At 69.1% G+C, this 55,622-nt stretch carries 55 protein-coding genes and 1 riboswitch (1 of these 56 running past the window's edge); of the genes, 19 read left to right on the top strand and 36 right to left on the bottom strand.

The genetic code is table 11. From position 1 onward, the window contains the following. On the top strand, positions 1-1,890 hold a 1,890-nt coding region (gene sppA / locus CSC71_RS04290; protein WP_246191968.1), incomplete at its 5' end, for a signal peptide peptidase SppA. Between the two features lie 55 nt (positions 1,891-1,945). Next, positions 1,946-2,437, top strand: a complete 492-nt coding sequence (locus CSC71_RS04295) for a DUF2059 domain-containing protein (RefSeq protein WP_162373121.1) — start codon at positions 1,946-1,948, stop codon at positions 2,435-2,437. A gap of 22 nt (positions 2,438-2,459) precedes the next feature. On the opposite strand, the gene CSC71_RS04300 is transcribed toward CSC71_RS04295, so the two are convergent. Then, entirely contained in the window at positions 2,460-2,696 is a 237-nt protein-coding gene (locus tag CSC71_RS04300) for a hypothetical protein (protein WP_162373122.1), read from the bottom strand. 65 nt (positions 2,697-2,761) lie between these two features. Between CSC71_RS04300 and CSC71_RS04305 the strand changes: the two genes are divergently transcribed. Beyond that, positions 2,762-3,541, top strand: coding sequence for an SDR family oxidoreductase (locus CSC71_RS04305; RefSeq protein WP_162373123.1), 780 nt, complete (start codon positions 2,762-2,764; stop codon positions 3,539-3,541). 28 nt (positions 3,542-3,569) lie between these two features. Here CSC71_RS04305 and CSC71_RS04310 read toward each other — a convergent pair whose 3' ends face one another. The 9 genes from CSC71_RS04310 to cyoA form a co-directional block, all read right to left on the bottom strand. Then, positions 3,570-4,244 (bottom strand): DUF4124 domain-containing protein, encoded by a 675-nt coding sequence (locus CSC71_RS04310; RefSeq protein ID WP_162373124.1) that lies wholly within the window; start codon positions 4,242-4,244, stop codon positions 3,570-3,572. After that, complete coding sequence (locus tag CSC71_RS04315) at positions 4,244-4,948, bottom strand: DUF4124 domain-containing protein (RefSeq protein WP_162373125.1); 705 nt, start codon at positions 4,946-4,948, stop codon at positions 4,244-4,246. The genes CSC71_RS04310 and CSC71_RS04315 overlap by 1 nt, the downstream gene beginning before the upstream one ends. Then, complete coding sequence (locus CSC71_RS04320) at positions 4,861-5,625, bottom strand: DUF1579 domain-containing protein (RefSeq protein WP_162373126.1); 765 nt, start codon at positions 5,623-5,625, stop codon at positions 4,861-4,863. Before CSC71_RS04320 ends, CSC71_RS04315 begins: the two co-directional genes overlap by 88 nt. A gap of 92 nt (positions 5,626-5,717) precedes the next feature. Then, entirely contained in the window at positions 5,718-6,281 is a 564-nt protein-coding gene (tsaC, locus tag CSC71_RS04325; protein ID WP_162373127.1) for an L-threonylcarbamoyladenylate synthase type 1 TsaC, read from the bottom strand. Between the two features lie 26 nt (positions 6,282-6,307). After that, positions 6,308-7,054, bottom strand: a complete 747-nt coding sequence (locus tag CSC71_RS04330) for an SURF1 family protein (protein ID WP_211367852.1) — start codon at positions 7,052-7,054, stop codon at positions 6,308-6,310. 78 nt (positions 7,055-7,132) lie between these two features. After that, the gene (cyoD, locus tag CSC71_RS04335) at positions 7,133-7,537 is read right to left on the bottom strand and encodes a cytochrome o ubiquinol oxidase subunit IV (RefSeq protein ID WP_162373128.1); all 405 of its coding nucleotides are present in this window, start codon (positions 7,535-7,537) and stop codon (positions 7,133-7,135) included. Further along, on the bottom strand, positions 7,534-8,178 hold the full coding sequence (gene cyoC / locus CSC71_RS04340) for a cytochrome o ubiquinol oxidase subunit III (protein ID WP_162373129.1): 645 nt from the start codon (positions 8,176-8,178) through the stop codon (positions 7,534-7,536). Before cyoC ends, cyoD begins: the two co-directional genes overlap by 4 nt. Next, entirely contained in the window at positions 8,171-10,144 is a 1,974-nt protein-coding gene (gene cyoB / locus CSC71_RS04345; RefSeq protein ID WP_211367865.1) for a cytochrome o ubiquinol oxidase subunit I, read from the bottom strand. The genes cyoC and cyoB overlap by 8 nt, the downstream gene beginning before the upstream one ends. Before the next feature lie 92 nt (positions 10,145-10,236). Next, a complete protein-coding gene (gene cyoA, locus CSC71_RS04350) occupies positions 10,237-11,307 on the bottom strand; it encodes a ubiquinol oxidase subunit II (protein ID WP_162373131.1) in 1,071 nt (356 codons plus the stop codon). 247 nt (positions 11,308-11,554) lie between these two features. Between cyoA and CSC71_RS04355 the strand changes: the two genes are divergently transcribed. The 3 genes from CSC71_RS04355 to dinB all read left to right on the top strand — a co-directional run bounded on the left by CSC71_RS04355 (position 11,555) and on the right by dinB (position 14,508). Further along, the gene (locus CSC71_RS04355; RefSeq protein WP_162373132.1) at positions 11,555-12,910 is read left to right on the top strand and encodes an MFS transporter; all 1,356 of its coding nucleotides are present in this window, start codon (positions 11,555-11,557) and stop codon (positions 12,908-12,910) included. Positions 12,911-12,916: 6 nt separating this feature from the next. Then, entirely contained in the window at positions 12,917-13,345 is a 429-nt protein-coding gene (locus CSC71_RS04360) for a hypothetical protein (RefSeq protein WP_162373133.1), read from the top strand. A gap of 86 nt (positions 13,346-13,431) precedes the next feature. Further along, positions 13,432-14,508: a DNA polymerase IV gene (gene dinB, locus CSC71_RS04365; protein ID WP_281351929.1), complete on the top strand. Its 1,077-nt coding sequence runs from the start codon at positions 13,432-13,434 to the stop codon at positions 14,506-14,508. 165 nt (positions 14,509-14,673) lie between these two features. Here dinB and btuB read toward each other — a convergent pair whose 3' ends face one another. From btuB to CSC71_RS04380, 3 genes are all read right to left on the bottom strand, one after another. After that, positions 14,674-16,557, bottom strand: coding sequence for a TonB-dependent vitamin B12 receptor (btuB, locus tag CSC71_RS04370; protein WP_162373134.1), 1,884 nt, complete (start codon positions 16,555-16,557; stop codon positions 14,674-14,676). A gap of 128 nt (positions 16,558-16,685) precedes the next feature. Beyond that, a riboswitch (cobalamin riboswitch) is annotated at positions 16,686-16,922 on the bottom strand. A gap of 22 nt (positions 16,923-16,944) precedes the next feature. Further along, positions 16,945-17,316 (bottom strand): TfoX/Sxy family protein, encoded by a 372-nt coding sequence (locus CSC71_RS04375; protein ID WP_162373234.1) that lies wholly within the window; start codon positions 17,314-17,316, stop codon positions 16,945-16,947. 2 nt (positions 17,317-17,318) lie between these two features. Next, the gene (locus CSC71_RS04380; RefSeq protein WP_162373135.1) at positions 17,319-17,801 is read right to left on the bottom strand and encodes a GAF domain-containing protein; all 483 of its coding nucleotides are present in this window, start codon (positions 17,799-17,801) and stop codon (positions 17,319-17,321) included. 18 nt (positions 17,802-17,819) lie between these two features. Between CSC71_RS04380 and bioD the strand changes: the two genes are divergently transcribed. Then, positions 17,820-18,491 carry a dethiobiotin synthase gene (gene bioD, locus CSC71_RS04385; protein WP_162373136.1) on the top strand — a complete coding sequence of 224 codons (672 nt, stop codon included), beginning with the start codon at positions 17,820-17,822 and terminating at the stop codon, positions 18,489-18,491. A gap of 176 nt (positions 18,492-18,667) precedes the next feature. On the opposite strand, the gene CSC71_RS04390 is transcribed toward bioD, so the two are convergent. From CSC71_RS04390 to CSC71_RS04400, 3 genes are all read right to left on the bottom strand, one after another. Then, positions 18,668-19,060, bottom strand: coding sequence for a phasin family protein (locus CSC71_RS04390; RefSeq protein ID WP_162373137.1), 393 nt, complete (start codon positions 19,058-19,060; stop codon positions 18,668-18,670). Between the two features lie 213 nt (positions 19,061-19,273). Then, positions 19,274-19,630 (bottom strand): 6-carboxytetrahydropterin synthase QueD, encoded by a 357-nt coding sequence (gene queD, locus CSC71_RS04395; protein ID WP_162373138.1) that lies wholly within the window; start codon positions 19,628-19,630, stop codon positions 19,274-19,276. Between the two features lie 37 nt (positions 19,631-19,667). Next, positions 19,668-21,020 (bottom strand): DEAD/DEAH box helicase, encoded by a 1,353-nt coding sequence (locus CSC71_RS04400; RefSeq protein WP_162373139.1) that lies wholly within the window; start codon positions 21,018-21,020, stop codon positions 19,668-19,670. Positions 21,021-21,367: 347 nt separating this feature from the next. On the opposite strand from CSC71_RS04400, the gene CSC71_RS04405 reads away from it, so the two are divergent. After that, positions 21,368-22,129 (top strand): Crp/Fnr family transcriptional regulator, encoded by a 762-nt coding sequence (locus tag CSC71_RS04405; RefSeq protein WP_162373140.1) that lies wholly within the window; start codon positions 21,368-21,370, stop codon positions 22,127-22,129. 63 nt (positions 22,130-22,192) lie between these two features. Here the strand turns inward: CSC71_RS04405 and cydC are convergent, their stop codons facing one another. From cydC to ccoN, 12 genes are read right to left on the bottom strand one after another with little or no spacing between them, the layout of a single operon-like run. Next, on the bottom strand, positions 22,193-23,839 hold the full coding sequence (gene cydC, locus CSC71_RS04410) for a thiol reductant ABC exporter subunit CydC (RefSeq protein WP_162373141.1): 1,647 nt from the start codon (positions 23,837-23,839) through the stop codon (positions 22,193-22,195). Then, positions 23,836-25,596 (bottom strand): thiol reductant ABC exporter subunit CydD, encoded by a 1,761-nt coding sequence (gene cydD / locus CSC71_RS04415; RefSeq protein WP_162373142.1) that lies wholly within the window; start codon positions 25,594-25,596, stop codon positions 23,836-23,838. Before cydD ends, cydC begins: the two co-directional genes overlap by 4 nt. Then, the gene (locus CSC71_RS04420; protein ID WP_162373143.1) at positions 25,593-26,318 is read right to left on the bottom strand and encodes a sulfite exporter TauE/SafE family protein; all 726 of its coding nucleotides are present in this window, start codon (positions 26,316-26,318) and stop codon (positions 25,593-25,595) included. The genes cydD and CSC71_RS04420 overlap by 4 nt, the downstream gene beginning before the upstream one ends. After that, positions 26,308-26,493, bottom strand: coding sequence for a cbb3-type cytochrome oxidase assembly protein CcoS (gene ccoS / locus CSC71_RS04425; protein WP_162373144.1), 186 nt, complete (start codon positions 26,491-26,493; stop codon positions 26,308-26,310). The genes CSC71_RS04420 and ccoS overlap by 11 nt, the downstream gene beginning before the upstream one ends. 10 nt (positions 26,494-26,503) lie before the next feature. Beyond that, the gene (locus CSC71_RS04430) at positions 26,504-28,906 is read right to left on the bottom strand and encodes a heavy metal translocating P-type ATPase (protein WP_162373145.1); all 2,403 of its coding nucleotides are present in this window, start codon (positions 28,904-28,906) and stop codon (positions 26,504-26,506) included. A gap of 8 nt (positions 28,907-28,914) precedes the next feature. Next, on the bottom strand, positions 28,915-29,433 hold the full coding sequence (locus CSC71_RS04435; protein WP_162373146.1) for a FixH family protein: 519 nt from the start codon (positions 29,431-29,433) through the stop codon (positions 28,915-28,917). Then, on the bottom strand, positions 29,430-30,980 hold the full coding sequence (locus tag CSC71_RS04440; RefSeq protein ID WP_162373147.1) for a 4Fe-4S dicluster domain-containing protein: 1,551 nt from the start codon (positions 30,978-30,980) through the stop codon (positions 29,430-29,432). Before CSC71_RS04440 ends, CSC71_RS04435 begins: the two co-directional genes overlap by 4 nt. Next, positions 30,977-31,267 (bottom strand): hypothetical protein, encoded by a 291-nt coding sequence (locus CSC71_RS04445; protein ID WP_162373148.1) that lies wholly within the window; start codon positions 31,265-31,267, stop codon positions 30,977-30,979. Before CSC71_RS04445 ends, CSC71_RS04440 begins: the two co-directional genes overlap by 4 nt. Beyond that, positions 31,264-32,196 (bottom strand): cytochrome-c oxidase, cbb3-type subunit III, encoded by a 933-nt coding sequence (gene ccoP / locus CSC71_RS04450; RefSeq protein WP_162373149.1) that lies wholly within the window; start codon positions 32,194-32,196, stop codon positions 31,264-31,266. Before ccoP ends, CSC71_RS04445 begins: the two co-directional genes overlap by 4 nt. After that, on the bottom strand, positions 32,193-32,342 hold the full coding sequence (locus CSC71_RS04455) for a cbb3-type cytochrome oxidase subunit 3 (RefSeq protein ID WP_162373150.1): 150 nt from the start codon (positions 32,340-32,342) through the stop codon (positions 32,193-32,195). Before CSC71_RS04455 ends, ccoP begins: the two co-directional genes overlap by 4 nt. A gap of 2 nt (positions 32,343-32,344) precedes the next feature. Then, positions 32,345-32,968: a cytochrome-c oxidase, cbb3-type subunit II gene (ccoO, locus tag CSC71_RS04460; RefSeq protein WP_162373151.1), complete on the bottom strand. Its 624-nt coding sequence runs from the start codon at positions 32,966-32,968 to the stop codon at positions 32,345-32,347. A 24-nt stretch (positions 32,969-32,992) separates the two neighbouring features. Next, the gene (gene ccoN / locus CSC71_RS04465; RefSeq protein ID WP_162373152.1) at positions 32,993-34,429 is read right to left on the bottom strand and encodes a cytochrome-c oxidase, cbb3-type subunit I; all 1,437 of its coding nucleotides are present in this window, start codon (positions 34,427-34,429) and stop codon (positions 32,993-32,995) included. A 188-nt stretch (positions 34,430-34,617) separates the two neighbouring features. Here ccoN and CSC71_RS04470 point away from each other — a divergent pair, with 188 nt between their 5' ends. The 9 genes from CSC71_RS04470 to cydX (CSC71_RS15725) all read left to right on the top strand — a co-directional run bounded on the left by CSC71_RS04470 (position 34,618) and on the right by cydX (CSC71_RS15725) (position 45,014). Then, positions 34,618-36,216 carry a cytochrome ubiquinol oxidase subunit I gene (locus CSC71_RS04470; protein ID WP_162373153.1) on the top strand — a complete coding sequence of 533 codons (1,599 nt, stop codon included), beginning with the start codon at positions 34,618-34,620 and terminating at the stop codon, positions 36,214-36,216. Between the two features lie 27 nt (positions 36,217-36,243). Further along, on the top strand, positions 36,244-37,386 hold the full coding sequence (gene cydB, locus CSC71_RS04475; protein ID WP_211367854.1) for a cytochrome d ubiquinol oxidase subunit II: 1,143 nt from the start codon (positions 36,244-36,246) through the stop codon (positions 37,384-37,386). A gap of 12 nt (positions 37,387-37,398) precedes the next feature. Continuing rightward, on the top strand, positions 37,399-37,518 hold the full coding sequence (cydX, locus tag CSC71_RS04480) for a cytochrome bd-I oxidase subunit CydX (RefSeq protein WP_162373155.1): 120 nt from the start codon (positions 37,399-37,401) through the stop codon (positions 37,516-37,518). Between the two features lie 74 nt (positions 37,519-37,592). After that, positions 37,593-37,808 (top strand): hypothetical protein, encoded by a 216-nt coding sequence (locus CSC71_RS04485; RefSeq protein WP_162373156.1) that lies wholly within the window; start codon positions 37,593-37,595, stop codon positions 37,806-37,808. Positions 37,809-38,160: 352 nt separating this feature from the next. Beyond that, positions 38,161-39,984 carry a hypothetical protein gene (locus CSC71_RS04490; RefSeq protein WP_211367856.1) on the top strand — a complete coding sequence of 608 codons (1,824 nt, stop codon included), beginning with the start codon at positions 38,161-38,163 and terminating at the stop codon, positions 39,982-39,984. Positions 39,985-40,093: 109 nt separating this feature from the next. Continuing rightward, positions 40,094-43,765, top strand: a complete 3,672-nt coding sequence (locus tag CSC71_RS04495; RefSeq protein WP_246191976.1) for an RHS repeat domain-containing protein — start codon at positions 40,094-40,096, stop codon at positions 43,763-43,765. Continuing rightward, on the top strand, positions 43,762-44,049 hold the full coding sequence (locus CSC71_RS04500) for a hypothetical protein (RefSeq protein ID WP_162373159.1): 288 nt from the start codon (positions 43,762-43,764) through the stop codon (positions 44,047-44,049). The genes CSC71_RS04495 and CSC71_RS04500 overlap by 4 nt, the downstream gene beginning before the upstream one ends. A gap of 266 nt (positions 44,050-44,315) precedes the next feature. Next, on the top strand, positions 44,316-44,849 hold the full coding sequence (locus tag CSC71_RS04505; protein ID WP_281351930.1) for an REP-associated tyrosine transposase: 534 nt from the start codon (positions 44,316-44,318) through the stop codon (positions 44,847-44,849). A 12-nt stretch (positions 44,850-44,861) separates the two neighbouring features. After that, positions 44,862-45,014, top strand: a complete 153-nt coding sequence (gene cydX / locus CSC71_RS15725) for a cytochrome bd-I oxidase subunit CydX (RefSeq protein WP_162373160.1) — start codon at positions 44,862-44,864, stop codon at positions 45,012-45,014. Between the two features lie 27 nt (positions 45,015-45,041). Here the strand turns inward: cydX (CSC71_RS15725) and CSC71_RS04515 are convergent, their stop codons facing one another. Then, complete coding sequence (locus tag CSC71_RS04515; protein ID WP_162373161.1) at positions 45,042-46,319, bottom strand: sensor histidine kinase; 1,278 nt, start codon at positions 46,317-46,319, stop codon at positions 45,042-45,044. After that, positions 46,312-47,025, bottom strand: coding sequence for a response regulator transcription factor (locus CSC71_RS04520; RefSeq protein ID WP_162373162.1), 714 nt, complete (start codon positions 47,023-47,025; stop codon positions 46,312-46,314). The genes CSC71_RS04515 and CSC71_RS04520 overlap by 8 nt, the downstream gene beginning before the upstream one ends. A 199-nt stretch (positions 47,026-47,224) precedes the next feature. Here CSC71_RS04520 and CSC71_RS04525 point away from each other — a divergent pair, with 199 nt between their 5' ends. After that, entirely contained in the window at positions 47,225-47,977 is a 753-nt protein-coding gene (locus CSC71_RS04525; protein ID WP_162373163.1) for a phosphatase PAP2 family protein, read from the top strand. Beyond that, on the top strand, positions 47,974-49,647 hold the full coding sequence (locus CSC71_RS04530) for a phosphoethanolamine transferase (RefSeq protein WP_162373164.1): 1,674 nt from the start codon (positions 47,974-47,976) through the stop codon (positions 49,645-49,647). Before CSC71_RS04525 ends, CSC71_RS04530 begins: the two co-directional genes overlap by 4 nt. Before the next feature lie 78 nt (positions 49,648-49,725). Here CSC71_RS04530 and CSC71_RS04535 read toward each other — a convergent pair whose 3' ends face one another. The 6 genes from CSC71_RS04535 to CSC71_RS04560 all read right to left on the bottom strand — a co-directional run. Continuing rightward, positions 49,726-50,973 carry a dicarboxylate/amino acid:cation symporter gene (locus tag CSC71_RS04535; RefSeq protein WP_162373165.1) on the bottom strand — a complete coding sequence of 416 codons (1,248 nt, stop codon included), beginning with the start codon at positions 50,971-50,973 and terminating at the stop codon, positions 49,726-49,728. A gap of 194 nt (positions 50,974-51,167) precedes the next feature. Further along, positions 51,168-52,451, bottom strand: coding sequence for an APC family permease (locus tag CSC71_RS04540; protein WP_162373166.1), 1,284 nt, complete (start codon positions 52,449-52,451; stop codon positions 51,168-51,170). A gap of 31 nt (positions 52,452-52,482) precedes the next feature. Then, positions 52,483-53,253 carry a L,D-transpeptidase family protein gene (locus CSC71_RS04545; protein WP_162373167.1) on the bottom strand — a complete coding sequence of 257 codons (771 nt, stop codon included), beginning with the start codon at positions 53,251-53,253 and terminating at the stop codon, positions 52,483-52,485. Between the two features lie 7 nt (positions 53,254-53,260). Further along, positions 53,261-54,112 carry a MurR/RpiR family transcriptional regulator gene (locus CSC71_RS04550; protein WP_162373168.1) on the bottom strand — a complete coding sequence of 284 codons (852 nt, stop codon included), beginning with the start codon at positions 54,110-54,112 and terminating at the stop codon, positions 53,261-53,263. Between the two features lie 135 nt (positions 54,113-54,247). Next, the gene (locus tag CSC71_RS04555; RefSeq protein ID WP_162373169.1) at positions 54,248-55,339 is read right to left on the bottom strand and encodes a dipeptide epimerase; all 1,092 of its coding nucleotides are present in this window, start codon (positions 55,337-55,339) and stop codon (positions 54,248-54,250) included. An 11-nt stretch (positions 55,340-55,350) separates the two neighbouring features. Then, on the bottom strand, positions 55,351-55,622 hold the 3' end of the coding sequence (locus CSC71_RS04560) for a C40 family peptidase (protein WP_162373170.1). 1,114 nt of this gene lie beyond the right edge of the window; only the last 272 of its 1,386 coding nucleotides appear in the window; the start codon falls outside the window, past its right edge; its stop codon occupies positions 55,351-55,353.

The raw sequence follows: 55,622 nt of genomic DNA on the forward strand, positions 1-55,622 counted from the left end.
GTCCCGTCCCCCCGCCGCAATCCCGTGGCCGCGTTCTTCGTCGGCCTGTGGGACGTGATGAACTTCACCCGCCGGCTGATCCTCAACCTGCTGTTCTTCGGGCTGCTGTTCCTGTTCGTGGTGGTCTTCCTGTTCGCGGTCGGCAGCGGCGGGGTCAAGCCGCTGCAGGAACGCACCACGCTGGTGCTGGCGCCGGAAGGCAGCCTGGTCGAGCAGTACAGCACCGACCCGGCCACGCGCGCGCTGGCCCGCGCGCTGGGCGACAAGCGCGCCGAGGAAGTGCAGCTGCGCGACCTGCTGCGCGCGCTGAAGGCGGCGAAGGACGACAGGCGCATCGAGCGCGTGCTGCTCGACGTCGACGACCTGCAGCCCTCCGGCTTCGCCTCGCTGCGCGAGCTTGCCCGGGCGCTGGCCGAGCTGCGCGCCGCCGGCAAGCAGATCGTCGCCTTCAGCCAGGGCGCGGGCCAGGCGCAGTACCTGCTGGCCGCGCAGGCCGACGAGGTCTACCTCGACCCGATGGGCGGGCTGCTGCTGGAAGGCCTCGGCCGCTACCGCCAGTACTACCGCCAGGGCCTGCAGGAAAAGCTCGGCGTCGACGTGCACCTGTTCCGCGTCGGCGAATACAAGTCCGCGGCCGAGCCGTACATCCTCGATGCCGCATCGAAGGAAGCCAAGGAAGCCGACCTGTACTGGATGGGCGACATCTGGCAGCGCTACCTCGACGACATCGCCAAGGCGCGCAAGCTCGAGCCCGGACAGATCGCCGCCGGCATCGACACGCTGCCCGACGGCGTGGCCGCCGCGGGCGGCGACCTCGCCAAGTTCGCGCTGCAGCAGAAGCTGGTCGACGGGCTGAAGACGCGCGAGGAAGTCGAGGCGTTGCTGGCCGAACGCGGCGTCGCCGACGAGGATTCCGAATACGGCTTCCGCAGCGTCGACCTGGCCGGCTACCTGCTGCAGCTGGACGCGCACCCGCAGCTGGGCAAGCGCAAGCAGGTGGCGGTCGTGGTCGCCGCCGGCGAGATCAGCGGCGGCGAGCAGCCGGCCGGCAAGGTCGGCGGCGAATCGACGTCGGAACTGCTGCGCGAGGCGCGCGACGACGACAACGTGAAGGCGGTGGTGCTGCGCGTGGATTCGCCCGGCGGCGAAGTGTTCGCCTCCGAGCAGATCCGCCGCGAAGTGGTGGCGCTGAAGCAGGCCGGCAAGCCGGTGGTGGTGTCGATGGGCGACCTGGCCGCGTCCGGCGGCTACTGGATCAGCATGAACGCCGACCGCATCTACGCCGATGCGTCGACGATCAGCGGCTCGATCGGCATCTTCGGCCTGGTGCCGAACATCACCCGCGGCCTGGACAAGATCGGCGTGCACACCGACGGCGTCGGCACAACGCGCTTCGCCGGCGCGTTCGACGTCAGCAGGCCGCTGGACCCGGACGTGGGCCGGGTGATCCAGTCGGTGATCGACAAGGGCTACGCCGACTTTACCGGCAAGGTGGCGAGCGCGCGCGGGAAGAGCGTCGAGGAAATCGACGCGGTCGGCCGCGGCCGCGTGTGGAGCGGCGCGCAGGCGAAGGAGCGCGGCCTGGTCGACGAGCTCGGCGGCCTCGACGCGGCGATCGCCGACGCCGCCGCGCGCGCCAAGCTCGGCACGCCGGACGACTACCGGGTGCGCTACATCGAGCACCGGGTCACGCCGCTGGAGCAGTTCGTCGGCGGCTTCGCCGGTAGCCGCGTCGGCGCGGCGTGGCTGAAGGATTCGGACTTCGCGCGCGCGCTGCTGGCGAAGGCGATGCCGGAAACCGAGGCGCAGCTGCGCTTCGTCGAGAACGCGCTGCAGGACCGCGACGGCACGCCGGTGAAGGCATTGGCGTATTGCTTCTGCGGGCTGTAGGATCGTCGCGACGAACCAGGGAAGGGAACCCGCCATGCTCAAACCGGTTTTTGCATTGCTGCTGGCCTTCGGCCTTTCCGTGCCCGCGTTCGCCGCGGACGATGCGCCCAGCGATGCTTCGTTGCGGCAGCTGCTGGAAGTCACCGAGTCGCGCAAGCTGTTCGATTCGAACATGCAGCAAATCGACGCGATGATGGAATCCGCGATACAGAAGGAACTCGCGGGACGGCAGCTCGATGCCGCCAGGCAGCGTGCCGTCGACGAGTTCCGCAGCAAAGCCGTTGCCCTGATCCAGCAGGACATGAGCTGGGAAACGTTCGAGCCGTCGGTGCTGGATATCTACCGGAAATCCTTCACCCAGGAGGAAATCGACGGGATGCTGGCGTTCTACCGCAGCGAAGCTGGGCAAGCCGTGATCCGGAAGCTGCCGCTGGTCATGCAAGGCAGCATGCAGATGGTGCAGGAGCGGCTGGCCGTCGTCCTGCCCAAGCTGCAGGCCCTGCAGCGGGATCTCGTCGCCAGCATGCAGGAACAGCCGGCGAAGTGACCGGATGAACGCGGCGCGGTAGCTATTCCGTCGCCGCGTCGATCTGCTTGCGCTGCGCTTCCGCGGCTTGCTTCACCGTGTCCTCGACCGCCTTCGCCTTGTCGATCGGTTCGCGGATCGCGTCGCGCATTTCGGTGTGCTGTTCGGCCTTCGGCACCGGCGGCTGGTCGGTCGGTGGCGGTGCCGGGCGGCACGCGGCCACGGCGAGCGGGATGGCGAATGCGACGACGGGAAGCGCGAAGCGGAGCGGCGGGTTCATGGGCGACCTCGCGATGGCCTGACGATGGCTTGGCGCTATGCTACGCCGAACGGAGGAGGCGTAGCATGGCCATGAATCGCTGGCGGCTGGACGGACAGATCGCGCTGGTCACCGGCGCCAGCGCCGGCATCGGCCTGGCGATCGCGCGCGAACTGCTCGGCCTCGGCGCCGACGCGCTGCTGGTGGCGCGCGACGCCGACCTGCTGGCCGAGGTGCGCGACGACCTGTCCGACGAATTCCCCGACCGCCTGGTCGCCGGCCTGGCCGCCGACGTGTCCGACGACGAGGACCGCCGCGCGATCCTCGACTGGGTCGAGGACCACGCCGACGGCGGCCTCAACCTGCTGGTCAACAACGCCGGCGGCAACGTCACCCGCGCCACCGTCGACTACACCGAGGACGAGTGGCGCGGCATCTTTGAAACCAACCTGTTCTCGGCGTTCGAACTGTCGCGCTACGCGCACCCGCTGCTGTCGCGCCATGCCAGTTCGGCGATCGTCAACGTCGGCAGCGTGTCCGGCATCGCCGCGGTGCGCAGCGGCGCGCCGTACGGCATGAGCAAGGCCGCGCTGCACCAGCTGACCCGCAACCTCGCCGCGGAGTGGGCCGAGGACGGCATCCGCGTGAACTCGGTCGCGCCGTGGTACATCCGCACGCGGCGCACCTCGGGGCCGCTGTCCGACCCCGACTACTACGAGGAAGTGATCGACCGCACGCCGATGCGGCGCATCGGCGAACCGGAGGAAGTCGCCGCCGCGGTCGCCTTCCTGTGCCTGCCGGCGGCCAGCTACGTCACCGGTGAATGCATCGCGGTGGATGGCGGTTTCCTGCGCTACGGATTCTGACTGGGTTGGCGGCAGCGGGTCCTGCCCGCTACTGCAAGGCGCAGGTGCTCTCGTTGACGATGCGCTGCACGCGCTCGAACTCGGCCTTGTTCTTCTCCGCGTTCTCCGCCCGGCCGAAGCGCCACGCGACCTCGGTTTCGCCCAGGCGCTGCTTCCACGCGCCGCACAGCGCGCCATCGGGCACGCGCGCGCACTGGTCGCGCTTCATTTCGCAGGCTTCGCCGGCGCCGCGGTTCGGGTTGCCGTCGAGGCCGACGGTGCGCAACGGCACGCAGCGCGGCGCGGGTTCGGCGTCCTCGCTGATGTAGCGGCCGTTGTCGTAGGTGTGGCATTCGAACAGTACCGGCGGCGGCAGGCGATCGCCCGCGTCGGCCGGCGGCGGCGCGGCGGCTTGCGCCGGCAGGTCGGCCGAATCGAGGATGCGGTATTCGTCCGGGTTGGCCGCGTACGGGTCTGGCGTGGAGGCGAACGAACCGGGCGCCGCCGGGGCGGGCATCGGCATTGCCGGCGGCGGTGCGGCGGCCGGCGCCGCCGGCAGGCCCTGCATGATCTTCTTTTCCTGCTTCATGCCCTTCGGGCAGGGCATGTTCTGCACGGTCAGCGCGCCGTGGGCGTCGGTGCAGCGGTAGATCGCGACTTCGTCGGCGGAGGCGGTCGCGGTCGCCAGCAACAGGGCGGCCGCAAGGTGGATCGCTTGCTTCATCAATACGTCCCGCAATCGTTGGCCATGCGCGCCTCGATGCCGCGCTGCTCCAGGTCCAGTTCGCGTCGTTCGCTCTGCAGCGCGCTGTTGTAGCGGCGCAGTATCTCGTATTTGCGGTCGGAGAGTCGCGCGCAGACTTCCTCTGGCGGCAGCATGTGGCAGGTGTCGCGCACCCAGGTGCCGGCGCCGTATCCCGCGGGCGTCGGCACCACGGCGTGGCCGCTGCCGCCGCTGTGGTAACCGCCGCTGACATGGCCGTTCGCGATGCGGATGTGGCCGCGGCCCGGTTCGGTCACCGGCACCCGTGCCAGCGTCGGGTAGCCCAGCGTCCACAGCGGCACCCAGCGCGGATTGCCGGTGCCGTCGTCGCTGGTGTAGCGCGCGCCGGTCTCGGCGTTGGTGCATTCGTACATCGGCTGCGCCGGTGCGCGCACGATCACCACCTCGCGCACGGGCGCCGGCGCCGGCGGCGCGGCGACGGGCGGCTCGGCCGGCGCCGGCTGCGGCGGCGGATCCCGTGGCCGGGTCAGGTTGCGTACCTGCTGGGTTTCGCCGGGTGCGCACGGCGTGTCGCGCAGGGCCAGGCTGCCGTCCTTGCCGACGCAGCGGTAGACGGTCACGTCGCCCGCGTGCGCGGCGCCGGGCGCCCACGCGGCGGGCGCGAGCAGCGCGAGCAGGAGCGCGGGGCGGAACGACTTCGGCATGTGCGCATCTTGCGCGCGACCGGGGCGGCAGGGAAGCGACCCGCCGCCGGCCGTTCAGCTATCCGGCGCCTGCGGCACTTGGCGCGGGTGTACTCGATCATCATCGTCTTGGCTTCCTTGCCGTCGCGGGTTTCGTACATCTCCATGACGTGGTGGTCGGCGTCGACGATGCGGATCACGTTGCGCACCGTGGTCGTCGCATCGGGCTTCATCGGGTCGGCCATCTGGCCGCTGAAGGTGTAGGTCTTCGTCGCCGGGTCGTATTCGCCGTCGGCGGTGAACATGCCGGTGGACATGCTGTCGGTCCACAGCGTGGTGTACTTGCCCCTGACGTTGTCGTAGCCGGTCAGGCCGAAGCCCTCGAACGCCTGGCCCGCCCACGATCCGTTGAAGGTGGTGCGGATCTGGCGACCGCCGAAGATGGCTTCGCTGACGTCCTTGCCGGTGGATTCGGCCGGCGGCGCGGACGGGTCCATCCACACGGTCTGCTTCGAATCCCAGGTGCCGGCGAAGTGTTCGGCCAGCTGTTCGTGCTGCGGGCCGACGGCGGCGGCTTTCTGCCACGCCTCCATCATCGCCTGCATCGCGGCGTCGGGGGCGGACGCGGCTTCCTGGGCATGGAGTGAGGGAACGAAGAAGCAGGCGCACAGCAGCGCCGTGAGGCCGGGCTTGTTCATGGCATTGCTCCACGGGAAGGCGATCGGGATCGCCGGGAGCGCGATGCTAGACCCGCGACCGGTGCCGCGCATGCGGCATCGCGGCAGCCGCGTCAGGCCCGCAGGGCTTCGCCGGTCAGCGCGTCGCGGATCGGCGTGGCGCGCTGCAGGCCGCCGGTTTCGCCGGCGAGCACGCCGTCGATGCGTGACAGCAGCGTGGGGTCGAGCCCGTCGCGCCGCTGCGGCGCCGGCTGGCCGGCGAGGTTGGCGCTGGTCGAGACCAGCGCGCCGCCGAAGGCCTGGCACAACGCCACCACCGGCGGGTGCGCACTGACCCGCACGGCGATGCCGGCGTGGGCGCCGGTGATCCAGCGCGGCGCGGCGGCGCTGGCCGGCATCACCCAGGTGTGCGGGCCGGGCCAGTCGGCGCGCACTGCGTCGAGGCGGTCGGCCGGCAGGGCGTCGATGTCGACGAAGGGCCGAAGTTGCCCGAAATCGGCGGCGATCAGGATCAGTCCCTTGTCGGCCGGGCGCCGCTTGATCGCCAGCAGGCGCAGCACCGCGGCCTCGTCGCGCGGATCGCAACCCAAACCCCAGACGCCCTCGGTCGGATAGGCGACGACCGCGCCTTCGCGCAGGCGGTCGGCGGCTTCGTCGGTGGAAAGCGGGATCGGCATGCGGCGATTCTCGCACCGTCGCCGGATCAGCGTGGCGACGGGCGCCCCTCGCGGGCGAAACGCCAGAACGCGAACGCGGCCAGCAGCGCCAGCGCGAACCAGGTCAGTGCGTACGACAGGTGGCTGTTGCGGAACTTCACCACGGTCATGCCGCCGCGCGGCCATTGCGGGGCGCTGGCGTCGTAGTCGGCGTCGACGAAGTAGGGCGCGATGTTTCCCAGATGATTTGCGGCCGAGATGGCCTCAACGTCGCGCGAGAACCAGCGGCCGTTAGCCGGGTCGTTCTTGCGCAGGAAGCCGCCGCCGGGTTCGGTGACTCTCAGAAGGCCGGTGATTCGTCTGTATCCAGGGGCCGGATCGACCATCTTCTGCTCGAATTCCCGCTTGTAATCCGGGGGCACGAATCCCTTGTTGACCCAGACAATCCAGCCCTGCTCGGTTTTGTATGGCAGGAGCATCCAGTAACCGGGGCCCTGCTCGGTCACGGCCTGTGTGTAAGCGGGCATCCACGCATAAATTTCGCCATACAAGTAGACATGGCGATATTCGTTGCCCTTGGCGTCGAACGCAGCCCATGTCTCCGGGCCCGGGGCCTCCGTTGGCACGGCGTGGACGCGGCTCTCGACGCGCTCGATCAGGTCCAGCTTCCACGCCAGCCGCTTCACCTGCCACGCGCCCAGCGCGCAGAAGCCGGCGAAGGCCAGCGCCAGCGCGGCGAGGACGACGGCCCGCGCGAGGCGGCTGCGTGGCGGATTGGCGGGTTCTTCGACCATGCGTTTTCGCATCCCGGAAACGGAACGAGCGGGTTTCCCCGCTCGTCCCATGCTACTCGCGTATCGCGGGCCCGCGGCTCATGGCAGGTTGTGCGCGTCCTGCGGCGACATCGTCGGCATCATGTTGACGTTGAGGTGGTGCATGACCCACAGCGAACCGCTCAGGGTGATGACCACCAGCACCAGGGTGAAGATCAGTGCCAGCATGTTCCAGCCGCCTTCCGACTTCGCGTTGAGGTGCAGGAAATAGACCATGTGCACGACGATCTGCACCGCGGCGAAGGCGAGGATCGCGATCGCGGTGGCGGTGGAGCCGGGGATGACCTTGCCCATCACCAGCCAGAAGGGGATCGCGGTCAGCACCACCGACAGCAGGAAGCCGGTGACGTAGCCCTTCAGCGTGACCGGGGCATGGCCTTCGCCATGGCCGTGGCCGGCGTGGTCGTGGCCGCCGTCGATATGCGTGTCGTGGTGCTCGCTCACGGCAGGACTCCCATCAGGTAGACGAAGGTGAAGACGCCGATCCAGACCACGTCGAGGAAGTGCCAGAACATCGACAGGCAGAACAGGCGGCGCTGGTTGGCGGCGGTCAGGCCGAGCTTGCCGACCTGCAGCATCAGCGTGACCAGCCAGACCAGGCCGAAGGTCACGTGCAGGCCGTGGGTGCCGACCAGGGCGAAGAACGACGACAGGAAGCCGCTGCGCTGCGGGCCGGCGCCTTCGTGGATCAGGTGGGCGAATTCGTACAGCTCGATGCCGATGAAGGTCGCGCCGAACAGGCCGGTCACCGCCAGCCACGCCAGTACCGCGCCCTTCTTGCCCGACTGCATCGCGATCATCGCGAAGCCGTAGGTGATCGACGACAGCAGCAGCGCCGTGGTGTTGACCGCGACCAGCGGCAGGTCGAACAGCTCCATGCCGGTCGGGCCGCCGGCGTAGCTGCGGCCGAGCACGCCGTAGGTCGCGAACAGGCAGGCGAAGATCAGGCAGTCGCTCATCAGGTACAGCCAGAAGCCGAGCAGGGTGCCGTTTTCCGGGTGGTGCTCGCCGCGGGCGTCGTAGAAATGCGGGTCCGGGGCCGCCGGCGCGCCGCCGGCCAGGGTGGGGGTCGAAATGTCAGACATGGGTGGACAACGCCTGGGTGCGGGCATCCTCGGTGCGGGTCACTTCGTCCGCCGGGATGTGGTAGTCACGGTTGTAGTTGAAGGTGTGCGCGATCGCCGACACCAGCAGCGCGGCGAACGAGGCGACGGCGACGATCCACATGTGCCAGATCATCGCGAAGCCGAACACGGTGGCCAGGCCGGCCAGGACGACGCCGGCAGCGGTGTTCTTCGGCATGTGGATCGGCAGGAAGCCGCCGGTCGGACGCACGTGGCCGCGCTGCTTCATGTCCCACCACGCGTCGTTGTCGTGCGCGACCGGGGTGAAGGCGAAGTTGTAGCCGGGCGGCGGCGACGAGGTCGACCACTCCAGGGTGCGGCCGTTCCACGGGTCGCCGGACACGTCGCGCAGCCGTTCGCGGTTGCGGAAGCTGACCACCAGCTGCACCAGGAAGCTGGCGATGCCCAGCGCGATCAGCACCGCGCCGAACGCGGCCACGACGAAGTAGGGCTGCAGCGTGGCGTCGTCGAAGTGGCTCATGCGCCGGGTCACGCCCATCAGGCCGAGCACGTACAGCGGCATGAAGGCGAAGAAGAAGCCGATCTGCCAGAACCAGAACGAGCACTTGCCCCAGAACGGGTCCAGCTTGTAGCCGAACGCCTTCGGGAACCAGAAGTTGACGCCGGCGAGCAGGCCGAACAGCACGCCGCCGATGATCACGTTGTGGAAGTGCGCGATCAGGAACAGGCTGTTGTGCAGCACGAAGTCGGCCGCCGGTACCGCCAGCATCACGCCGGTCATGCCGCCGAGGACGAAGGTGACCATGAAGCCGACCGCCCACAGCATCGGCGGCTCGTAGCGGATGCGGCCGCGGTACATCGTGAACAGCCAGTTGAATACCTTCGCGCCGGTCGGGATCGAGATGATCATCGTCGCGATGCCGAAGAACGAGTTGACGCTGGCGCCCGAGCCCATGGTGAAGAAGTGGTGCAGCCACACCAGGTACGACAGGATGGTGATCACCACGGTCGCGTAGACCATCGAGGCGTAGCCGAACAGGCGCTTGCCGCTGAAGGTGGCGACGACCTCGGAGAAGATGCCGAACGCCGGCAGCACCAGGATGTACACCTCCGGATGGCCCCAGATCCAGATCAGGTTCACGTACATCATGGCGTTGCCGCCAAGCTCGTTGGTGAAGAAGTGGGTGCCGGCGTAGCGGTCCAGGGTCAGCAGCGCCAGCGCCGCGGTCAGCACCGGGAACGAGGCCACGATCAGCACGTTGCTGCACAGCGAGGTCCAGGTGAACACCGGCATGCGCATCAGGCTCATGCCCGGCGCGCGCATCTTCACGATCGTCGCGATCAGGTTGATGCCAGACAGCGTGGTGCCGACGCCGGCCACCTGCAGCGACCAGATGTAGTAGTCGACGCCGACGTCGGGGCTGTAGGCCAGGCCAGACAGCGGCGGGTAGGCCAGCCAGCCGGTCTTGGCGTATTCGCCGACGAACAGCGAGATCATGGTCAGCACCGCGCCGCCGACCGTCATCCAGAAGCTGAAGTTGTTGAGGAACGGGAACGCGACGTCGCGCGCGCCGATCTGCAGCGGCACCACGTAGTTCATGAAGCCGGTGATCAGCGGCATCGCCACGAAGAAGATCATGATCACGCCGTGCGCGGTGAACACCTGGTCGTAGTGGTGCGGCGGCAGGTAGCCCATGTTGTCGCCGAAGCTGATGGCCTGCTGCAGGCGCATCATCAGCGCGTCGGCGAAGCCGCGCAGCAGCATCACCAGGCCCAGCACGATGTACATGATGCCGATCTTCTTGTGGTCGATGCTGGTGAACCAGTCGCGCCACAGCGTGCCCCACAGCCTGTACTTGGTGATCAGCGCGAGCAGGGCGAGGCCGGCGACCGCGGTGCCGGCGAAGGTGGCAAGCAGGATCGGCTCGTGCAGCGGCAGCGAATCGAGTCCGAGCTTGCCGAGGATCGGGTGGAGGGTTTCGGTAGGTTGCATCACGACACCAAAATCTTTCTGGAAATCTGTCCGCGCGGGCGCGGCGATGGGTTCGGCATCCGCGCTCAGTGCGCGCGTTCTTCCGCCGCGGCGCGCTCCGCCCCGGCGTGCCCGTCGTGGCCTTGCATGTCCATGCCCTGCATCGGCATGCCGGCATGCGCCATCCCGCCGTGGCCGTCCTCGCGGCCGGCCATGTGGTCCTTCGCCATCACCGCGTCCATGCACGGCTGCGCCGGGTCGACGCAGCGGTTGAGGATGGCGTGGAACAGGTCGCCGTCGATGCTGCCGAAATACTGCACCGGCTGCGGCCGCACCGACTGTTCCTCGTACGGGTGCGCCGGGTTCTTCGGCGCCGCGTCCAGTCCGGCGAACGTGGCGCGGTCCAGCGCCGGGCCGCCGGCCTTGACCTTGGCGACCCACTGCTCGAAGCCGGCCTCGTCGACGCCGTGGAACTTGAAGCGCATGCCGGAGAAGTTGGCGCCGCTATAGTTGGCGCTGAAGCCCTCGTATTCGCCCGGCGCGTTCATCACCGCATGCAGCTTGGTCTGCATGCCGGGCATGGCGTAGATCATGCCGGCCAGCGCCGGGATGTAGAACGAGTGCATCACGGTGGTCGAGGTGATGCGGAACTCGATCGGCCGGTCGACCGGCGCGGCCAGCTCGTTGACCGCGGCGATGCCCTGTTCCGGGTACAGGAACAGCCACTGCTTGTTCAGTGCGGCCACTTCGACCACCAGCGGCTGGGTGCCGGCCGGGATCGGCTTGTCTTCGGCGATCCGGTCGAGCGGGCGGTACGGGTCCAGGGTATGGGTGGTGATCCAGGTGATCGCGCCCAGGGCGATGATGATCACCAGCGGCGCCGCCCAGATCACCAGTTCCAGCTGGGTGGAATGGTCCCAGTCCGGCTTGTAGGTGGCCTTGGCGTTCGAGGCGCGGTAGCGCCAGGCGAAGAACAGGGTCAGCGCGATCACCGGCACGATGATCAGCAGCATCAGCAGGGTGGAAACGACGATCAGGTCGCCCTGCTGCCTGGCGATGTCGCCGGGGGCGTTCAGCAGGATCGTGTTGCACCCGGTCAGCGGCAGTAGCGCGCTGGCCAGCAGCAGACGGCGGCACAAGGTCTGTACGGTGTTCATGGATGGGACGATGGAAGCAGGGGACGTGCCGCCGGTGGCGGCGTCGGGCCACGGAATTATAGCGCTCGGGACCCGCTTTTTGCTGCGCTGCGGTAGAATTCCGGCGCCAATCCACGGCCCGGCCGCGTCGCGATGGTCGAATTTGCGGGATGCGCGGGCTCTGGTATAGCGTTCCATCAACCGGTCCGGGACCGGATTCGCAGCGTCGTTGCGGCGTCCCGACCGTCCACCCGACGCGGAAATCCCGATGCAGACCACGCTCCACCCGAACCACGGCCCCCTCACTTCCGTCCACGGCGGCACCTCCGGCCACGAAGTCGCGCCGGGCGAAATCGCCGTCGGCGTGGTGATCGGGCGCGCGTCCGAATACTTCGACTTCTTCGTCTACGGCATCGCCTCGGTGCTGGTGTTCCCGCAGCTGTTCTTCCCGTTCGTCGACAAGCTGACCGGCACCCTGTACTCGTTCGCGGTGTTCGCGCTGGCGTTCGTCGCCCGCCCCATCGGCACCGTGCTGTTCATGGCCATCCAGCGCCGCTGGGGCCGCGGCACCAAGCTGACCGCGTCGCTGTTCCTGCTCGGCACCTGCACCGCCGGCATCGCCTTCCTGCCCGGCTACGCGTCGATCGGCGCCGCCGCGATCTGGCTGCTGGCGTTCTTCCGCTTCGGCCAGGGCATCGCGCTGGGCGGTTCGTGGGACGGCCTGCCGTCGCTGCTGGCGCTGAACGCGCCGAAGAAGAAGCGCGGCTGGTACGCGATGCTGGGCCAGCTGGGCGCGCCGGTCGGCTTCATCATCGCCGCATCGCTGTTCGCGCTGCTGGTCGGCAGCCTGTCGCAGGCCGACTTCTTCGGCTGGGGCTGGCGCTATCCGTTCTTCGCCGCGTTCGCGATCAACGTGGTGGCGCTGTTCGCGCGGTTGCGGCTGGTGGTCACCCGCGAATACGAGCAGGAACTGGACCGCGCCGACCTGGAGCCGACGCCGGTGCTGGAGCTGTTCCGCGCCAAGGGCCGCTACGTGGTGATCGGCGCGTTCACCGCGCTGGCCAGCTTTGCGCTGTTCCACATCGTCACGATCTTCCCGCTGTCGTGGATCACGGTCTACACCGACCAGCCGATCGGCGAGTTCCTGATGATCCAGGTGTTCGGCGCGTTCCTGGCCGCGGCCGGCATCGTGTTCTCGGGCCTGGTCGCCGACAAGCTGGGCCGCACCAAGACGCTGGGCGGACTGGCGGTGGCCATCGCGATGTACAGCGGCTTCGCGCCGCAGCTGCTCGGCGCGGGCCAGCGCGGGCAGGACGTGTTCATCCTGCTCGGCTTCATCCTGCTGGGCCTGTCGTACGGGCAGGCGGCCGGCGCGGTGACCGCGAACTTCGGCAACAAGTACCGCTACACCGGCGCGGCGCTGACCACCGACTTCGGCTGGCTGATCGGCGCGGCCTTCGCCCCGCTGGTGGCGTTGACCCTGGTGGCGAAGTTCGGCCTGCCGTACCTGGGCGCGTACCTGCTGTCGGGTGCGATCGGCACGCTGGCGGCGCTGGGCGTGAACCGGTATCTGCGAGAGAAAAAGGCGAGGGAGAAGGCGGCGAACGGCAGTACGTCGGCCTGAGGATCGATGGTCGCCATGAAAGGATCGGCAATTGCCTTTGCACTGTTCCTTCTGGCGACTACACCACGCGCTTCCGCGTCTGTGGACGAACGCGTAGCCCAGATTCCCGCAGACTTGGCTCTCGTGGAAATGGCGGGGCCATATCGCCTGCTCGCCTTCCAGGTGTGCTCTCCGGAACACTGCTGGAACGACTTCTTCTTGCAGGAGCTCGGCATGGACGAGGCCCCTGATGTCGTTTGCTCCGTTCCGATCACGGAGTTCAACGGCAGTTCGGACGTCGTTGTTCAGTCAGCGCGCAGGCCAAGCGACTCCGTATCGGAACTGGAGCTTTCCCTCGTGTCGTCTCATGGCATCTTCAAGCCTTACACGGTCGCCCTCAAGCTGGAACGAGGGTGCAAGTACCGGCTCTCTCCTGCCGTCCCGGAAGCTGCATGACCCGTAAGGCGGGTTAAAACCCGCCCTACCGCCGAAGCGCAGGGCGGGGCTTGACCCGCCATTCCGCCCGCGCGGACCATGCGCAGGTGTCCGACGCCGTCCGCAAAATCATCCACATCGACATGGACGCGTTCTACGCGTCGGTCGAGCAGCGCGACGATCCCTCGCTGCGCGGCAGGCCGGTGGTGGTCGCGTGGCGCGGCGCGCGTTCGGTGGTGTGCGCGGCGTCGTACGAGGCGCGCAAGTTCGGCGTCCGCTCGGCGATGCCGGCGGTGCGCGCCGAGCGGCTGTGTCCCGACGCGGTGTTCGTGCCGCCGGACTTCGTCCGTTACAAGGCCGTGTCGCGGCAGGTGCGCGAGATCTTCCTGCGCCACACCGACCTGGTCGAACCGCTGTCGCTGGACGAGGCCTACCTCGACGCCACCGCGCCGAAGATCGAATCGCCCAGCGCCACCGCCACCGCGCAGGCGATCCGCGCGCAGATCCGCGAAGAGACCCGGCTGACCGCGTCGGCCGGCGTCGCGCCGAACAAGTTCATCGCCAAGATCGCCTCGGACTGGAACAAGCCCGACGGCCTGTTCGTGGTCAAGCCGGCGCAGGTCGAGGCCTTCCTCACGCCATTGCCGGTCGGCAAGATCCCCGGCGTCGGCAAGGTGATGCAGGGCAAGCTGCAGGCACTGGGCATCGCCACCGTCGGCGACTTGCGCGCGCATCCGCTGGAGGAACTGCAGGCGCGCTTCGGCAGCTTCGGTGCCGCGCTGTATCGGCGCGCGCGCGGCATCGACGAGCGGCCGGTGCAGCCCGACCAGCCGGTGCAGCAGATTTCCGCCGAGGACACCTTCGAGCGCGATTTGCCGCTCGGCGAATTCGACGATGCGATCCGCCGCCTCGCCGAGAAGACCTGGCTTTCGACCAGGAAGACCGAGCGCGTCGGCCGCACTGTGGTGCTGAAGCTGAAGACCGCGCAGTTCCGCATCCTCACCCGCAGCCATACGCCAGAAACGCCGCCGGCATCGCTGCAGGAATTCACCGAGATCGCGCTGGCGTTGCGCGAGCGCGTCGACCTGCCGCCGTCGACGCGTTACCGGCTGGTCGGCGTGGGCCTCGGCAACTTCCGCGAGCGCGACGAAGTGGTGGAGCAGGCGGGGGTGTTCGGCGAATAACCCTTCCCCCGCATGCGGGGGAAGGTGCCCGGAGGGCGGATGGGGGCGCGAGCGCAGCGAGCACGCTTTTGCTCTCGCCGAGTGTATCGAGAGCCAAAGCCGACCCCTCACCCTCGGCGCTACGCGCCTTTCCCTCTCCCGCAAGCGGAAGAGGGGCTGAGCACATCATTTCGCGCTGTAACGCAAGGTCACGCCGTACTCGTGGCCCGGCTGGTTGTACCAGGCGATGGTTTCGTATTCGCGGTCGAACACGTTGCGCGCCTGCGCCTGCAGCGTCCATTCGTCGTTGATCGCCCACGATGCGCGCAGGTCCAGCGTGCCGTAGCCGGGCAGCCGCGTGGTGTTGGCGACTTCGTCGTAGCGGTGGCCGGCGCCGAACGCGGTCGCGCCGATGCGCAGCGCGCCGAAGCCGCGGTCGATGTCGATGCGCGCGGTATCCCGCGGGCGGCGCGGCAACAGGTTGCCGTCGTAGGCGCCGCCGCTGTCGTTGCGCGGGTCGGTGTGGCTCAGCTGGGTGGAAACGTCCCAGCCCCACAGCGTCGCGTCGACGGTGAGTTCCGCGCCGCGGATGCGCGCCTTGTCGATGTTGTTCGGCAGGAAGATCGCCATGTCGTAGGCGACCAGGTCGTCGACGCGGGTCTCGTAGGCGTTGAAGGTCCAGCTCCAGCCGTCCAGGTACTGCGAAACGCCCAGGTTGAGGCTCTTCGAGGCCTCCGGCTCCAGGTCCGGATTGCCGAAGAACGGGTAGTACAGGTCGTTGAAGCTCGGCGCCTTGAAGCCGGTGGCGTAGTTGGCGCTCAGCGTCAGCCCGTTGCCGAACGCGTAGCCGTAGCCGGCGCTGCCGGTGGTGTGCGCGCCGAACTGGTCGTTGTCGTCGCGGCGCACGCTGGCCTGCACGCGGTGCGCGCCGAACTGGCCCTGGTATTCGACGAAGCCGGCGGCGTTGTCGCGTTCGGTGCCGTCGAACGGCGTGTCGCTGTCGATCTCGTCGCGCTGCCAGTCGGCGCCGACGCTGAGCAGCTGGCCGTCGGCGAAGGCGTAGTCGCCCTGCAGCGCGGCCTGGTTGCGCAGGGTGCCGAAGAAACCCACGTAATCGTCGTCGTGGTAATCGTCCGAAACGTCGCGGTTGCGGCCCACGGTCAGCGCCAGCCTGAAGTGGTCCGACGGCGCGAAATCCAGCTTGCCGCCGATCACCTGCTGGCGCACCTTCGAGCGGTTGGTCCAGCTGCCGTCGAATTCGTTGTCGCCCTGCGCTTCGAGGAAACTGGCTTCCGCGGCCAGCGCACCGGTGAGCTGGTAGCCGCCGCGCACGCTGAGCGATGCGTTGCGGTAGCCGTCGCGGTCGGGCTCGTCGGCGAAGCAGCCCGCGCCGAAGGGATTGGCGGCATCGCCGGCGGTGCCGCGGCAGGCATCGATGCCGTCGGTGCGCTGATAGGCGCCGTCGGCGCCGATCCAGCCGCGTTCGCCGCGATAGCTGAAGCCGCCGCCGGCTTCCCGCAGGCCGTTGCTGCCGCCGCCGAGCTTGAGGTGGCGGCTCAATCCCTTGCCGCCGTGGCGGGTGAAGAGCTGGATCACGCCGCCGATCGCTTCCGAGCCGTACAGGCTCGAACGCGGGCCGCGCACGATCTCGATGCGCTCGATCTGTTCCAGCGGCAGGTCCTGCAGCGCGGGCAGGCCGGCGGTGGCCGAGCCGACGCGGACGCCGTCGATCAGCACCAGCACGTGGTCGGCCTCGGCGCCGCGCAGGTTGAGCAGGCTGATCTTGCCCAGCCCGCCCTGGTTGGACAGCGAGATGCCGGCGCGGCCGTTGAGCAGTTGCGCCAGCGACTGCGCCTGGCTGCGTTCGATCTCCTCGCGGCCGATCACCTGCGCCGGGACCAGGCTGTCCTCGACCGCGACGGCGGTGCGGGTGCCGGTGACGACGACTTCGTCCAGCTCGGTGGCGTCGCCGCCGCTCTGCGCGGCGGCGATGCTGGGCGCAAGCGCGATCGCGAAGGCCAGCGCCTGCGCCGGCGTGCGGGAACTGAAGGGGGAAACCCGGTAGTGCATGGCGATGTTCTCTCCGTTGCGCACGACCCGTACGCAAAGCGATGGAAGGAAGTCGCGAACGGAGGAAACACCGGATGGCGCGAAGGAGAGCCGCAGGCGCGGATCGCCGCCGCAATGCCCGCCGCATCGCAACCACAGGCTTCCAGGCCGGTCTCCGGGCTTGCGGGTTGAAGCGCGATCGCTTCGGCCTTCGCGCCTTCCCATGCGGTTGCACAGTGGCGGGTTGCGAAGGCTGGACTCGCTTACCGTTGCGGGGGCAGCGCCGGAATCGTCGCGATGCTCGCCGAGCATGCGGACCCACCGGCTTCCCGTTTCAATCCGCGGCGAAGGGTTCGCCGCGGATCACCTTGAAGCGCGGCAAGTGTAGCCGATTGCGGGAACAGGCGGCTATTCGTGCTCGTCGTGGCCGGCGCCGTCGTCGACGTCGTCGAAGAAGCCCGGCGAAGGCGCATCGTCGGCATCGCCGACGTGCGTGGTGGTCACCGGCGCGGCGGCCGGGCGCCCGCGCGGCGGCGGCAGCTGCGCGGTGGCGATTTCCAGTTCGGCCAGCAGTTGCTCGCGCCGCGCTTCGGGGATCTGCTGCCAGTGGCAGCCGGTCAGCGCGCCTTCCAGCGAGTACAGCAGGTTCAGGCTGGGGCGGAAGCCGGCGCGCCTGATCTTGACGAAGGCGCCGACCGGGCCGGCCGCGGCCAGGTCCTCCGGCGTGCGCAGCCCGACCTGGCGCAGCCACGCGGCCGATTTCGGGCCGATGTTGAGCAGCTTCAACGCAGCGACTCCACGAAGATGCCGGCGATCGCTTCCAGCCCGCGCTGGTCGTCCTCGTCGAAGCGGCCCGGCACCGGGCTGTCGAGGTCGAATACGCCGATCAGTTCGCCGTCCTTCTGCAGCGGCACCACCAGTTCCGAACGCGAGGCCGAATCGCAGGCGATGTGGCCGGGGAAGGCGTCGACGTCGGCCACGCGCTGGGTCCGGCGCGTGCGCGCCGCGGCGCCGCACACGCCCTTGTCGAGCGCGATGCGCACGCAGGCCGGCTGGCCTTGGAACGGGCCGACCACCAGTTCGTTGCCGTCGTGGAAGTAGAAGCCGACCCAGTTCAGTTCGGGCAGGGCGTGGTAGACCAGCGACGACAGGTTGGCCGCGTTGGCGACGCGGTCGCTTTCGCCGTGCAGCAGCGCGCGCACCTGTCCGGCCAGCTGCGCGTACTGCTCCGGCTTGCTGCCGCTTAGACTCTGCGAGGTGAACATCCCGACAGTGTAAGCCCGATGGAGCTCCCCGGCATCTACGTGACCGGCACCGATACCGGCGCCGGCAAGACCGTCGCCAGCGCGGCCCTGCTGCACGCGTTGCGCGCGCGCGGCCGGCGCGCGGTGGGGATGAAGCCGGTCGCCAGCGGCTGCGTCGCGACGGCGGACGGCTGGCGCAACGACGACGCATTGGCGCTGCAGGCGGCCAGCGATCCGGTACCGGCCTACGGCGACCTCAATCCCTACGCGCTGCCGCTGCCGGTGGCACCGGAAATCGCCGCGCGCAAAATGGGCGTCGAGATCGAACTCGCCGTGATCCAGGCGGCGCATGCGCGGCTCGCGATGCACGCGGACACGGTGGTCGTCGAAGGCGTCGGCGGCTGGGCCGCGCCGCTGTCGGCGCAACTCGACCAGGCCGGCCTGGTCCGCGCGCTGCGCCTGCCGGTGCTGCTGGTCGTGGGCTTGCGGCTGGGCTGCATCAATCACGCGCGGTTGAGCGCGCGCGCGATCGTCGCCGACGGCCACGAACTGGTCGGCTGGATCGCCAACGAAGTCGATCCCGCGATGGACCGGATCGACGAGAACGTCGAAATCCTGTCGGCGCGGCTGGAGGAGGTGCCGTGCTGGGGGCGATTGCCGCATTCGCCGCGGGCGGGCGCCGGAGAGCTCGCGCGGCACCTGCGTTGGTAGGAGCGCGCGGGCCGCGGGCACGGAACCTCCGGCCCTGCGGAGACCCCGGCCAAGCGCGTGCAGGGCCACACGGGAATCGCAGGCATAAAAAAGCCCGGCAGCGTGGGGCTGCCGGGCCCGTTGCGCGGAGGGAGGGGAGCCGCGCAAATCCTGGTGAAGCGTGCCCTGTCGGGCGCTTACTTGGCCTTCGCGGCCTTGGTGGCCTTGGCCACGCTGGCCTGGACCGTCTCGCTGGCGCTCTCGAACTGGCTCTTGGCCAGCTGGCCGAAGGCTTCGCCGGTCTTCAGCGTGACGCCGAAGACTTCCTGGCCGGCGGCAATCAGGCGCTCGGCGTTGTCCTTGGCGACCTGCAGGCCCTTCGGCCACAGGGTCTTGTAGGCCTCGAGGTCGCGGACTTCGGCCAGCTCGTCGATGTACGCGGTGGTCGCGTCGACGTTCTTTTCGAAAGCCTTGAGCTGCACGCCGAACACGGTCTCGGCGCTTTCCAGGGCCAGGCGGTTGGCGCGCGAAGCGGCGGCCGCGAACTGGTGGGTGAAGGTGCTGAACTGGTTGGTGAACTGGGCGGACATGATTCTGTGCTCCGGGGTGAAGAGGCGTGCCTCCATGTTGCGTCGCAGCATAGACCCGGTTTTGTTGCAACGCAATAAGCTGCGTATGGTTATCCGACGAACGGTAGGTGCTCGTTAAGAATCAGGGGGTTGCAACCGTTTTTTTGCCTGTTCAGTCCAGCCGTGGGCGGGCTGGCCGGGCGGTCCGGACAGGGTCCGCCCGGCAGAAGCGGCCTACGGCCCGCGGTAGCGGCTGCCGGCGGTGCAGGTTTCGTGGACCACGACCTCGCTCAGGCCCGGCAACGCCGGCTTCAGTTGCGCCCAGATCCACGCGGCGATGCGTTCGCTGGTCGGGTTCTCCAGGCCTTCGATGTCGTTGAGGTAGTGGTGGTCCAGCCGCGCGAAGACCGGTGCGAACGCCGCCTTGATGTCGGCGAAGTCCATCACCCAGCCGGTGTGCGGGTCGATCTCGCCGGAGACATGCAACTCGATCTTGAACGAATGCCCGTGCAGGCGCGCGCACTTGTGCCCCTCCGGCACGTTCGGCAGGCGGTGCGCGGCCTCGATGTGGAAGACCTTGAAGATGTCCATCGCGCGATTCTCGACCCCGGTGCGATCCGTCGCAACGTCAGCCGTTGCGGCTGGCGCCGTGGCGCTGGCCACGCTGTCCCTGCTGGCCGCGACGTTCGCCGCTACCGTGTTTTTTCGGGCCGGCGTGCGCATGCCGCGGCGCGTCGCCGTGCGGACGGCGTGCGTGCACGGGCTTGTTGCCCTGCGGCTTGCGCGGCGGGCGCTGCCCGCCCGGCTGCTCGGCCTTGCCCGGGGCGCTGTTGCCCCAGCGGATCGGCACCTGCGGCTCGAAGCCGGGCACGTCGCGGATCTCCATGTCCTGCTTCAGCAGGCGCACGATCGCGCGCAGGTACTTGGCGTCGTCCTGCCCGACCAGCGACACCGCTTCGCCCTGCGAGCCGTTGCGGCCGGTGCGGCCGATCCGGTGCACGTAGTCCTCGGCGACCATCGGCAGGTCGAAGTTGATGACCTTCGGCAATTCGCTGATGTCGATGCCGCGCGCGGCGATGTCGGTGGCGACCAGCACCGGCACCTTGCCGGCCTTGAATTCGTTGAGCGCGCGCTGGCGCTGGTTCTGGCTCTTGTTGCCGTGGATCGCCGCGGCGCGGATGCCGGACTTCCCCAGGAACAGCGCCAGCTTGTCGCTGCCGTGCTTGGTGCGGGCGAACACCAGGGTCTGCACGCGCGCGTCCTGCGCCAGCAGGTGCAGCAACAGGTCGCGCTTGCGCCCGGTATCGACCGGATGCACGCGGTGGGCGATGGTCTCGGCGACGGTGTTCTGCGGGGTCACCATCACTTCGCGCGGATCGCGCATGAATTCCTTCGCCAGCTGCTTGATCGGCTCGGCGAAGGTCGCCGAGAACAGCAGGGTCTGGCGGTTCTGCCGCGGCAGCTTGGCGAGGATGCGCTTGATCGACGGCAGGAAGCCCATGTCGAGCATGCGGTCGGCCTCGTCCAGCACCAGCACCTCGATGCCGGACAGGTCGACGCTGCGGCGTTCGATGTGGTCGATCAGCCGGCCCGGGCAGGCGATCACCAGGTCGACGCCGCGGCGCAGCGCGTCGAGCTGGTTGCCCATGCCGACGCCGCCGTAGATGGTCGTGCTGGGCACGCGCAGGTACTTGCCGTAGCCGCGGATGCTGTCGTGCACCTGTACCGCCAGTTCGCGGGTCGGGGTTAGCACCAGCGCGCGCGGCTTGCGCGTGCGGTTGGGTTCGGCCGCCAGCTTCTGCAGCAGCGGCAGGCCGAACGCGGCAGTCTTGCCGGTGCCGGTCTGGGCGCCGGCCAGCAGGTCGTGGCCGGCGAGGGCCAGCGGGATGGCCTGCTGCTGGATCGGGGTCGGGGTGGCGTAGCCCTGTTCGGACAGGGCGCGCAGCAGGGTGGGCGCAAGCCCGAGGTTTTCGAACGACATGGGGTGGAGCTCCAGTGGGTCGCACGCGCCCGCCGCGCCCGCCGGCAAGGCGGATGTCGCGATCGAGGCGATGCGATGGCTACCCGAAGCGTTCCCGATGAACCGCGCTGCGAGAGGGGATGGACGGCGGAGCCGGACGGCGGGCCGCGCTTGCAGGGCGAAAGGCGTCGGGAGGGCTGGCGGGGCGTTCAGCCCTGCCGTTCGGCCCGTGGGGGGCATGCCGATGGGAAACGACGGCCGCCTGCAAGCGGCGCGCATTGTACCCGACTTTGGGCGTATTGACCGGTTTCCGCCGGCAAGCTGCGTATGATGTGCATGTGCAGAAGGCAGATCGTCGAAGCCCGTCCATGAACATCCGCGTCCTCAACCGGCCGATCGGCCAAGCGTCGCGATTGCGCGTTGTGCAGAACCATTGCGACGCGCATGGCTGCACCGGCTGCCTGGTGCGGCACCTGGCGATCTGCAGCGCGCTGCCGGCGGAAGAAGCCGCCGCCCTGGAGCAGCACGCCGGCGACGTGGTGGTGCCCGCCGGGCAGGTGCTGGCGCGCGAAGGCGACACCCGCCGCTACGTATTCACGGTGACCTCCGGCTCGCTGCGGCGGATCCGTTTCCTGCCCGACGGCCGCCGGCTGGTGGCCGGGTTCCTGATGCCGGGCGACTTCATCGGCTTCAGCGGCGCCACCCGCTACCGCCATTCGATCGAGGCGATCGAGGACAGCGTGCTGTGCGCGTTCTCGTCGCAGGACATGCGCGAGCTGTGCGACCGCTACCCGGAGCTGGAGCGCGAACTGCTGGAGCGCGCCTGCGTGGAACTGGACAACACCCGCAACAACCTGATGTCGCTGGCGCGGATGACGCCGGTCGAGCGCCTCGCCGGGTTCCTGCTCGACATGGCCGCGCGGCGCAAGCGCCAGGGCCTCGACGAAGCGAGCGTGGCCCTGCCGATGACCCGCGCCGACATCGCCGACTACCTCGGCCTGACCGTGGAAACCGTCAGCCGCTGCTTCACCAAGCTGCGCAGCCAGGGGGCCATCGCCACCGACGATCCGCAGCACGTGCGGCTGCTGCAGCCGGAAGCGCTGGAGGCGCTGGCCGAAGCGCGCGGCTGATCCGCCCCGCGCATGCGCCGCGGGTGGCGCTCCCGCGAAGGACCACGCGCCCGTGGGGCGCGCCTACGCCGGGACCAGCTTGCCGTCGATGAGGCGATAGCTCGCGTGCACGACGCCATCGGGCAGTTCGTCGTGGCAGACCAGCAGCACGCTGCGCGTCCCGCTGGCGGCGGCGATGTCGCGCAGCAGTTCGTTCGCGGTGTCGACGTCGAGGCCTTCGGTCGGCTCGTCGAGCAGCAGCAGCGGCGCCTCGCGCAGCAGCGCGCGCGCCAACGCCAGGCGCCGCGCCTGGCCGGCGGAGAGCGTCGCGCCGCGTTCGCCGATCCACGCGTCCAGTCCGTCCGGCAACGCGCGGATCGCGGCATCCAGCTTCGCCTGCTGCAGCGCGCGCCACAATCGCGCGTCGTCGGCGTGCGGATCGCCGAGGCGCAGGTTGTCGCGCACGCTGCCGGCGAACACCGGCGCGTCCTGCGGCAGCCAGGCGCTGCGCGCGTGCCAGTCGGCCGGGTCGAATCCGCGCAGGTCGATGCCGCCATGGCGCACCGAGCCCGACTGCGGGTCGCGCAGGCGCAACGCCAGCGCCAGCAGCGAACTCTTGCCTTCGCCGCTGTCGCCGTGGATGGCGATGCGCTGGCCGGGGGCGATGCGCAGGTTCGCGCCGGCCAGCACTTCGCGCTCGCCGTCGTGCCAGCGGAAATGAACCTCGCGGAATTCCAGTTCCGCCTGCGGCAACGGCGTTTGCGGCGCCACCGCCGGATCGGCGACCGGCGGCGCCTGCATTGCGAGCGCTTGCAGCCGGTGCCGCGAAGCCTGCGCCGCGCGCAGCGACTGCCAGGCCGGGCCGACGCCGGCGGCGGCCTCGAACGCCGCCAGCGCCATGAAGAACAGGCCGCCGGCGGCGGGCGCGGACAGGCGGCCGGCATGCGCCGAATCGAGCAGCAGCCACAGCAGCGCCGGCAGCGCCAGTGCGACCAGCGCGGCATGCAGCGCCGTGCCCAGCGCCACGCGACGCGCGCGGGAGCGTTCCAGCGCCTCGAGTTCGCGGCTGCGCGCTTCGACCTGCGCGATCCAGCTTGCGCCGGCCTCCATCGCGGCGAGGTCGGTCGCGCCTTCCAGGCCTTCCAGCACCGCGCTGCGCATCGCCGCGCGGGCGCGCGCGGCCCGCGGCTCGAGGTCGTGGTTGCCGGCATCGACCAGCAGCGGAACGCCGAAGCCGAGGGCCAGCAGCACGCAGGCGAGCAGCACGCCGGCGTCCGGCAGCGCGGCCAGTGCCACCGCCACGGCGACGGCCGCCAGCGTTGCCAGCGCCAGCAGCGGCCCCCGCGCGCGCACCAGCAGGCCATCGAGGTTGTCGACGTCGGCGACCAGCCGCGCCACCAGGTCGCCGCCGCGATGCCGGCCCAGGCCCAGCGGCGCCAGCGGCAGCAGCTTCGCGAACAGCCACGTGCGCAGGTCGCGGGCGATGCGCAGCGTCGTTTCGTGCCCGCTCAGTTTTTCGAAATAGCGCGAGAGTATCCGCGCGAAGGTCAGCGCGCGGATGCCGGCCGACGGGCCGAAGAAGTTGAAGCCGGTCGCGTAGCCGGCCAGCGCCGCGGCGGTGAGGAAGTGCCCGGCCAGGCCGAGCAGGCCCGCGCCGGCGAGCAGGGTCGACAGCAGCAGCGCGACGGTCAGCGCGACGCCGCGCCAGTGCCGGCGGAGGATCGCGTTCATCGCGCCGCCTCGATGCGGCCTTCCGGCAGGCGCAGCACGCGTCCCGCCATGCGCATCGCCGCGGCGCTGTGCGTGGCGAGCACCAGGATGCGTCCGCGCGCGAATGCGTCGAGCGCCGCGAGCAGCGCGGCCTCGGTGTCCGGGTCGAGGAACGCGGTCGGCTCGTCGAGCAGCAGCAGGTCCGGCTCGCGCAGCAGCGCGCGCGCCAGCGCGATGCGCCGCGCCTCGCCGCCGGACAGGCCGAAGCCGCGCTCGCCGATGCGCGTGTCCAGCCCCTGCGGCAGCTTCGCGGCGAAGCGCAGCACCTGCGCGGCTTCGGCGGCGGCGTGCAGTTGCGCGTCGCCGGCGTGCGGCGCGGCGATGCGCAGGTTGTCGGCGATGCTGCCGTGGAACAGGTGCGGGCGTTGCGGCGCGTAGCCGATGCGCAGCGATGGATCGCGGCGGATCCCGCCGGCCGCCGGCGGCAGCCAGCCGGCCAGCGCTTCCAGCAGCGTGCTCTTGCCGCAGCCGCTGCGGCCAACGACGGCGAGGCGGTCGTCGCGGGCGAGTTGGAAGCAAAGGCGTTCGAATACCGGCTGCGCCGCGTCCTCGGGTCGCAGCGCCAGGTCGGCAACGACAACGCATCCCGCGGCAGCGACGCCGGTCGCGGACGCGAGGCCGGCATTCGCTTCCGCCGGATCGGCGCTGGTTTCGAGACCTGTCGCCGGGACTCCGTTCGCGACCGGCATCGCCCCCGCGGGCGGGATTTCCGGCGCAATGCGTTCGATTTCGTCGAGGGCGGCGAGGGCGGCTGCACGGTCGTGGTAGTGCGCGGCGAGCCGGCGCAGCGGCGCGTAGAACTCCGGCGCGAGCAGCAGGCAGAACACGCCGGCGGCCAGGCTCGGCGGCGCGGCGCGCAAATGCAGCATGCCGAGGTGGGTCAGGCCCAGGTAGACCGCGACCATCGCCACGCTGATCGAGGCGAAGAATTCCAGCACCGCCGACGACAGCAGGGCGATGCGCAACACCTTCATCGTGCGCACGCGCAGGTCTTCGGCGGCTTCGCGCACGCCGTCCAGTTCGGCCGCGCCGCGGCCGTACAGGCGGATCAGGCCGAGCCCGCGCAGGCGGTCGGCGAAGTGGCCGCCCATCCGCGCCAGCGCCTGCAGCTGGCGGCGGCTCGCCGCTTCCGCGCCCCAGCCGGCCAGCATCATGAACACCGGGATCAGCGGCAGGGTCAGCAGCAGGATCGTGCCGACGACGCGGTCGACGAAGAATGCCGCGACCAGCAGTAGCGGCGGCACCGCGGCGACTTCGGCGCGCGCGGGCACGTAATTGCCGAAGTGGCGTCCGATCGCGTCGACGTGCGCGCCGGCCAGTTCCGCCAGCCCGCCGCTGCGTTGCCGGCGCAGCCAGCGCGGGCCGTGCCCGAGCAGCCGGCGGAACAGCTCCGTGCGCAAGCGCTGGCGGATCCGCGCGACCGCCGCATCGGCGCGGTCGCACGCCAGCCACGCCAGCGCGGCGCGCAACAGCGCGATGGCCGCCAGCCACGCGAACGCCGGCAGGGACTGCCCGGGCGGGGCGCGTTCGACGAACACGCGCTGCACCGCGATCGCGATCGCCGCCGCCTGCGCGACCAGCAGCCAGCCGGCCAGCACCTGCGCGGCGGAGGCGGCGCGCAACGACGCGTTCCCGGGCGCGCCGAGGGCGGCCAGGCGTCGCGAAGGCGTCGGTCGTGCGTTTTCGCTGCCGTGCTGCGTCGCTACGCCCGCGGTCATGCCGGCAGGCTGCCACAACCCAGCGCCGACAGCGCGCCGTGCAGCGCCGGCACGCGCATCAGCCACGGCGCCGACAGGGTCAGCAGGCCGGCGAGCAGCACCACGCCGGCGGCGGCGCGCCGCCAGCCGGGGCGGTGCAGCCAGCCGGACAGGCGTGCGCCGGACCAGGTCAGCGGCAGCATCACCGGCAGCGTGCCGAGGCCGAACGCGGCCATGGTCAGCGCCGCGTCGCGCGCGTTGCCCTGCAGCCATGCGGCGGTCAGCAGGCTCAGGCTCAGCCCGCACGGCAGCCAGCCCCACAGCATGCCCAGCGCGAAGCGCCGCCAGCCCTGGTCGGCCGGCAGCAGCGCGCGCTGCAGCGGCTGCAGCTTCGACCACAGCTTCGCGCCGGGCCTGGCGAGGAAATCGAAGCGCCCGCCGCGGTCGAACAGACGCAGCGCGACCAGCACCAGCACCCCGCCCGTGGCCATGCGCAGGCCCAGCGCCAGCCATTCGATGCGAAGCACCTTCAGCAGCCCGCCGCCGATGCCGCCGGCCAGCGCGCCGGCGGCGACGTAGCCGGCGACGCGGCCCAGGTTCACCTGCAGCGCCGGCAGCCAGCCGCGCGAGGCCGAGGCCGCGGAGAAACCGGTGGCGATGCCGCCGCACATCGCCGCGCAATGCGCGCTGCCCAGCGTGCCGGCGGCCAGCGCCGCGAGCAGCACCAGCCCGTCAACCGGCATCGCGCGCGTTCCGTTCGCGGGGCCGGCCGGAAGGCCTGTCGTCGTCCTCGAGGATGTCCAGCGCCGGCGTGTCGAGGTCGTCGAACTGGCCGCGCCTGACCGCCCACACGAACGCGGCGATGGCCACACCCAGCAGCACCAGGCTGATCGGCACCAGCATCAACAGGATGTTCATGGCGCTGCGCTCATGGCGCGATCCTCCCGGGGCGGACGCGGGTCAGCCGCAGCGCGTTCGCGGTGACCAGCAGCGACGATGCCGCCATGCCCAGCGCGGCCACCCACGGCGTGGCGTGCCCGCTGATCGCCAGCGGCAATGCCAGCAGATTGTAGGCCAGCGCCCACGCCAGGTTCTGGCGGATCACCCGGCGCGTGCGCCGCGCCAGTTCGATCGCTTCGGGAATCCGCCACAGGCCGGCGCCGGTCGTCACCAGGTCGGCGGCGCTCTGCGCCAGCGGCGCGCCTTCGCCCATCGCGATCGACACGTCGGCGCCGGCCAGCACCGGCGCGTCGTTGAGGCCGTCGCCGACCATCGCCACCGTCCGGCCTTCGTCCTGCAGCTTGCGCACCATCGCCAGCTTGTCCTCCGGCGTCTGCCGCGCGTGCGGCGCGGGAATCGCCAGCGCCGCGGCGAAGCGGCGCACCGGGCCCTCGGCGTCGCCGCTCGACAGGTGCAGGCGCAGGCCCTGCTGGCGCAACGCGGCCAGCGCCAGCGCGGCGTCGGCGCGCGGGTTCTCGCGCAACTGGAAGCAGGCCACGCCGTGCTGGCCGTCGCCAAGCCACAGCCGGTCGTCGTCTTCCGCGCCGCCCGCGGCGAAGTCGGCGCGCCCCAGCCGCCAGCTGCGTCCTTCGACCGATCCCTGCACGCCGCGCCCGGCGTGCGCGGCGACGGCGCTGGCGGGCAGGCCCTTGTCGAACGGCGCGAACGCGATGCGCAGCGGGTGGCCGCTGTCGCGCTCCAGCGCGGCGGCGATCGACAGCGCGCGGAACGGATCGAAGTCGCCGAAGGTTTCGATGCCGTCCAGCGTCGGCTTGCCGTCGCTGAGCGTGCCGGTCTTGTCGAAAACCACGTCGCTGGCGCGGGCCAGCGCGTCCAGCGCTTCGGGCCGGGTGGCCAGCACGCCGATCTTCGCCAGCGCGCCATGCACGCAGGCCAGCGCCGCCGGCACCGACAGCGACAGCGCGCACGGGCAGCTGATCACCAGCACGGCGAGGGTCACCTCGAACGCGCGCCCGGGCATGTACTGGTGCCAGAACAGCCAGGTCGCGAACGCCACCAGCAGCAGGCCGGCGACGAAGTGCGCGCCGACGCGGTCGGCCAGGCGCGCGACCGGCGGGCGGTGTGCCTGCGCGCGCTCGACCAGCGCGACCAGTTGCGACAGCCGGGTGGCCTGGCCGACCCCGGTGACGCGCAACCGCGCCGGGCGCTCGCGGCACTGCGTGCCGGCGTAGACCGGGTCGCCGGGCGCCTTCGCCACCGGTTGCGCTTCGCCGGTGAGCAGCGCTTCCTCGAAGCTCGCTTCGCCATCGAGCAGCGTACCGTCGGCCGGCGCGTTGTCGCCGGCGGCGACGCGCACGACGTCGCCTTCGCGCAGCGCCGACGCCGGCACCGATTCGCGGCCGCCGTCGTCGCGCTCGCGGACCGCGAACACCGGCCGTGCCCGCGCCAGCGCATCGACCTGCGCATTGGCGGTGTTGCGCGCGCGCTGCTCGAGCATGCGCGCGGCCAGCAGCAGGAACACGAACATCACCGCGGCGTCGTACCAGACGTGCGCGCCGCCGCGGAAGGTCTCCACCAGGCTGGCGAAATAGGCCAGCAGGGTCGAGCCGGCGATCAGCAGGTCCATGCCGACGCGGCGCCGGCGCAGTTCGTTCCATGCGCCGGCCAGGAACGGCCAGCCCGAGTAGAACACCACCGGCGTCGCCACCAGGAAGGTCAGCCAGCGGAAGAAGTCGCGGGTCGGCGCCGGCATCGCGTTGGCGGTGTCCAGGTACAGCGCCTCGGCGAACATCATCGCCTGCAGCGCGCCGAGCCCGGCCACGCCGAGGCGCAGCAGCCAGCGCCGGCGTTCGGCGCGGCGCGCGCGTTCGATTTCCTCGCCGGCGGCGAGGTAGGGCCGGTAGCCGAGCAGCGCCAGCCGCCGCAGCAGCGGCGACAACGCGGTGCGCAGCGGGTCCCACGCGATGCGGATGCGCCCGGTCACCGCGTTGGCGGTGCAGTCGATCACGCCCGGTTCGCGGCTCAGCGCGCGGTCGATCAGCCAGGCGCAGGCGGCGCAGCGCATCGCGTCGGTGAGCACCACGATCTCGCGGCCGCCGTCGACCGCGCGGCTGTGCTGGTCGAGCAGTTCCGCGCGGTCCCAGTCGCCGAGATCGGGGACGTCGTCGCCGACGCGACCGGCGGCCGCGCTGCGCAGGCGGTAGTAGCCACCCAGGTCGTTGTCGCGGATCCAGTCGGCGGCGGCGGCGCAGCCGTGGCAGCAGAACGGTTGCGCTTCGCCGTCGGCCTGCAGCCACACCGGCGGATCCGGTACCGGTTCCCCGCAGTGGTGGCAGGCGATCGCGGCGCCGGGCTGTTCCAGCCTGCCCATGGCGTCGCCTAGTCGTCGCTGTCCAGCGCCGGCGCCAGGCGCGCGGCCTGCTGCCCGCGCTCGAGGCGGCCGCGCAAGCGCCAGCTGCCATCGGCCGGCGCCAGCTGCACGCGCCAGGCGTGGCCGTTGTCGATCCGCGCGTCGGCGCGCCAGCCGAGCGTGCCGGGCTGCAGCTGCAACTGCAGGTCGGCTTCGGCGTGCAGCGGGTGTTCGAAGGTCGCGCGCAGCGGCGCGGCGCGGTCGAAGCCGGCGCTGGCCGGCAGCACTTCGACCACGCCGTCCGCGACCCGGAGCACCGCGAGCAGTCCGCGCTGGCGCGCGGCCTGGTCGGGGCCGAGGTCGGTGGTCTGGATCTGCGAGACGCGGCGGACCTCGTCGCCGACCGCGTCGTCGCCGCCGCTGCGCGCGGCGACCACCACCAGGCCGACGCCGACCACGATCGAGGCCAGCGGGATGCCCAGCACCAGCCACACCATCGGTTCGCGCCAGAAGGGCCTGGCGTCTTTCTTCGAATCGGGGCGGCTCATCGGGTCGGTCCGAAGAAGCTGCTGTCGATGGTCTTGCGCGCGTCGCCGTCGGCCTGCTCGACGACGAAGCGGATCTCGTGGCGGCCACGAGTGCCGGCCGGCGCGACCGCGACCACCGGCAGCGAAACCACCTGCTCCGCGCCGGCCTCGACCAGCGCGTCGCCGCCCTGCACGGCGATGCCCGCGGCGTTGGTTTCCACGCGCACGCGGTAGCGGTGCGCGGCGGTGTCCTTGTTGGCCAGCTTCAGCATGTAGCCGTTCTCGACCGTGCCGTCGGCGGCCTCGCGGTACAGCGCGTTGCGGTCGCGCAGCGCTTCGACGATCAGCGCGCTGCGGTGGGTCACGCCCCAGCCCCAGCCGGCCAGCAGCGCGGCCAGCAGGGCGCCGTAGACCAGCACGCGCGGGCGCAGGATGCGGGAGCGCTTGCCCTCGATCGCGTTCTGCGTCGAGTAGCGGATCAGGCCGTCCGGGTAGCCCAGCTTCTGCATCACGCCGTTGCAGGCGTCGATGCAGGCGCCGCAGGCGATGCACTCGTACTGCAGGCCGTTGCGGATGTCGATGCCGGTCGGGCAGACCTGCACGCAGATCGTGCAGTCGATGCAGTCGCCCAGTTGCTCCGGGGCGAACTTCGGCAGCGGCGCGAACGCGGCGGCGGCGCCGGCGCCGCCGAAGGTGATGGTGCCGTGCGCCTGCAGGCGCTCGTCGGCGGCGCTGGGGTTGAAGTGCGCGCGCACCGCGTAGTCGTTGGCGGTTTCCAGGTCGAGCAGGCCGCGTTCGCGCTGCAGCACGCTGGGGATGCGCTTGCGCGGCCCGCGCGGTTCGCCGCGCATCGGGTCGTAGGCGATCAGCAGCGTGTTGCGGTCGAACATCGCGCTCTGGAAGCGCGCGTACGGGCACATGTACTTGCACACCTGCTCGCGCAGGAAGCCGGCGTTGCCCCAGGTGGCGAGGGCGTAGAAGAACACCCAGAAGGTTTCCCAGCCGCCCCACCCGAACGGCGCCAGGCGCGAGGCCAGGTCGGTGATCGGGGTGAAGAAGCCGACGAAGGTGAAGCCGGTCCACAGCGCGAACAGCGCCCACAGCGCGTGCTTGGCGCCCTTGCGCAGCAGCTTCTCGCGGGTCCACGGGCCGGCGTCGAGCTTCATCCGCTTGTTGCGGTCGCCCTCGGTCCAGCGCTCCATCCACAGGAACACTTCGGTCCACACCGTCTGCGGGCAGGCGTAGCCGCACCACAGGCGCCCGGCCAGCGCGGTGAAGAAGAACAGCGCCAGCGCGGCGATGATCAGCAGCAGCGCCAGGAACAGGAAGTCCTGCGGCCAGAAGGTCAGGCCGAACACGTGGAACTTGCGCGCCGGCAGGTCGAACAGCACCGCCTGGTGCCCGTCCCAGCGCAGCCACGGGAACAGGTAGAACATGCCCAGCAGCCAGAACACCGCCGCGGTGCGCAGCCGCGCCAGCGGGCCGGAAACCTCGCGCGGGTAGACCTTGCGTTCGCTGACGTAGAACGAACCGCCGGCGCCGGCGTCGTCTTGGGTGCGTGTATTCATTGCGGGGGCAGGCGCTGGTCGCGGCCGACCGCGCGCAGCAGGATCCATGTGAACAGGCTGGACGCCGCGGTCGCCAGCCAGAAAACGAAGAAACCCAGCGTGTAGCCGAGTTCGCGGGTGATCTGCAGCTGCGGGAAGGTGATGTCGCGCAGTTCCAGCGGATCGATGAAGGCGAAGAAGACCATGGTGCAGACGCCGGCGCTGAAGAAGCTCGGCCACAGGATCGCGCCGATCCGGCGTACGCGCGGACCGGCGTCGTCGAGGGGAGGTTGGCGCGGAACGTTCATGGGCCTTGCGCGGTCTCTGGGGCGGGGGGGTGCGACAGCGACCACACGTAGGCGGCGGCCAGCCGCGAGCGGGTTTCGCCGAGCAGTTCGCGGTGCGCCGGCATCGTGCCCTGGCGGCCCTTGCTGACGGTCTGCACCAGGCTTTCCTTGCTGTTGCCGTACAGCCAGTAGTCGTCGGTCAGGTCGGGCGCGCCGAGCGCCTGGTTGCCCTTGCCGTCGACGCCGTGGCAGGCCACGCAGATGCCGTCGTACAGCTTCTTGCCGCGTGCGGCCAGATAGTCGTTATACAGCAGCGACGGGTCGCGCAGGGTGCGCACGTAGGCGACGACGTAGTCGACCGCGTCCGGACCGCCCATGCCGGCCAGCGCCGTGCCCCACTCGGGCATCACGCCCTGGCGGCCGTCGAGCACGGTGGTCAGGATCGCGTCCGGATCGCCGCCCCAGTGCCAGATGTCGTCGGTCAGGTTCGGGTAGCCGATCGCGCCCTGCGCGGTCGAGCCGTGGCAGGTGGCGCAGGTGTTGGCGAAGATCTGCCGGCCCAGCGCCAGCGCCTTCGGGTTCTGCGCCAGCCTGTCGATCGGCTGGCCGGCGTAGGGGCGGAAGGTCGCCTCGAGTTTCTGCGTGGCCAGCGCCTTGTCCGCCGCGTGCTCGGCCTTCGACGACCACTTGCCGTAGCCGGCGATGCCGCCGAGGCCGCCGAACCAGAAGATGTAGCCGACGGCGAAGGCGAGGGTCAGGTAGAACAGGTTGATCCACCAGCGCGGCAGCGGCTTGTTGTATTCGGTCAGGTCGCCGTCCCAGACGTGGCTGGTGTCTTCCGGTGCCGGGTCGCCCGGGTGCCGCCGCGACGTCCACCACAGCAGGGCGCCGCAACCGGCCAGGTTGATCACGACCAGCACGATGACGAACCATGTCCAGCCGGTACTCATGGCCGATTCCCCCCATTGTCGTTTTCATCATCCAGCGGCAGGCGCGCGGTCGCGTCGAAGTCGGCCTTGTGGCGCGGATTCCACGCCCAGACCCAGCCGCCGACGAACAGCGCCAGCAGGATCGCGGTGACGATGCCGGAAACCATGCTCAGCCCCCCTTCGGCGCGTGCTTGCCCAGGCCCTGCAGGTAGGCCACCACCGCGTCCAGTTCGGTCTTGCCCTGCACGTCGGCCTGCGCCTGCTCGATCTGCGCGTCGCTGTACGGGTCGCCCAGCGCCTGCAGCCCGCGCATCCGCTTCGCCACCGTGGCGCCGTCGACCGGGTTGTCGGCCAGCCACGGGAAGCCGGGCATGTTCGATTCGGGCACCACGTCGCGCGGGTTGATCAGGTGCACGCGGTGCCAGTCGTCGGAATAGCGCCCGCCGACCCGCGCCAGGTCCGGCCCGGTGCGCTTGCTGCCCCACTGGAACGGGCGGTCGTACACCGATTCGCCGGCCAGCGAGTAGTGGCCGTAGCGCTCGCTCTCGAAGCGCAGCGTGCGCACCATCTGCGAATGGCAGTTGTAGCAGCCCTCGCGCACGTACACGTCGCGCCCGGCCAGCTGCAGTGCCGGGTACGGTTCGACCCCGGGCAGCGGCTCGATCGCCTCGGCCTGGAACATCAGCGGCACGATCTCGGCCAGGCCGCCGAACGAGACCGCGGCGGCGATCAGCACCGCCATCAGCCCGACGTTGCGCTCGATCTTCTCGTGGGAGTTGTTGGATTCGCTCATGTCCTTCTCTCGACAGGCACGTTCTCAGGCGCGGGCTTCGGAAGCATCGGGAACCAGCACCGGCTGCGTCGCCGCGCTGCCGGCGGCGTAGGTGCGCCACACGTTCCACGCCATCAGGCACATGCCGCTCAGCACCAGCAGGCCGCCGCCGAGGCGGATCAGGTAGTACGGGTAGGTCGCGTTGAGCGCCTCGACGAAGCTGTAGGTCAGCGTGCCGTCGGCGTTGGTCGCGCGCCACATCAGGCCCTGCATCACCCCGGCAATCCACATCGAGGCGATGTAGAACACCACGCCGACGGTGTGCAGCCAGAAGTGCGTGTCGATGGCCTTGACCGAGTACATGCGCTCGCGGCCCAGCAGGCGCGGCAGCAGCGCGTAGATCGCGCCGATCGAGATCATCGCCACCCAGCCCAGCGCGCCGGCGTGCACGTGGCCCACGGTCCAGTCGGTGTAGTGGCTGAGCGAGTTGACCGTCTTGATCGACATCATCGGCCCCTCGAACGTGCTCATCATGTAGAACGACAGCGACACGATCAGGAACTTCAGGATCGGGTCGGTGCGCAGCTTGTGCCACACCCCCGACAGGGTCAGGATGCCGTTGATCGCGCCGCCCCAGGACGGCGCCAGCAGGATCAGCGAGAACACCATGCCCAGCGACTGCGCCCAGTCCGGCAGCGCGGTGTAGTGCAGGTGGTGCGGGCCGGCCCACATGTACACGGCGATCAGCGCCCAGAAGTGCACGATCGACAGGCGGTACGAGTAGATCGGCCGCTGCGCCTGCTTGGGCACGAAGTAGTACATCATCCCGAGGAAGCCGGCGGTCAGGAAGAAGCCGACCGCGTTGTGCCCGTACCACCACTGCACCATCGCGTCGACGGCGCCGCTGTACACCGGGTAGGACTTGAACGCCCCGACCGGGATCGAGATGTTGTTGACGATGTGCAGCAGGGCCACGGCGATGATGTAGGCGCCGTAGAACCAGTTGGCCACGTAGATGTGCTTGACCTTGCGGATGGCGATGGTGCCGAAGAACAGCACCGCGTAGGCGACCCAGACCACCGCGATCAGGATGTCGATCGGCCACTCCAGCTCGGCGTATTCCTTGCCCTGGGTGTAGCCCAGCGGCAGGGTCACCGCGGCGGCGACGATGACCGCCTGCCAGCCCCAGAACACGAACGCCGCCAGCTTGTCCGAGATCAGCCGCACGTGGCTGGTGCGCTGCACGACGTGCAGGCTGGTGGCGAACAGCGCGCTGCCGCCGAAGGCGAAGATCACCGCGTTGGTGTGCAGCGGGCGCAGCCGGCCGTAGCTCAGCCACGGCAGGTCGAAGTTCAGGGCCGGCCAGTACAGCTGGGCGGCGATCAGCACCCCGACCAGCATGCCGACGATGCCCCAGACCACGGTCATCACGGCGAACTGGCGCACCACCTTGTCGTTGTAGGTCTCTCCGGCGCCTTGCATGCGCGCTTCTCCCGCGGCTGAGATGGCGCGAAGCATAGGGCCGGAGCCGCCCGTTTGCCATTGATTCAGATCAAGGACCCGCGCCCCCCCTTGGGGGATCATTCGCGCGGGCCGGCCGCCCGTGGCCGGTTGCCGCGGGGCGGTTGCGGGAACAGAATCGCCCGGCGCCGAGCCGAAGGAGTCCCGCCATGCCGGACATGACCGTCGTCGAGCTGTCGCGCCTGCAGTTCGCGCTGACCGCGCTGTACCACTTCCTGTTCGTGCCGCTGACCCTGGGCCTGTCCTTCATGATCGCGATCATGGAGAGCGTCTACGTGATGACCGGGCGCGACGTGTGGCGGCGGATGACCCTGTTCTGGGGCGCGCTGTTCGGGGTCAACTTCGCCATGGGCGTGGCCACCGGCATCGTCATGGAGTTCCAGTTCGGCACCAACTGGTCGTACTACAGCCACTATGTCGGCGACATCTTCGGCGCGCCGCTGGCGATCGAGGGGCTGATGGCGTTCTTCCTCGAGGCCACCTTCATCGGCCTGTTCTTCTTCGGCTGGAGCCGGCTGTCGAAGGTGCAGCACCTGGCGGTGACCTGGCTGACCGCGCTGGGCGCGAACTTCTCGGCGCTGTGGATCCTGATCGCCAACGGCTGGATGCAGAACCCGGTCGGCGCGGTGTTCAACCCGGACACCATGCGCATGGAGGTCGGCGACTTCATGGCGGTGCTGTTCAACCCGGTGGCGCAGAGCAAGTTCGTGCACACGGTCAGCGCCGGCTACGTGTGCGGCGCGGTGTTCGTGATGGCGATCAGCGCCTTCTACCTGCTGCGCGGGCGCCATGCCGACCTCGCCAAGCGCTCGATGGCGGTGGCCGCCAGCTTCGGCCTGGCCGCGTCGCTGAGCGTGGTGGTGCTGGGCGACGAGAGCGGCTACGTCACCGGCGAGAACCAGAAGATGAAGCTGGCGGCGATCGAGGCGATGTGGGAAACCGAGCCGGCGCCGGCAGGCTTCAACCTGTTCGCGCTGCCCGACCAGGAGACCCGCAGCAACCGCGCGCAGGTGCACGTGCCGTGGGTCATGGGCCTGATCGGCACGCGTTCGCTGAACACCGAGATGCCGGGCATCGACAAGCTGGTGCAGCGCGCCGAGCAGCGCATCCGCAACGGCCAGCAGGCCTACGCGGCGCTGCAGGTGATGCGTGCGGAAAAAAGCGGCGAGTTCAACGAATCGGCGAGGATCGCCTTCAGCGAAAACTGGCGCGACATGGGCCACGCGCTGCTGCTGAAGAAGTACCGCGACGACATCGGCAACGCGACCGACGAGGAGATCGCGAAGGCCGCGTGGGACACGGTGCCGCAGGTCGCGCCGCTGTTCTGGCTGTTCCGGCTGATGGTGCTGCTGGGCTTCTACTTCATCGCCTTCTTCGCGGTCGCGTTCTGGCTGGCGACCAGGCAGCGGCTGGACAGGCACCGCTGGTTCCTGAAGCTGGCGTTCTGGAGCCTGCTGCTGCCGTGGGTGTCGATCGAGGCCGGCTGGCTGATCGCCGAGTACGGGCGCCAGCCATGGATCATCGACGGCGTGCTGCCGACCTTCCTCGCCGCGTCCGGGCTGAGCCTGTCGCAGGTGGTGATCAGCCTGGTCGGCTTCGTGGTGGTGTACACGGTGCTGGCGGTGGTCGAGGTCTGGCTGCTGCGCAGGCTGGTGCTGAAGGGGCCGGACGAAGTCGCCGGCGCGGTCCACCCCAACGACACGCCTGTCGACGGCGGCGGCGCGCCGCTGGCGCGGGCCGGCGCCTGAGCGGAGGACGAGACGATGGACGCAAGCATGATTCCCCTCGACTACGCCACGCTGCGCCTGGTCTGGTGGCTGCTGCTCGGCATCCTGCTGATCGGCTTCGCGGTGATGGACGGCTTCGACCTCGGCGTCGCCGCGCTGCTGCCGTGGGTGGCGCGCAGCGATTCCGAGCGCCGCGTGGTGCTGAACGTGATCGGCCCGGTGTGGGAAGGCAACCAGGTCTGGCTGATCCTCGGCGGCGGCGCGATCTTCGCCGCGTTCCCGGCGCTGTACGCGGTCAGCTTCTCCGGCTTCTACCTGGCGATGTGCCTGATCCTGCTGGCGCTGATCCTGCGCCCGGTCGGCTTCAAGTTCCGCAGCAAGGTCGCCGACCCGCGCTGGCGCGCGCTGTGGGACTGGGCGCTGTTCGTCGGCGGCGCGGTGCCGGCGCTGGTGTTCGGCGTGGCGATGGGCAACGTGCTGCTCGGCGTGCCGTTCCACTTCGACGCGGACCTGCGCCCGGTCTACAGCGGCGGCTTCTTCGGCCTGCTGACCCCGTTCGCGGTGCTGTGCGGGCTGGTCAGCGTGGCGATGCTGGTCACCCACGGCGCTGGCATGCTGGCGCTGAAGACCGAGGGCGCCATCGCCGGCCGCGCGCGCCGCTACGGCAGCGTCGCCGCGGTCGTCGCCGCGCTGCTGTTCGCGCTGGCGGGCGCGTGGGTGGTGCTGGGCCTGCCCGGTTATGCCGTGGTCGGCGCGCTGGATCCGGCCGGGCCGTCGAATCCGCTGAACAAGCAGGTGGCCATCGAGGCCGGCGCGTGGCTGGCCAACTACAAGGCGATGCCGTGGACCGCGCTGTTCCCGCTGCTCGGCATCGGCGGCGCGCTGCTGGCGTCGGCGCTGCTGTACGGCGGCCGCGCCGGCTGGGCCTTCATCGCCTCGGCATTGTCGATCGCCGGGATCATCCTGACCGAAGGCCTGACGGTGTTTCCGTTCCTGCTGCCGTCGTCGATCGATCCGCAGTCCAGCCTCACATTGTGGGACGCTTCGTCCAGCCACATGACGCTGTTCATCATGCTGCTGGCGGTGCTGGTGTTCCTGCCGATCGTGCTGGCCTACACCGCGTGGGTGTTCCGCGTGCTGCGCGGCAAGGTCGGCGACGCCGGCCTGAAGCAGAACCCCAACGCCTACTGAGGAGGAGCCGTCATGTGGTATTTCGCGTGGATACTCGGCGTGGGCCTCGCCGCCAGCTTCGCCATCCTCAACGGCATGTGGTACGAGATGCGCGAGTCGGATCGCGCCCTGCGCGACGGTGGGAAGTCGTAGCGGATAGCCCGGATAGTGCGAACCTTCCGACGCATGGCAATGTCGGGGGTTCGCAAACGCACCCCCACCTGCGCGTGCTGGAATTGGCGCGTGCCTTCGCGAAGGCTTCCGGTCCCGGATTCCTGTATCGGATCATCAAACGCTGCACCGGCGATGTGGACGAGGTCTACGTCGGCTCGTCGCTGGCGCAAAGACAGCTCGGCTGGAAGGCGAAGTTCGACGTCGATGCGATGTGCCGCGACGCATGGCGCTGGCAATCGATGAATCCGGACGGTTACGCCGCCGCGTAGCCTCCGCTTGGCTTCTGTAAAGCCTGCCTCGTGTTCGATACGCGGTACGACCTGCGATTCATTATCCGACGGCGATCACTGAATGCGCCGGCGACCAATATTGGCGTTGCCGCGCGCTTGCTGGCCGGGTTATATGTCGCGGTGCAAGAGCGGCAGGGATGGGAGCCGGGGGAAGAGGAGTCGTATGTGTATCGACGTTTACGCAATTCGAGGTTGAAAGGGGCGATATAAGAGGGACAAGAGGGGCGGAAGGAGATCAAACGAGGAAATCCCGAATTAATTTCCGTCCCTCCATTATCTTGTCGGTGCCTTAATTGTCGGTTTGCAAGGGGAACTTATGGGGAGCAAGTACATGGTTCGGTGGATTGCGCCGGTAATCTTGTTGGGCGTTCTGGGGGCGGCCGAAGCCCAGGACATCAAGGCGATCAATCAGGAGTACGCCCGCCATATCAAGTCCGCCGAGGCGATAGGTGCATTGGGCAATGACCTGTTCGGCGATCTGACGAACCTGTACACCGGCAGCACGGAATTCGCGGTCACCGACGTCAGTCTCCCCGGCAACTCGGCCCTGCCGGTTGCGGTCAGCCGCCGATTCCAGGTACAGCCACGCGATGGACTTTATTCCCAAGGCCGATTCGCCGACTGGGAACTGGACCTGCCGTACTTGTACGGCATCTTCGCCCGGAAAACTTTGAGTTCCGTCGGTTGGCAGGTTTCCACTTCGACGCCCGATGCGCGCTGTTCGGTAACGGATAAGTATGTGGCAGCGCCGCCGGAGGTGCCGGCAGATGGCGCGGCTGCGGGAAATTACTTCTGGGCCGAAGAATACTGGTCCGGCAACAGCCTGCACCTGCCCGGCGGCGGTGATCAGGAAATGCTGGTGTTGACTTCGGCGAATCCACACCGGCCCACCGATGGCGCCACCTATCGCTGGGTCACGTCGGGGCAATGGTTCTTTTCCTGCCTGTCGGCCACGGCCAACGGCATTGTCGGCGAAGCCTTTCTGGCACGCAGTCCGGAAGGATGGATTTATCGATTCGACCACGTCTCGCGTCGACGCACATCCACCCTGAAGAAGCCATTGGCCGGGTTGGGGACGCTGTCGCTGCAATCCGCCACGGCCGGCGGGCCCGATATACAGCCCATGGCCTCGAACGAGGCCAATCTTCAGCGCGAGGAAATCCAGATTCTGCCGACCCGCGTCGAAGACCGCTTCGGCAACTGGGTTACCTATACCTACGATGCGAACAACCCGGGGCGGTTGACGAAGATCCAGGCCAGCGACGGTCGCCAGCTCGACCTGACCTACAACGCATCCGGCTACATCGCCACGGTAACTGCCGGTACGCGCACCTGGACTTACGCCTATTCCGGCAGCGGTACGAACATCGGGCTGAGTTCCGTCGCCTTGCCGGATGGCAGTGCCTGGAGCCTAAACATGGCCGACGTGCGCAGTGCCAGCATCCAGTACAACTCGGAATACGCAACCTGCGAGAGTCCAGGGACATTGATGGGGCATGCCGGCACCGCGACAATGACGCATCCTTCCGGCGCAGTGGGCACCTTCGCGTTCGCGATCAAACGCCATGGCCGCTCCTATGTCGACAAGTTCTGCCTGTATGCCGGGTCAGGTTACAGCGGCCCGTATGCGCAATATCCGCAGACGTTCGATGTGGTGGCCTTGGCCAGCAAGCAGATCAGCGGCCCCGGTCTGACAACGGCGACATGGAATTACAGCTATGGTCCGGCCAACGCCAGTTGGGACGAAGACTGCCCCACGCCGACAAGCTGTCCGCGGACCCGGACCGTCACCGTGACCGGTCCGGAGGACTGGGTCCGCCACACCTTCGGCAACAAGTGGGCCGACGACGAAGGCAAGCTGCTGAAGGTGGAACGGGGTGCCAACGCCACTTCCATCCTCCGGGTGGAGAACAGGACTTATCAGCTCAACGCATCGGGCCAGTTGTACCCGGCACTGATCGGGGAAAGCCCGAACCTGCGTGGGGACGGCACGGGGCAGCGGCATGCGCCGGTCAGGCAGACGATCGTCACCCAGCAAGGCCGAACCTTCACCTGGCAGGTCGCCGCCACCTGCGGCAGCAACGGGACGACGCTGTGCTTCGATCAGTTCGCCCGGCCGACGAAGGTGGTGAAGAGTAGTGCGGCAGCGCCATGAGGCGGTCAGCAGGAGTGATGGCGTAAGGCGGGTCGAGCGTTAGTCGTCGGGGATAAGGACACGGGGAGTGCGTATGCGTTTTCGGGGCAACAAATGGTTCTTGGCGCTGGTGCTGGGCATATTGCTGCAGCCGGCGTGGGTGCAGGCGCAAACTGCACCGGAGACGGACGCGGTCGCGCAGCCGATGGCCTGCATCGATTGCGGCGATCCCGATGAAGACGATGCCGCCTTCGTGGACCAATCGGTGCCGGCCAGTCTGCAGACTGGGCAGACGGCGACCGTAACGATTCGGATGCAGAACACCGGCAACACGACGTGGAGGTCGAGTTCCGGATACAACCTGGTTCCTGTCAGCCCACAGATCGGCACGACATGGGGTGTGAGCCAGATCGCGTCCGGCACGATTTATGCCAACCAGACAGCGACGTTCAGTTTCTCTATCACCGCGCCGGCGACGGCAGGAACCTACAACTTCCAGTGGCAGATGTCGCATAGCGGTTCGTGGTTTGGCGTGCCTACTGTCAATGTCGCCATCCTGGTGACCGCGCCAGTCAGTCCGCCACCGGAACTGCCGCCATCGCCGAACTACAGCCGCACCGAGACAATTACCTACCACGACAACACTGCCAAGTGGGTGCTGGGCCAGACTGCCAGCGTGACCTGCACGGCGGCGGTGCCTACCAGCACCGCCTGCAATGGCGATGTCGTCTCGTCGGCGACCTACGACACGACTTACGCGCTGCCGCTGACCCAGTCGGCGTTCGGCAAGCTGCAGCAGACTCTGACCTACGACACTGCCTCCGCGGTAAGCACCGGCCAGCGCGGCACGCTGAAGACGGTCAAGGACGGCAACAACAACGTCACCACGCTGACCAACTGGAAGCGCGGCATTCCGCAGACGATCAAGTATCCCATCACCCCCGAGTCGCCGACCGGCGCGACCGAGTCGGCGGTGGTCAACGACAACGGCTGGATCACCTCGGTCACCGACGAGAACGGCTACAAGACCTGCTACGGCTACGATGTGATGGGCCGGATCAGCCAGGTCACCTATCCGTCCGAGGCCACGGCTGGCGCCTGCGATACCAGCACCTGGGCGGCAACCACCCAGGTGTTCGAGCCGGTGGCCAGCACCGAGTACGGCATTGCCGCCGGGCACTGGCGGCAGACCGTCAGCACCGGCAACGGCAAGAAGATCAGCTACTTCGACGCGCTGTGGCGGCCGCAGGTGGTGCGCGAGTACGACGCGGGCAACGTGGCCGGCACCCAGCGCTTCCAGCGCTTCACCTACGACCATGAGGGACGCACCACCTTCGCCGCGTACCCGGGCACGACCGATGCGCTGAGCACCGGCACCTGGACCGAGTACGACGCGCTGGGCCGGGTCACGTCGGTATCGCAGGACAGCGAGCAGGGCCTGCTGACCGCGACCACGGCGTATCTGAGCGGTTTCCAGACCCTGGTCATCAATCCGCGTGGCGCGCAGACCGTTACCGCTTATCAGGCCTACGACCAGCCGGGCGCGGATTGGCCAGTAGCGATCGCGCACCCGCAGGGTGCCTATACCCACATCACCCGCGACCCGTTCGGCAAGCCGACCCGGATCCGGCGCAGCAACAGCAGCAGCCCGACCGGCGGCACGGTGGCGCTGAACCGGGACTACGCCTACAACGCCAACCAGGAGCTGTGTCGCGCGGTGGAACCGGAGACCGGCGCCACGCTGATGGGCTACGACGGGGCGGGCAACCTGAAGTGGAGCGCGGCGGGGCTGGGCAGCACACAGGCCTGCGAGACCGCCGGCACCTCGGCCAACGTCGCCCCCCGCCGCGTGGACCGCACCTACGATGCCCGCAACCGGCTCAAGACGCTGGTGTTCCCGGATGGGCTGGGCAACCAGAGCTGGACCTATACCCCGGACGGCTTGCCGGCCAGCGTCACCGCCTACAACGCGGCCGGCAACACCGTGCCGGTGGTCACCAACTACAGCTACAACAAGCGCCGCCTGCTGACCCGGGAGACGCTGGTCTACAGCGACGGCGGGGTCAACTGGCCGTACAACTACGCCTACAACGCCAACGGCCACCTGGCCAACAACAACTGGCACGGGCTGACCATCGACTATGCCCCGAACGCGCTGGGCCAGCCGACCAAGGTCGGCAGCTACGCCAGCGGGGTCAGCTACTACCCGAACGGGGCGGTGAAGCAGTTCACCTACGGCAACGGCATCGTGCACACGATGACCCAGAACGCGCGGCAGCTGCCGGCGCGCAGCCTCGACTGCATCGTGGCCGGCTGCACGGCCGCGGCGGACAAGCGGCTGGACCTGAGCTACAGCTTCGACAAGAACGCCAACGTCAGCCAGATCGTCGACGGCATCGACGGCCGGCAGACCCGGGGCATGAGCTACGACGGGCTGGACCGGCTGACCCAGACCACCAGCAACATGTTCGGCACGGCCGGCTACAGCTACGACGTGCTGGACAACCTGACCCAGGTGAATGTCGGTGGCGGCAGCAAGGCGCGCAACCACTACTACTGCTACGACACGAACTGGCGGCTGGGCAACGTCAAGACCGGCAGTTGCGCCGGGGCCACGGTGATCGGGCTGGGCTACGACGTGCAGGGCAACCTGGCCAACAAGAATGGCACCCTGTACAGCTTCGACTACGGCAACCGGCTGCGCAGCGTGGGTGGGACGGCCAATGCCTACGTCTACGACGGGCTGGGGCGTCGGGTGTCGGATGCGGTCAACGGGGTGGCCAAGCGCAGCCAGTACACCCAGGGCGGGCAACTGGTGATGGTGGGCGACAACCGCGCCGGCAAGGTGACCGAATACTTCTACCTGGCCGGCAGCCTGGTGGCGTGGCGGGAGCGGAACACGACGACGAACGTGTACACGACCCGCTACCAACACACCGACGCGCTGGGCACGCCGATCGCAGAGACGGACGCGAACAAGGCGTTCATGAACAAGTACGAGTACGAGCCGTACGGACAGCAGATCAACGGCACGGCGAAGGACGGGCCGGGCTACACCGGGCATGTGCAGGATGCGGCGACCGGGATGACTTACATGCAACAGCGCTACATGGATCCGGTGCTGGGTGTGTTCCTGAGTGTTGATCCGGTGACGGCGTACAGCAACCCAGTCGGCGCGTTCAATCGGTACTTGTACGCATCGAACAATCCGTACGCTTTTATCGATCCAGATGGGAGGCAATCACAACGTCAAGATGAATATGAGGAGCGCCAAAGAAAGAACTTCTGCGGCGTGGGTGGGTGCAATGAGGGCACGTCCTATCGGAGCGCCACCTCGGGTTTGTTTCGGCGGTACAAGACGCCAAAGAGTCAGAGGAAGCTTATCGAGAGTGTGGGAGGCGACACCGAACTATTGGAGATGGCACAGGAGTCGCACGAGAATTTCGTCACCACGCTGATAACAATCGTCGCTGGCGGAGGTATTGCTGGCGCAGGAAGAGGAGGGACGACAACTCTCTATCGGGCGGTAAGTGAAGCGGAAGCGGCATCGATTCGTGCCACTGGTAGATTTTCAATTGGACCAAACTCTCTCGAAGGCAAGTGGTTGGCGGAATCGTTAAAGCACGCAAAAGAGTGGGGCGATAAGTTGAATGGAAAGGGAATAAGCAAGCTGTTGGAAATTAAGCTTCCTAAGTCTATTGCAGACAAACTTTTTCGTGTCGAAAAGTTGGACGGCGTTGGGCCTGCTCGATATGCCGAACTTAGCCAGCTTGAGCAAGCTGCAATTCGGGAGTTGCCGTGAATAAAACACACCAAGTGCTGGTTTATTGGTCCGAAGAAAAGCTGAATCGGCTGCCGATTTCAGGGCAGTACATTACTGTCGCGCGCTTTCGAGAGGACGAAGCTTTGTGGCCATCTGAGGCATGGAGTGTTGTTCTTCAAATTCAGGGGAACGCACGCAGTCAGCCATGCAAGGCAGAAGCTCGATTTCTCTCGCCTAATGCGCCTGAGGAGCGGTTTCGATCGGGCGTTCAGTTCGAGCTGATTGAAGGAAATAGAACCACGGCGATAGTCCATGTCGTTTGACTTAAAGGGGACGACTTAAAGGGCGACTTAAAGGGGACGGGAATTAAACTTCCATATCGCCGGTGCTGAGGCCGGCGGAAGCTCTTTCTTCAATCAATTCGCGGCAACGGCATCGTGCACACGATGACGCAGAACGCGCGGCAGTTGCCCGGCCGCAGCACCGACGCCGGGGCGCTGGACCTGAGTTACAGGGCCGTAGGCTGGGATGAAGCGAAGCGCAAGCGCTTTTCAACAGCCGGAGGCTGGTCATCCCAGCTATTCTCGCCGTGGTGCGGACCTATCTCCGCAACCGAACGCTAGGCGGGACATATTTCTTCACGGTCAACCTGGCCGAGCGCCAGGGCAACACCCTCCTGACGGACAATATCGATCTTCTGCGGGAAGCCTTCCGGAGAACGCTGGCGGAGCATCCGGTTGCCATGGACGCCATCGTCGTCCTGCCCGACCACCTGCACTGCCTGTGGCGCATGCCGGAAGGAGACGACAATTACGCCAGTCGCTGGCGATTGATCAAGGCGGGATTCTCGCGGGCCATGGCCAAGGGCGAGCGGCAATCGGCCAGCCGGTTGCGCAAGGGCGAACGCGGCATCTGGCAACGTCGGTATTGGGAACACCTCATCCGCGACGACGCCGATTACGCGCGGCACGTGGATTACATTCATTACAACCCGGTCAAGCACGGCTACGTGGCGCAGGCGAGGGATTGGCCTTATTCGACGTTTCCTCGCTGGGTGGAACGGGGCGTCTACACCGAAGATTGGGGTGTGGGCAACGACGTGCGTGATATGAACTGGGAGTGATGTCGCCTTGTTGTGTGGAGGCGCTGGGATTACGCTTCGCTTCATCCCAGCCTACGGCCCTTCGCGTGGATACTCGGCGTGGGCCTGGCCACCAGCTTCGCCATCCTCAGCGGCATGTGGTACGAGATGCGCGAGTCGGACCGCGCCCTGCGCGACGGGAAGTAGTGCCGGACGCACCCGGGTCGTCGCGTCCTAGGCTTTCTCCGTTCCGGCATGCAGCCGCAGCGTCGTGCGCGTGCCGCCGGCCGGCGACGGCGAGAATTCCAGTTGCCAGCCGAGGTGTTCGCACAGCCGCGAGATCAGCGCAAGACCAATCCCGCCGCCGTCGCGGCCGCCGCGCGCGACTTGGGCGTAGAGCCGGCTGATTTCCTCCGGCGACATGCCGTGGCCGGGATCGTCGATGGTCACCGTGGCGTCGGCGTGCAGGCGGATGCGGATCTCGCCGCGGTCGCTGTTCTCGATCGCATTGCGCAGCAGGTTGCCGATCGCCGCCTGCACGATCGGCAGCGGCGCGACGACCTCGCAGTGCGGCGGCGGTTCCAGCGCCAGCGCCAGGTCCTTGCCGCCGGTCAGGGCGCGGTGGTCGTCGACGATTTCCGGCAGCAGCTCGTCCAGCGCGAAGCGGTCGCTGGCCGCGGCCAGCCGCGACGGGTCCTTGGCCAGCACCAGTAGCAGCGACACCAGCTGCTCGACGTCGCGCGCGGCGCGGCGCACGCGCTGCAGCTGCTTGCGCGCCGCCGGCGGCATGCCGTCCTGCTCCAGCGCCAGCTCGCTGGCGCCGGCGATCACCGAGAGCGGGGTGCGCAGTTCGTGGCTGGCGCTGTCGATGAAGGTGCGCTCGCGTTCGACGAATTGCTCGTTGCGCCGCAGGTAGTCGTTGAAGGCGTCGGCGATGACCTGCAGCTCGGAGCCGGCGTTGCCGCCGATGTCGATGCGCTGCCCCGACCGCTCCGGCCGCAGTGCGCCGATGCGCTGCGCCAGCTGGCTCAGCGGCTGCAGCAGCCGGCGCATGCCGAAGGCCATCGCCGCGCCCAGGACCAGCAGCAGCAGCGTCGCCGGGACGATGATCATCAGGTTGTACTCGATCTCGTCGCGTTCGAACTGCCGGATGTCCATGGCCATCGCATAGCGGCGGCCGTCGGCGTCGCGGATCAGGACGACGTATTCCTTGCCGCCGAACTCGAGATCGTCGTGCAGGCCGGGGCCGAGGCCGCGCATCGGCTGCGGCAGCACGTCGCGGGCGCCGTCGAAGACCACGAAGCCGGCGGTGTCGTCCCAACGGTAGCCGGGTTCGGCCCGGCTGCGCTGGATGAAGTGGTCCAGTTCGACCGTCAGCAGCGACTTCCAGACGATGCGCTCGACGTATTCGTTGATCACCAGTCCCTGCGCGATGATGCCCACCGTCATCGCCGCGGCGAACGCGATCAGCCAGCGGACGATGCGCTGGCGCAGGCTGCTTGTCCTAGCCATGGGCCGCCGGTGCCGGGCCGGGCGCGACCAGCCGGTAGCCGATGCGAGGCAGGGTCTGGATCAGCTTCACCGGGAACGGGCCGTCGACGCTGCGGCGCAGTTCGTAGATATGCGAACGCAGCATGTCGCCGTCGGGCGGCTCGTCGCCCCACAGCGCGTATTCCAGGCGCTCGCGCGTGACCGCCGCGGGGCTGGCCTGCATCAGCACTTCCAGCAGCTTGCGGCAGGCCGGGTACAGGTGCAGCGGCTGGCCGGCGCGGGTGACCTCCAGCGTGGCCAGGTCCATGCGCAGGTCCTCCACTTCCAGCACCGGGTTGCGGCGGTGGCCGCGGATGCGCGCCTGCAATGCGGACAGGCGCACTTCCAGTTCCGGCAGCTCGAAGGGCTTGGTCAGGTAGTCGTCGGCGCCGGCGCGGAAGCCGGCGATCTTGTCCGGCAGCTCGTCGCGCGCGGTCAGCATGATCACCGGCACCTGCGAGCCCGGCCCCTGGATAGCCTGGCCCTCGCGCAGCCTGCGCAGCACCTCGGGGCCGTCCATGCGCGGCAGCATCCAGTCGAGGACGATCGCGTCGTAGCGCTGGGTGGTGGCCAGGTGCAGGCCGGTGACGCCGTCGGGCGCGGCGTCGACGATGTGGCCGCGCGCCTCGAAATAGTCGAACAGGTTGGCGACGAGGTTGCGGTGGTCCTCGATGACGAGCAGGCGCATCGCCGGTTCCTTCATGGCGCCGTTGGGGGCGGGGGAGCGTGTCATCGCGGGTGTCGTAAATCTGTCGAAGCCGTCGCCATTCTGCCGCAACGGCGGCTGAAGCACGGCAGCGGCCTTAACGCGGCTCCGACGGCGTTCCGACCGGACGCCGACGGGTGCGCGCCGAGTATGCGCGGCATCCCACGCTCCCGCCGCCTGCATGCAGCCTGCCATCTCCGGTTCTCTCGCGCTTCCTGGCGCACGCGCCCTCGATGGCATCGGCCGTTTCCGCCCCGGCTTCTGGCTGCGGCACCTGGGGCTTCCGTTCGTCGCGTACCTGCTGCTGATGCTGTGGCTGGCCGGGCTGCACGGCGACCTGTGGCTGGCCGACCACGTGTACGCGATGGAAGGCCATGCCTGGGCGCTGCAACGCAACGCGATCACCGAGCAGTGGCTGCACCTCGCCGCGCGACGCGCCAGTACCGCGGCCTGGCTGTTCGCGGTGCTGGCGTGGTCGTTCGCCTGGGTCCGTCCCGGGTTCGCGGCATGGCGGCGGCCGCTGGGCCGCCTGGCGCTGTCGGTGCTGCTCGGTACCGCGCTGGTGTCGTGGATGAAGTCGTGGACCGGCGTGCATTGCCCGTGGGACCTGTCGCGCTACGGCGGGACCCAGGCTTGGCACGACCTGTTCCACACCATCGCGGCGAACGCGGGGCACGGCGGATGTTTCCCCGCCGGCCACGCCAGTGCCGGCTATGCGTGGGTGGCGCTGTATTTCTGCTTCGCCGACCTGTGCCCGCGCCGGCGCTGGTTGGGTCTGGCGATCGGGCTCGGCGCCGGCGCGGTCTTCGGCATTGCCCAGCAGCTGCGCGGCGCGCATTTCCTGTCGCACGACCTGACCGCGCTGATCCTGTGCTGGGGCGTCGCGGTGCTGGCGTACCGCCTGCTGCCGGCGCGCGCGGAGGCCGCGGCATGAGCGCCTGGCCGCTGGGTCTGGGCGAGTTCCCGCGGCTGCGGCGGGCGCTGGCGGCGTGGTCGGCGTGGCGTCCGCGCCTCGGCACCGAAACGCTGGCCGTGCTGGCGAGCCTGTTCTTTGCGCTGGCCTGCAACGTCCCGTTCTGGCAGGCCGTTGCCGCGCACGCGCCGGGGCAGTGGCGGTTGTGGCTCGCGTTGTTCCTGCTGCTGGTGGCGCTGCACGGCCTGCTGCTCGGCCTGGTGCTGAACCGGTGGACGGCGAAACCGTTGCTGGTCGCACTGTTCGTTGTCACCGCGTTCGCCGCGCACTACATGGCCGCGTACCGGGTCTACCTGGACCCGGACATGATCCGCAACGTGCTGCACACCGAGTGGCAGGAGTCGCGCGAGTTGCTGACGCCGGGATTGGTGCTGCCGTTGCTGCTGCTGGCGGTGGTTCCGGTCGCGCTGCTGTGGCGCGTGGAGATCGTGCGCCGCGGCTGGCGCGGCGCGCTGGGCCTGCGCCTGGCCTTCCTCGCCGGCATGCTGGCGCTGGCCGCGGCCGGCGTGCTGCTCGCCGGCAAGGACGTGGCGGCGCTGATGCGCAACCACACCGAGGACCGCTACCTGGTGACGCCCGGCAACTATGTCTACGCGCTGGGCCGGGTGCTGTTCGCGCAGCCGCCGGGGAAGAAGGCGCCGCTGCTGCCGGTCGGCGAGGACGCGAAACAGGTGCCGCGCGCGCCCGGCGCGAAGCCGCGCCTGCTGCTGCTGGTGGTCGGCGAAACCGCGCGCGCGCAGAACTGGGGCCTGGACGGCTACGAACGCCAGACCACGCCGGAACTGGCGGCGATGACCGACCTGATCAACTTCCCGCAGGCGCACGCTTGCGGCAGCAGCACCGAGGTTTCGGTGCCGTGCATGTTCTCGCCGTTCGGCCGCCACGATTACGACGAGGACCGCATCCGCACGCACCAGTCGCTGCTGCACGTGCTCGACCGCGCCGGCGTCGGCACGCTGTGGCGCGACAACCAGACCGGCTGCAAGGGCGTCTGCGACGGCTTGCCGATCGACCGGCTCAACGCCGCCACCGACCCCGAGTTCTGCAGCGGCGACCGTTGTCTGGACGAGATCATGCTGAAGGGGCTGGCGGAGAAGCTCGACCCGGCCGCCGGCGACCGCGTGGTGGTGCTGCACCAGCTGGGCAACCACGGGCCGAGCTATTACGACCGCTACCCGCCGCAGTACCGCCGCTTCACCCCGACCTGCGACACCGACGAACTGAGCGACTGCACGCGCGAGCAGATCGTCAACAGCTACGACAACGCGCTGCTGTACACCGACCATTTCCTCGCCCGGAGCATCGGTTTCCTGCGGGCGCAGTCCGATGCCTACGACACGGCGCTGCTCTACGTGTCCGACCACGGCGAATCGCTGGGCGAGAAGGGCCTGTACCTGCACGGCGTGCCGTACGCGATCGCGCCGGAGCAGCAACTGCACGTACCGATGCTGATGTGGTTCTCGCCGCAGTTCGCCGCCGACGCGCGGCTCGACCTGGCCTGCCTGCGCGACGAGGCCGCCAGGCCGGTCGACCACGACCACCTGTTCCCGTCGGTGCTGGCCCTGCTGGACGTGCGGACGAAGGCCTACGACGCGTCGCGCGACCTGTTCGCCGCGTGCCGGCGCGGCTGAGCGCCCTCGCGGGGCGAGGTCCGTTCCGTTGCCTTCGATCGCCCCGCCCCGGCGCGCACGCCGGGTGCGGCGAGCGCGTCAGGCCGGGGCGTCGTCGCCGGCGTTGCGCTTCGCCACCACGGTGGCCGCGGTCAGGTCGGCGCTGACGTTGCCGAGCGTGGCGAACACGTCGGGCAGGGTATCCACCACCATCAGCATGCCCAGCGGTTCCAGCGGCAGGCCCATCGATTGCGCCACCGGCAGGTTGGTGGTCATGAAGATGGCCTGGCCGGGCAGGCCGACCGAGCCCATGCTGATCACCACCGCCATCGCGATGCCGGCGACCACGTGCGCCGGCGGGATGTCGATGCCGTACAGCCAGGCGACGAAGAAGGCCACGCCGATGTACTGCACCGGACTGGTGATGCGGAACAGCGACACCGCCATCGGCAGCACCAGCGAGGTCACCTGCAGCGGATAGCCCAGGCGCACGCGCGCGCTGTCGATCATCGCCGGCAGCGAGGCCAGCGACGACTGGGTGCTGACCGCCACCGCCTGCGCCGGCAGGATCGCGCCGGCGAAGCGGCGGAACGGTTCGCCGCCGAACACGCGGGCGACGACGTACAGCAGCAGCGTCACCGCGACGTACATCGCGCACAGCATGGCGATGTAGCCGGCCAGCGCGCCGAGCACGCCCGCGCCGACCCGCGCGCACACCACCAGCGCCAGCGCGAACACGCCCACCGGCGCCGCCCACAGCACCCAGCGCACGATCACGATCATGGTGTCGGCGATGGTCTGGACGAGGTCGAGCATGCGCGCGCGGCGCTCGGCGTCGATCCGGTTCAGGGCGAAGCCGAAGAACAGCGCGAACGCGACCAGCGGCAGCATCGCGCTGTTGGCGGCGGCGGCGATCGCGTTCGACGGGATGATCGACGCGAGCGCCTCGCCCAATCCGGCGGCGGTGGTCGATGACGCGGCCACCGGGTCCAGCGCGAGCTTGATGTTGGCGATGTCGGCTTCGTCGCGCGGCAGCAGCGAGAGGAAGGCCGGGGCGAAGAACGCGGCGAAGGTCGCGGCCAGCGTCAGCAACACCAGGAACACGACCAGTGCGTTGCGCGCGATGCGCCCGGACGCGGCGGCGTCGGTGGCCGAATTGACGCCCAGCACCACCAGCGCGGTGACCAGCGGCACCACGGTCATCTGCAGCGCGTTGATCCACAGTTTGCCGATCGGCTGGACGATGCCGGCGACCGTGCCCGCGGTGTTCTGGTCCCAGAAGTACAGCCCCAGGCCGGTGGCGGCGCCAAGCAGCAGGGCAAGCAGTACGCGGGCGGTGGTCGACATGCGGTGCGGTCTCTCGTTTCGGTCGTGCGGGGAGTGTGCCGTATCCGGGTTTGCTTCCGGAAGCCGTCTATAAAGCGAAACGGAATCATTGTAGGAGCGGCGTAAGCCGCGAACGCTTTTCGTCCGCAGGCAAAGCGTTCGCGGCTTGACCAGACATTCGTCTGTTGAAAACCGCCGCTCCTACAGCGGGAACGTCAGCTTGGCGTGCGGCGGAAGCGGTAGATCAGCGCGCCGACCGCGAACGCCACGGCGACGGCGAGCAGGCTTTGCCAGCTGGCGCTGGCCAGCAGCGCCAGCGACAGCAGCAGCGCCGCGGCCGGAACCAGCGCGCCGCCGCGCAGGCGCCAGGCGTCGCTGCGGCCTGCATGGCGCCGCTGCAGCCGGATCACCGCGCCCGCGGTGCCGATGTAGGCGAGCAGGCGGGTGATGGTCGACAGCACCGCCAGTCCGACGAACGAACCGGACAGCGCCAGCACCAGCGCGACCGCGAACTGCAGCCCGATCGCCGCGGCCGGGGTGTGGAAGCGCGGGTGCAGCGCCGCCAGCCGGCGCGGGCCGTAGCCGTCGGCGGCCAGTGCCTGCAGGTAGCGCGGACCGAACATCATCGTGTTGCTGTTGGTGCCCAGGATCGACACCACCGCGCCGAAGGTCAGCAGCAGTGCCGCCCAGTGCCCGGCGAAACCGGCGGCGGCATCGGCCAGCGGCGTCTTCGACGCGGCCAGTCCCGGCAGCGTGCCCTGCGCGACCAGTTGCACGCTGACGTAGACCGCGGTGACGGTGGCGACCATCACCATCAGCGCGAACGGCAGCTCGCGGCGCGGGTTGCGGTATTCGGCGGCGGCGGCGGGAGCGTTCTCGAAGCCGGCGTAGGCGAACAGCAGCAGCAGCGCCGCTTCGCCGAGGTTGTGCAGCGGCGGCACGTCCAGCGGCGGCAGCGCGAGATGCCAGTCCACGTGGGCCAGGCCGACCGCGACGAACACCAGCAGCGGCACCAGCTTGGCGATCGCCAGCGCCACGCCGGTGCGTGCGGCCGAGCGCACGCCGATCAGGTTGATCGCGGTCAGCAGGCCGAGCGAAGCGACCACGATCAGCACCCGCCACGCGCCTTCGCCGGCGGCCGGGTGGAAGTGCGCCAGCGCGGCGGCCAGGCCGTTGCTCAGTGCGGCTGCCGACGCGATCCGGGTCAGCCACAGCATCCAGCCGATCTGGAAGCCGGCGAACGGGCCGAAGGCTTCGCGCGCGTACAGGTAGCTGCCGCCGGCCTGGTCGAAGTAGGCCGCGGCCTGCGCGTAGCACAGCACCAGCAGGGTCACCACCGCCCCGGCCAGCAGCACCGCCCACGCGCTGTACGCGCCCATCAGCGCCACCGTCGCCGCCGGCAGCAGGTAGATGCCGCTGCCGATCACGTCGTTGATCGACAGGCCGACCAGTTGCCAGCGGCCGACCGCGCGGACGTAGCCGCCGGAAGGCGCGGTCATCGGGTTCCGCCCCTGCGGCCGCGGGCGCGGTTCACGGCAGCCGCCATGCCGCTTTCAGCCGTTCGTGTTCGGCTTGCGGCAGCAGCACGAACACCGGCTTCCGCGCCGGGTCCAGCCAGGCCAGCAACGCCTCCATCGTCGCCGGCGCCATCGCGGTGCAGCCGGCGGTCGGTTCGCCCGGCGCCTTCCACAGGTGGGCGAAGATGCAACTGCCCATGCCGGAAACGTTCCGCGGGTTGTGGCGGATCACGAAGCCTTCGCGGTAGCGCTGGTCGCCGTTGGCGTGCAGGTCGCGGCGCATCGGTTCGGTCGAGTCCTTCACCGCGCCGGCGCCGACGTCCTTCGCGTCGACGATGCGGTTGTACAGCGGCGAGCCGTCGACGTCGATGCAGTACTGCGATTCGCCCAGCGCGAGGTAGGGCAGCCGGGTGTCCGCGTCCGCCGCGTAGCCGAAGGCGTCGCCCAGCGCGAACACGCCGGCCGGCGCACGGCCATCGCCTTCCCGTTTGACCGGTGCGCCCTGCGGGCCGTCCGCCTGCCGCGGGTGCAAGCCGATGCCCCAGGCCACGCCGGCGCGCCCGACGGTGATCTCGGCCGCGGCGCCGATGGCCTTCCAGCCGTCGCCTTCGCGCCCGTAGCGTTGCAGCGTGCCGGTGTTCGAGTCCCAGTCCGGCACCAGCACCAGCACCAGCTGTTGCGCGTCGTCCCACGGCAGCGGCGCGGCCGTCGCCGGCGTGCCGCGCGCCGCGCAGGACGAGAGCAGGGCGGCGAGGAACAGGGAAACGACGGCGCGTGGCTTCATGCGGCGATCACGACTCCAGCAGGTGCTGGATGCGCTCCAGGTTGATGCTCAGCCGGCTTTGCCGCTCCGGGTTGGCGCGGCAAAGCAGCACGAACAGGAAGTCGAGCAGGTACTGCAGCGACGAACGGTACAGCAACTGCGCCACGTACGGCGCGGGGTCGTGCGCGGAGATCGCCAGCGCGGCGTCGGCGTGCGCGCGCAGCGGATTGGCGGTATGGCGGGTGATCGACACCACCTTGCCGCCGCCGGCCTGGAACTGGCGGCTGAGCTGCGACAGCTCCGGCAGCTGGCCGAATTCGGAAAACACGATCAGCACGTCGCCGGAGCGCGCCGCCGACAGGTTGGCCATCATCAGGATCGCGTCGGCGTGGTGCACGGTGAGGATGCCGAGCAGCGACAGGCGCATCGCGAATTCGCGCGCGAACAGGCCGTCGTCGCCGAGGCCGCAGACGAAGACCTTGCCGGCCGCGTCGAGCAGCTGCACGATCGGCTCGATGCGCTCGCGCGGGTTCAGCAGCCGGGTTTCCTCCTCGGCCGCGGCCTTGCTGCGGCGCAGGTCCTCCTGCAGCCGCGTGTAGTCGTCGGCGGGCGCGGTGGCCTCGGGCGCGATCGCCGGATGGCCGTTGCCGCCGCGCGCGACCGCTTCGCCGATCGAGTACTTCAGGTCGGGGTAGCCCTTGAAGCCGAATTTCTGGCTGAACTTGACCACGCTGGACTGGCTGATGCCCAGCGCGTTGGCCAGCTGCTGCGACGAGTAGTCGCGCAGCAGCACCGCGTTCTCGAGGATGAAGTCGGCGATGCGGCGTTCGATCGCCGACATCTGGTCGCGTTCGGAGCGGATGCGTACCAGGGGAGGCATGGTTCGGTCTTGGTCTCCGCGCGCCATTGCTACGAGGGGTACTCCGGGTTGCCGTTCCTGCCGCGGCGGGGGGCTGCCGTCGCTTCCGCTTTCCGGGAAAGCGGGTCCCTCACCGGGTCCGGAACGATGGGTCCATTAGAGCATTTCCAGCCCGCGGATCTCGCGGATGCCCAGTCCCGGCGCATCGGTGATCGAGATCTCCGACTCGTCGAAGATCACGCCGCCCTCGACCGGGTTGTACTGGCCCAGCGACGGGCCGTCCAGGTCGGCCTTGGTGATCACGTCGGCCTTGGCCACGCCCAGGTGCGCCGCCGCGGCGACGCTGATGCTGCTCTCCAGCATGCAGCCGATCATGCATTCCACGCCGTACAGCGAGGCGATGTCGGCGATGCGGATCGCGTTGGACAGGCCGCCGGTCTTCATCAGTTTGATGTTGATGATGTCGGCGGCGCGCATCTTGATCAGGTCGATCACCTCGACCGGGCCGAACACGCTCTCGTCGGCCATCACCGGCGTGTGCACGCGGTCGGTGACGTACTTCAGCCCGTCGATGTCGCGCGCCTTGACCGGCTGTTCCAGCAGTTCCATCTCCACGCCGGCGTCCTCCAGCTGGTGCATCGCGAACACCGCCTGCTTCGCGGTCCAGCCCTGGTTGGCGTCGATGCGCAGCAGCGCGCGGCCCTCGACCGCGGCGTGGATCGCCTTGACCCGCTCCACGTCCAGGCCGATGTCCTTGCCGACCTTGATCTTCAGCGACTCGAAGCCGCGCTCCACCGCGGAAATCGAGTCGGCGACCATCTTGTCGATGTAGTCGACGCTGATGGTGATGTCGGTGGTGATGACCGGGTCGCCGCCGCCGAGCAGCTTGTACAGCGGCGCGTCGTAGAGCTGCGCCCACAGGTCGTAGACCGCGATCTCGACCGCGGCCTTGGCGCTGTAGTTGCGCTCCAGCGAGGTCTGGATGGTGCGGGTGATCTGGTTGAGGTCGGCGATGTCCTGGCCGATCAGGCGCGGGCGGATGATCTTGTCGATCGCCTCGATGATCGAACCGTGGGTGTCGCCGGTGATCACCGCGGTCGCCGGCGCTTCGCCGTAGCCGACCCGGCCGTCGTCGGTCCGCATCACCACCACGATGTCCTCGACCGCGTCGACGCTGCGCAACGCGGTCTTGAACGGGGTCTTCAGCGGCATGCGCAGCATGCCCAGGCGGATGTCGGTGATCTTCATCGGGGCGGTCGTTATGGGCGGATGCGTTGGATGTTGGTGATGCGGTCGACGTAGGTGTCGGTCCCGCCGGCCAGCATCGGCTCCAGCGGGGTGACCGAGACGCCATTCAACTTCGCGCGCAGGCGTTCGCCGTTGGCGCCCAGCCACGACGCGCCGGAGGTGTCGTGGATGACCCAGGTGCGGTCGCCTTCGTGGCCGATCACCATCATCACGTGGCCGGGGATGTAGATCAGGTCGCCGGGCTGGGTGGCCTTGACCAGGGCGAGGCGCTTCGCGCGGTCGT

This window comes from Pseudoxanthomonas sangjuensis, from assembly GCF_010211755.1.
Classification (GTDB): domain Bacteria; phylum Pseudomonadota; class Gammaproteobacteria; order Xanthomonadales; family Xanthomonadaceae; genus Pseudoxanthomonas_A; species Pseudoxanthomonas_A sangjuensis.

Excerpts from the sequence above, each read along its gene's own strand:
- CSC71_RS04355 (WP_162373132.1), top strand. The coding sequence starts at position 11,555 with ATGCAGACCACGCTCCACCCGAACCACGGCCCCCTCACTTCCGTCCAC.
- bioD (WP_162373136.1), top strand. The coding sequence starts at position 17,820 with ATGGAGCTCCCCGGCATCTACGTGACCGGCACCGATACCGGCGCCGGC.
- CSC71_RS04525 (WP_162373163.1), top strand. The coding sequence starts at position 47,225 with ATGCAGCCTGCCATCTCCGGTTCTCTCGCGCTTCCTGGCGCACGCGCC.
- tsaC (WP_162373127.1), bottom strand. The coding sequence starts at position 6,281 with ATGCCGATCCCGCTTTCCACCGACGAAGCCGCCGACCGCCTGCGCGAA.
- CSC71_RS04550 (WP_162373168.1), bottom strand. The coding sequence starts at position 54,112 with ATGCCTCCCCTGGTACGCATCCGCTCCGAACGCGACCAGATGTCGGCG.
- queD (WP_162373138.1), bottom strand. The coding sequence starts at position 19,630 with ATGGACATCTTCAAGGTCTTCCACATCGAGGCCGCGCACCGCCTGCCG.
- CSC71_RS04535 (WP_162373165.1), bottom strand. The coding sequence starts at position 50,973 with ATGTCGACCACCGCCCGCGTACTGCTTGCCCTGCTGCTTGGCGCCGCC.
- CSC71_RS04380 (WP_162373135.1), bottom strand. The coding sequence starts at position 17,801 with ATGTTCACCTCGCAGAGTCTAAGCGGCAGCAAGCCGGAGCAGTACGCG.
- cyoA (WP_162373131.1), bottom strand. The coding sequence starts at position 11,307 with ATGAACACCGTACAGACCTTGTGCCGCCGTCTGCTGCTGGCCAGCGCG.
- CSC71_RS04440 (WP_162373147.1), bottom strand. The coding sequence starts at position 30,980 with ATGAATACACGCACCCAAGACGACGCCGGCGCCGGCGGTTCGTTCTAC.
- CSC71_RS04360 (WP_162373133.1), top strand. The coding sequence starts at position 12,917 with ATGGTCGCCATGAAAGGATCGGCAATTGCCTTTGCACTGTTCCTTCTG.
- CSC71_RS04430 (WP_162373145.1), bottom strand. The coding sequence starts at position 28,906 with ATGGGCAGGCTGGAACAGCCCGGCGCCGCGATCGCCTGCCACCACTGC.
- CSC71_RS04455 (WP_162373150.1), bottom strand. The coding sequence starts at position 32,342 with ATGGTTTCCGGCATCGTCACCGCGATCCTGCTGGCGCTGTTCGTCGGC.
- cydB (WP_211367854.1), top strand. The coding sequence starts at position 36,244 with ATGATTCCCCTCGACTACGCCACGCTGCGCCTGGTCTGGTGGCTGCTG.
- CSC71_RS04315 (WP_162373125.1), bottom strand. The coding sequence starts at position 4,948 with ATGCCGAAGTCGTTCCGCCCCGCGCTCCTGCTCGCGCTGCTCGCGCCC.
- CSC71_RS04540 (WP_162373166.1), bottom strand. The coding sequence starts at position 52,451 with ATGACCGCGCCTTCCGGCGGCTACGTCCGCGCGGTCGGCCGCTGGCAA.
- ccoN (WP_162373152.1), bottom strand. The coding sequence starts at position 34,429 with ATGCAAGGCGCCGGAGAGACCTACAACGACAAGGTGGTGCGCCAGTTC.
- CSC71_RS04405 (WP_162373140.1), top strand. The coding sequence starts at position 21,368 with ATGAACATCCGCGTCCTCAACCGGCCGATCGGCCAAGCGTCGCGATTG.
- CSC71_RS04490 (WP_211367856.1), top strand. The coding sequence starts at position 38,161 with ATGGTTCGGTGGATTGCGCCGGTAATCTTGTTGGGCGTTCTGGGGGCG.
- CSC71_RS04390 (WP_162373137.1), bottom strand. The coding sequence starts at position 19,060 with ATGTCCGCCCAGTTCACCAACCAGTTCAGCACCTTCACCCACCAGTTC.
- CSC71_RS04555 (WP_162373169.1), bottom strand. The coding sequence starts at position 55,339 with ATGAAGATCACCGACATCCGCCTGGGCATGCTGCGCATGCCGCTGAAG.
- ccoP (WP_162373149.1), bottom strand. The coding sequence starts at position 32,196 with ATGAGTACCGGCTGGACATGGTTCGTCATCGTGCTGGTCGTGATCAAC.
- cydC (WP_162373141.1), bottom strand. The coding sequence starts at position 23,839 with ATGAACGCGATCCTCCGCCGGCACTGGCGCGGCGTCGCGCTGACCGTC.
- btuB (WP_162373134.1), bottom strand. The coding sequence starts at position 16,557 with ATGCACTACCGGGTTTCCCCCTTCAGTTCCCGCACGCCGGCGCAGGCG.
- CSC71_RS04320 (WP_162373126.1), bottom strand. The coding sequence starts at position 5,625 with ATGAACAAGCCCGGCCTCACGGCGCTGCTGTGCGCCTGCTTCTTCGTT.
- CSC71_RS04545 (WP_162373167.1), bottom strand. The coding sequence starts at position 53,253 with ATGAAGCCACGCGCCGTCGTTTCCCTGTTCCTCGCCGCCCTGCTCTCG.
- CSC71_RS04470 (WP_162373153.1), top strand. The coding sequence starts at position 34,618 with ATGCCGGACATGACCGTCGTCGAGCTGTCGCGCCTGCAGTTCGCGCTG.
- cydX (WP_162373155.1), top strand. The coding sequence starts at position 37,399 with ATGTGGTATTTCGCGTGGATACTCGGCGTGGGCCTCGCCGCCAGCTTC.
- CSC71_RS04400 (WP_162373139.1), bottom strand. The coding sequence starts at position 21,020 with ATGTCGTTCGAAAACCTCGGGCTTGCGCCCACCCTGCTGCGCGCCCTG.
- CSC71_RS04300 (WP_162373122.1), bottom strand. The coding sequence starts at position 2,696 with ATGAACCCGCCGCTCCGCTTCGCGCTTCCCGTCGTCGCATTCGCCATC.
- CSC71_RS04445 (WP_162373148.1), bottom strand. The coding sequence starts at position 31,267 with ATGAACGTTCCGCGCCAACCTCCCCTCGACGACGCCGGTCCGCGCGTA.
- cyoC (WP_162373129.1), bottom strand. The coding sequence starts at position 8,178 with ATGTCTGACATTTCGACCCCCACCCTGGCCGGCGGCGCGCCGGCGGCC.
- CSC71_RS04330 (WP_211367852.1), bottom strand. The coding sequence starts at position 7,054 with ATGGTCGAAGAACCCGCCAATCCGCCACGCAGCCGCCTCGCGCGGGCC.
- cydD (WP_162373142.1), bottom strand. The coding sequence starts at position 25,596 with ATGACCGCGGGCGTAGCGACGCAGCACGGCAGCGAAAACGCACGACCG.
- ccoS (WP_162373144.1), bottom strand. The coding sequence starts at position 26,493 with ATGAACATCCTGTTGATGCTGGTGCCGATCAGCCTGGTGCTGCTGGGT.
- CSC71_RS04530 (WP_162373164.1), top strand. The coding sequence starts at position 47,974 with ATGAGCGCCTGGCCGCTGGGTCTGGGCGAGTTCCCGCGGCTGCGGCGG.
- CSC71_RS04515 (WP_162373161.1), bottom strand. The coding sequence starts at position 46,319 with ATGGCTAGGACAAGCAGCCTGCGCCAGCGCATCGTCCGCTGGCTGATC.
- CSC71_RS04420 (WP_162373143.1), bottom strand. The coding sequence starts at position 26,318 with ATGCCGGTTGACGGGCTGGTGCTGCTCGCGGCGCTGGCCGCCGGCACG.
- CSC71_RS04305 (WP_162373123.1), top strand. The coding sequence starts at position 2,762 with ATGGCCATGAATCGCTGGCGGCTGGACGGACAGATCGCGCTGGTCACC.
- ccoO (WP_162373151.1), bottom strand. The coding sequence starts at position 32,968 with ATGAGCGAATCCAACAACTCCCACGAGAAGATCGAGCGCAACGTCGGG.
- CSC71_RS04435 (WP_162373146.1), bottom strand. The coding sequence starts at position 29,433 with ATGAGCCGCCCCGATTCGAAGAAAGACGCCAGGCCCTTCTGGCGCGAA.
- CSC71_RS04310 (WP_162373124.1), bottom strand. The coding sequence starts at position 4,244 with ATGAAGCAAGCGATCCACCTTGCGGCCGCCCTGTTGCTGGCGACCGCG.
- CSC71_RS04520 (WP_162373162.1), bottom strand. The coding sequence starts at position 47,025 with ATGCGCCTGCTCGTCATCGAGGACCACCGCAACCTCGTCGCCAACCTG.